Genomic DNA, 56,432 nt, shown 5'->3' with positions numbered 1-56,432 from the left:
TCAGCGGCTGGAAGAGTCGCTCATCACGTCGCCGTAGACGTAGTCACGCGGATCTTCGTCGGTGCAGATGTCCTTTTCGACCGACGTGCACCCCCACTCGAAGGCGGGGGCGGGCCGGTAGGGGCAGCAACCGTTCTCGATTCCGTAGACCTGCCCGTGGCTGTAGTCGACGAGGCACATGACGATGAGGGCCAAGAAACTGAGTGTCACGGCAGTCCAGTCGTTCATGATCTATCCAGTGCGCCTGGCTGGGCTTATGGATGCCAGCCGTTACGCGTGTTAAGTGAAGGACCTACTACTCCACCTGTCAGGACGAATGTATTTTATCATCCGGACGGGGGGAATGGGGACGATTGGGTCCCCGAGAGAAAGGAACTGAAAGGGACGGCGGCGCTAGGCGGCGGCGAGTTCGAGGGCGAGTTCGATCGGCGTGCCCCGGGGGAGCACATCCGGCTCGTCCACGAACATGGCGCGGATGATGATCTCCACGACTGCCTCCTGCTCCTCGATCCACGCCGCGCGGGTGTTGATCACCTCGATGGGCGGGATGGTGGAGCGGTGCCGCGGCTGGTGCCTGGCCCACTGGCGGGGGGCCTTGCGGTCCTTCCAGGGGCTCTGGCGGCACGGCGTGTGCTCGCGTCGGATCGGGGCCATGATCGTGCGACCGAAGCGGTGGAGGAGGGACTCCCGCCGCTCGTCACGGGTGGTCTCGGCCACCTGAAGCGCCAGGCGCTTCAGCTCGAGCTCCTCCGGGCTCTTCGCATCCACGCACTGCCACTCGGCACGGCGCACCATGAACTCTGCGTCCTCCAGGTTCTTGAACCCGAGGAGGACCCAGAGGCGGTCCACCACGTGGCGCTTGGGCGGGTAGCTCTGGTGGGGCGGGATGCGCGGCGGCTCCGCAAGCTCGAGCTCCTCGTACCGGTCGTTTTCGTAGAGGGCACCTTCGGCCCGGTAGTCGGGCTCCTCGGGCTCGGCGAACTCGGCCTCCAGCTCGTCGTAGTAGGCGAGCTGGGCGTCGAGGTCCTCCTCGAACGCGTTGGCCCACGCCATGAGCACGGCCTCGCCCTCGTCCATGTCCTCGATCCCGTTGCTGATCGCGGTGATGACCACGTCCTCGCCGTTGTCGGTGCTGTCGTAGGCCTGGATCGGCGCGAAGTTCTGCGCCTCGACCAGGCAGTCTTTCACGTCGCGCTTGCCGTGCGTGAACTTCGGGACGTAGCACCCGCGGCTCCGCTGCCGGCGCCGGTTGTGGCGCACGCGCTCGGCGTTGTTCCGCGCCCGGAGCCCGAACCGGGTGTCCCCGAGGATCGAGCGGCGCTCGATCGTGTTGTCGTCACCGATGTCGGGGTTGGGGAAGTTGGCGTTCAACATCTCTCGCATTCCTCCGCATGTCCGGCCAACGCGGCCGGGTTAGTGGTGTTGCTCAGGCGACCAGGTGGGCGAAGATCACGGCCGCGAAGCCGCTGCCCAGCAAGAAGCCGCAGATCGAGTACACGACCAGGTCGCCGTAGCACAGGGGCTCCGGCGGATCGGGGTCGTTCAACTCGACCAGCATGATCGCCGTGTCCGAGAGGACAAAGCAATCGCCATTGGGAAAAACCTGCTTCCGCATACCTCTGCCTCCACGAGTTGTGATCCCGGCACCATGCCAGGATCGGGAAAGGACGAAACAGGGAAATTTATCATATTTTGGCGATTTTGTCAAGGAATTAAGCTAGATTTAGCGAAGGATGTGTCTTGTAGCCGGTAGCTTGTAGGGGTATGATGTGGCCCTTATGCCAAAACAGAGAGTTTTGCTTGGCATGTCCGGCGGCGTTGACTCATCTGTGTCCGCGGTTTTGTTGTTGGAACAGGGATACGAAGTGATTGGCGCGTTCATGAAAAATTGGAGCGGGAGCACGCGCACGTGCAACGGTACACAAGAGTTTGTCGAATGCGATTGGCGCAGCGAGAGACGTGATGCCATGCGCGTGGCGGCACAACTTGGGATCGAGTTTGTCACGCTCGATTTTGAAAAGGAGTATCGCGAGAAGGTTGTCGAGAACCTGTTTAACGAGTATGAAGCAGGACGGACACCTAACCCAGATGTGCTCTGCAACAAATTTGTGAAGTTTGATTTGTTTGTGCGTGAGGCGGACAGACTCGGGTGTGCGTTTGTGGCGACGGGGCATTATGCGAGAGTAGAAAAGGGGTCTGACCCCGTACGGGGCCAGACCCCTTTTCTGAAGGCTGCGAGAGATCAGAGTAAAGATCAAACCTATTTTCTGTGGGCGATGCCGAAGGAGGTTTTGCCGCGTGTGATGTTTCCCGTCGGTGACTTATTGAAATCCGAAGTGCGTGAGATTGCGCGCAAGCACCGTCTATCTGTTGCAGAAAAAAAAGATAGCATGGGGATTTGCTTCGTAGGTGAAGTGGATATTAAAGAATTTTTGAAAGAGCGCATCAAGCTCTCGCCTGGACTCATCAAGTCAACGGACGGGCGTGTGGTGGGAGAGCACGAAGGGTTGGCGTTTTATACGATTGGTCAGCGCGAAGGCATCGGCTCCGTGGGCGGTGGCACGCCGTGGTATGTTGTACGAAAAGAGACAGTAACGAATACGCTTGTGGTCGGGAGTGAGGTGGATCCAGAGTTATACTCGAGAGAACTTACCGCGGGGCAATGTAATTGGCTTACGCCGAGGGGGTCAGACCCCGTACGGGGTCTGACCCCCTTCTCGTGCTTCGCGAGAGTGAGGTATCGCCAACCGCTCGAGCCGTGTCATGTGAGCGGGGCCGGGGTCAGACCCCGTACGGGGTCTGACCCCAGTAGCGTTCAGTTCGAGAATCCTATTCGTGCCATTACTCCTGGCCAATCCATCGTGTTTTACACAGAAGACGGCACCGTTTTAGGAGGTGGTATAATCTCGACATGATTCGCAACTTTTGCATTATTGCGCACATTGACCACGGCAAGTCCACGCTGTCGGACCGGATGCTTGAGATTACCGGCACGGTGGAGAAGCGTAAAATGAAGGAGCAACTTTTGGATTCGATGGACTTGGAACGAGAGAAGGGCATTACCATCAAATTGACGCCCGTGCGCATGCACTACAAGGACGTGGAACTCAACTTGATTGATACGCCTGGCCACGTGGACTTTACGTATGAGGTGTCCCGCTCACTTGCTGCTGTTGAAGGCGCGGTGCTCTTGGTGGATGCAACGCAAGGCGTGCAAGCGCAAACCATCGCAAACCTCTATTTGGCAATGGAACAAAATCTCACCATTGTTCCCGTTCTCAATAAAATTGACTTGCCCGCTGCGGACGTGCCTCGCCGCCGCGCGGAGTTGGTGAAACTTCTTGGCTGCAGGGAGGAAGATATTTTGCTGGTGTCGGGGAAAACCGGGGAAGGCGTGGCGAAACTTCTCGATGAAGTCATTGCGCGCATTCCACCTCCCGCAAGCCAAACAGCAGGAGGACTTCGTGCTCTCATCTTTGATTCCAAGTATGACGACTACAAAGGTGTCGTGGCGTACGTGCGTGTCGTGGATGGTGCTGTGCGCCCGCACGAGCGTTTGCGCATGTCGGCATCTGGCGTCACGTTTGAGGTCATGGAGGCGGGAGCGCTCACACCTGCGTATGCACCGAATGCTTCCCTTGCGGCGGGCGAGATCGGCTACGTTGCCACGGGTCTCAAAAGTATTGAGGGGTGTCGTGTGGGAGACACAATAGTGCGTGAACACGGTTCGGCACCGGCGCTTCCCGGGTACAAAGTGGTGAAGCCAATGGTGTATGCGGGCGTTTTTCCGCACGAAGGGCACACATACGAGGAGCTTCGTGAAGCCATGCTGAAGCTTTCCTTGTCGGACGCCGCGCTTGCATACGAGCCAGAATATTCGCCGGCGCTGGGACATGGATACCGCTGTGGATTTTTAGGGATGTTACATATGGAGATTGTGCAGGAACGTTTGCGCCGCGAGTGCCAACTTGAAGTCATCATGACCGTGCCATCGGTGAGCTACCGTGTTTTTAGCATGAAGGGGGAAGTGATAGACGTGCATGGTCCCCTTGAGATGCCCGACCAATCACATATCATGAAAACGGAGGAGCCGTGGGTGCGCGTGGATGTGGTGACGCCAGCAGAGTTTATCGGTGGAGTGATGGCACTTTGCACGGACAAGCGTGGGGTGTACAAAACAACAGAATATCTTGATGCGACGCGCGCGCTCATTCACTACGAGATGCCGCTTGCGTCCATCGTGATTGACTTTTACGACACGCTCAAAAGCATCACATCCGGCTATGCCTCACTCAACTATGACTGGCTTGAATATCGCGAGGCCGAGATTGCGCGTGTGGATATTTTGGTGGCCGAGGAGCCGGTCGAGGCGTTGGCGTTTCTTGTTTTCGAGAAGGACGCGTATCGCATCGGCAAATCCGTTGTCGAAAAGGTATCTGTACGGCGGGGACGTGACGCGTAAACGAAAACTCTTGGAGAAACAGAAGAAGGGGAAAAAGAAAATGATGGCGATGGGGCGCGGGAGTGTGGATATTCCCTCGTCGGCTTACCTTGCCGTGCTCAAACGATAATGCTTTTGGGCATGTAACCGCTACGGCCACCCCATCCTCCTCGCTCGCCGACTCGCTGTGGGGTTATGGGGACCCCGGCCTTGCGACATGCCCCAGTACTTCACATGCAAAGAAAATCACATCAAAAACATTGGACCATCGCCGACGAAATAGGGAAGGAAGAGAGGGAAGCACTTGGCTTTACTGAGGGTGTCATCAGCTCTTGTGGAATCGTGGGATACGCACAGCCCTGGAGGCTGCGTCGTTTGTAGAACCGTCGTATGAGCGTGATGTGTATTCGCCGTCTCTATTTTTGCAGATGCCTGAGGCGGTGGCCCATGTTTTCCGTGCGCTCGAGGAGGACCGTCATATCGTCATCCACGGTGACTATGACGCAGATGGGGTGTGTGGCGCCTCGCTGCTTTATGAGGCGATCATGGTGGTCGTTCGGTTATTGTCATCACACGCGCACGTGAAGGTTTTTCTGCCGGAGCGTGAGCGCGATGGGTATGGTGTGAATGAAAAAAATGTCCGCCAATTTCTCGCTGAAGGGGCCACTCTTCTTATCACTGTGGATTGTGGCATTGCGAATCGTGAGCCCATTGCTCTTTTTCGAGAGGGGGGCGGAGAGGTGATTGTGTGCGATCACCATGCACTCGCGCGTGATGTGCCCGATGCCGTTCTGCTTCACCCACTTGTACCTGGAGAAACGTATCCCAACAAAAAACTCTGCGGCACAGGGGTAGCGAGCAAACTCGCGTTTGCGCTCTACGATGAAGCACGGCGACGTGGGCTACCGGTAAGGGAGGGAAGCGAAAAGTGGTTGCTCGATCTTGTGGCGATCGCTACGGTGACGGATGTGATGCCGCTTGTGGGCGAGAATCGCGCGCTCGAATATTTTGGACTTCGTGTACTTGAGAAGACGCGGCGTACAGGACTTCGGCACCTCTTGAAACTCTCCGGCTCTCTTCATGAGCGTCTTACTACGACACACATTGGATTTCGTGTTGGTCCACGGTTGAATGCGGCGGGAAGAATGAAGCACGCGGAACTTTCCCACCGCGTATTGGTGGAGGAAGACGATATGCTTTCCGCTGCGCTTGCGGTGGAACTTGATGCCTGCAATAAAACTCGCCAGAAAGAGAGCGACGCGCTCTATGCCGTAGCGCTTGAACAAGCCAGAAAGCAAGATGACGAGTCTCTCATTTTTGTGTGGGGGGAGGGGTGGCACTTGGGACTCGTGGGGCTTGTCGCAGGAAAACTCCAGACGGAACTTGGCCGGCCTGTCATGGTGGCGGGCAAGCACGGTGAGCGGTTTGTCGGTTCCGGCCGATCGGTGCGCGGATACGACTTGGTTGCCGCCATGCATGCCGCGGAGCCGCATTTTGTAAAATACGGTGGCCATCCGCAGGCGTGCGGATTTACCGTAGAGGGAGAGGATCATTTTCACACGGTGCGTTCGACGCTTCATGAACATGCGCGCAAAACATTTAACGGTGTCATTTTAGAGCCGGAGATTTTTATTGACACATCGCTTGCTCTTGCGGATCTCTCCCCTGGCCTTGTGGAAGATTTTCTAAAGCTTGAGCCGCATGGGGAGGGGAATCCACGCCCACTATTTCTCCTCTCCCGCGTGAAGATCGCGGGACTTTTTCCCGTGGGACAGGGCGGGAAACACGCGCGGCTCATACTCTCTGACGATGCGGGACACCGGCAAACATGCATCGCGTTTGGGTTCGGATACCTCTTGGAGGAGATGGCGCTTGGGAGTACCATAGACGCAGTTTGCGAGGTGGGATGGAATGAATGGAATGGTCGGAAGGATGTACAGTGTTCTCTTATTGATTGGCGACATGCATGATTATGGACGTCCGCATTTATACGGACGGGGGATCGCGAGGGAACCCCGGACCATCGGCGTCGGCTGCCGTACTTAAGTCCCTCAAGGATGGTTCTGAGGGGGAGGTGATTGCCACCGCGAGCGCCTATCTTGGCACGACAACGAACAATCAGGCCGAATACACGGCAATCGTTTTGGGATTGAAAAAAGCGGCGGAACTTGGTGCCAAGCATGTCGAAGTGTTTATGGACTCCGAATTGGCGAGCCGTCAGTTGAACGGGGAATACCGTGTGAAGGATGCGGAAATTGCTAAACGGTTTATGGAAATCTACCGTTTGCGCGGGCAATTTACGCGCGTACGATTCAAACATGTCCGTCGGCACATGAACAAGGAGGCAGACGCTCTTGTGAACAAGGTGCTTGATGCGCACACATAAGCCCGGGCATTTTGTGTTATACTTTTCCTATTATGTTTGGATTTGGAAAGAAAAAAATCGCCTCTTTACTTGGTGTGGACGTGGGGGCTTCTGGCGTGAAATTGGTTGAACTTTCCAACGAGGGAGGGCGCGCGCGGCTTTTGACGTATGGGTACACGGAGCGCGACGCAAATGCGGTGCCGCTTCTTGAGGACCCCGCGGCAGCGGGGAAGTTGCTTGCGGACGTGTGGGGTGCATCTGGCGCTATGGGACGCCGTGCCGTTGCGGCCCTGCCGCTCTCGCAGGTTTTTACGGCAGTCATTGCCATACCTTCTCCAAAGACCCAAGAAGCCGCCAAGCCTATTTTAGAAGTGCAAGCGCGCAAGCTCGTCCCGCTTCCTCTTGAGGAGATGGTTCTGTCGTGGACGTTTATTGACCCGGTCAAAAAGGAAAGCGTGTTGAAGAAAGAGGTGGGAAAAGTTAAAAAGGTTGAGGAGACGGGCAATCAGGAGCTGGCGACAAGCAAGCCAGAGGAACAGAAAAACGTGCGTGTGCTGCTGAGTGCTGCTCCGAAATCTCTTGTCTCGCGCTATGTGGAAATTTTTCGCGCTGCCAAGCTGGAACTCACGGCGCTCGACCTTGAATCGTTTGGCCTCATCCGCTCCCTCATCGGAAAAGACCGTTCAACCGTGCTTCTTGTAGACATGGGGGCTGTGCGCACGAATCTCACGGTTGTAGAAAAAGGCATTCCGTTTTTCACGCGCAGCGTGCAGATAGGCGGGAACGCATTTACCGGGGCGCTTGCCAAAATGCTCAGTGTTTCCGAGAGTGAGGCTGCACAAATGAAATTTGACTTGGCCATGAGCCCGCTGGCCCCTACGGTTCCTGACCTGGTGAAGCAAGTTTTTGGGGAGTTGGTGAACGAAGTACGGTACGTGTTTGAGCAGTACAAGCGCCAGGAATTTTCCGACAGCAAACGCGTGGAGAAGCTGATCCTTACAGGCGGTTCGGCACATTTGCCAGGAATCGCGAGATTTTTTGTTGACGCGCTTGGCGTGAATGCGTATGTGGGCGATCCGTGGGCGCGCGTGGCGGTGCCAGAAGATGTTCGTCTTTTGCTCGAAACCGTAGGGCCGTCGCTCGCTATCGCCGTAGGGCTAGCCATGCGGGAGAATGAATAGTGTGCGGACAAAAAGCATTCTCATGATCGAGCCTGACCCCTTTTTTGCCGGCATCTACGCCAGCAAGTTTGCGCAAGAGCGGTTGGGGGTAGAGGTGGCCGAGTCACTTGCTGTTGCGCGCAAAATTCTGCGGCGGAAAACGCCGCGCGCGATTCTGCTTGAGCTCGCGCAAGATCGTGATGCCGGTCTTGCTTTCATCCGTGAAGTTCGTGAGGAACCAAAAAGTTTTGCCGTGCCTATCATTGTTCTTACCGATCTTGCGGATCGAACGGTTATTGGGCGCGCGTTTTCCGCCGGTGCCACGGAGTATCTCTTGAAAGGACACTTTGTTCCCATCGAGACGGTCCGCAAGGTGAAAAAAATTGTTGGCGGACGTCTTGCGTGATACACTTTATCTATATGAAACGCGGATTCACGTTACTTGAGGTGCTGATCGTCGTGTCTATCATTGCCATCCTCGGTGCCGCATCCGCGCTTGGGGTGAGCGCCGCGCGAAGTAAGATGCGTGATGCGCGCCGCCTCTCCGACATGCGCCAGCTTCAAAGTGCACTTGAGGATTACTATAAGGAATTCAACCAGTATCCTACCGGGGAGGGCCTGTGGCTTGGGGAGGAGGGGAAGAGCGCATGCCTTTCCTCCGCCGGTTTTTCTGCCTCGTGCCAAGGGGCTTCTCGCGTGTTTCTTTCACGTGTTTCTCGGGAGTACACCGCAGGCATTTCCTCGGCTGTTCGTTGTGGCGTGCCGCCCGCGGCGGGATATTGCTACACGGCAAAGGAAGGGGGAGCCAGCTACCGTGTAGGGTTTGAACTCGAACATGGGTTTGCCGAGGCAAACATTTCTGAAGGGCCGAACTGCTTGATACCCGAAGTGGGAATTCGCTCCGGAGCTTGTCCGGAATAAACACGATGCAAAAAGGAGGACCATGATTGAGCGCCCGGAAAAACTCTACGAACGCACGCTCCCGCTTTATGGTGTGGAGTGTTTTGGTACGGCGCTGGTGGATCCCGGGTCTTTTGCGCGCGCGAGCGGTTTGGCTCCTGCTCCCGCCCTTGTGCAATATAGAGACGAGGCGTGGTTTGTTACGGAGCACTGGGCGAGTCTTCTGCGGTATCGTTTGGCGGCCCAGGCGCCGGCTTGGATTATGCAGTACCTCAAACACACCCAAGCGCGCGTGGCCAAGCGCATTAAAAGTGCGCAGACCGTCGGTTCTACGGAGATTCTGGTCCACGAACTCTGCGATATATATGGAGCGCTTGCCGTGCCGGTATGCGTTGGGGAATTACTTTTCCATATTACCGAAGAGCGTGTCCGGAGCATGCTCACGCATGTAGGTGTCTCCCCGACGGACCACGCCCAATGGCTTGCCCTTTTTGCGTATCCAAAACAGGAGACGGCAGTTATGCGCGAGCGACGAGCGTTTTTGGACATGGCAGCGTTTGCGCGTACACACTCGCTTGATCGTGCGTCGCGTTCAAAAATCTCTCGCTATTTGAAGGAGTATGGCGCGCTTGGGCGGCTTTCTCCTTTGGGGCGCCCTTTTGCATTTAAAGATTTTATGGCGCGTGCTGCTCAGCTTGAGGGAGAGCCGAAAGATGTTTCCCTGCGAGAAACACGCGGGAGAGTTGGTGTTTCGCGCCGTGTGGAGGGATTCATGGACAACACGGGTCTTCAGGCCGTTGATCGGGACGCCATCCGGGCACTTCAGGAGTCTGCTACCTGGCGTTTGCGCGGGCGCGAGCTTTGGGTGGAGCTTGAGGAATTTCAAGAAAGCATCGGCAAAGAAATTGCCAAACGCACAAAGTTTCCCGAGCATCTCCTGTGGCACTTGCGCCCAGTGGAGCTCTCAGCTCTTATCCACGATCCTGCATCAACTCCCAGCGTGGAAGACGTTGAAACAAGGCGGAAAAAACACCTTGAAGTCACGTTTGTGGAGCACATGGTTCACGTCTCGTGGACGTGATACTCTTAGGGAACTATGGCAGAGAATTCCGTGGTCTCCTCGTTTCAACCGTCGCTTACCGAGTGGTTTGGCCAATTTCACCACCCCTCTAAGACGGACATGCAGGAAGAAGATGTGAAGAAGCGCGATCGGCTCGCCGCCCTTTCACGCATTATTGGTCTTGATTACGATCACGTCTGGACGTTTTCGGCGGTGGAGGTTTTTTCCCGTGCGCCAGCTACGGAGACATTTTTTAAAGAGCACGCGAAGGATTTGTGTGCTCTCCGGCTTGTGCCGAAAGACCCCGCCCTTCCAAAACTTCGCACGCGCGGCCGCACGCTTGAGGCCTCGCTTTCCTGGCTCTATGAGCAAAAAATCGACCCCGCACTTTATAATGTGGAGGTGGTGGAACACAATGACGTGGCGGAATATTCTACAATTTTTGTTGTACGCAACGATGGAATTTTCGGTCATGTGGTGACAGGCCTTCACCATCAGCTCACACAAGGAGATGTCACCGGCGGTTCATGGACGTTTCAGGTGAGTCCTGAGGGGACATATCGTTGGAGTTCGCGAGATGCGAACGTAGAAACTCATGTCAAAAATATATTGGCAAGCCTTCTTGTGGATGACCGAGAGATACAGGAGTCGCTCCGAAGGGAACTTTCTGCGGAGTTTTCTCCTTCCGGGCACATGCTTGGGTATTTTGAGACACTTCTTTGGCCCGGCCGGCTCATATTTATTGATTACAATCGTCTTTTACACGAAATGCTTGTGCCTGTTGCTCCTGTTGTCGAGGAGACGCTCGGCACGCTTTCTGGTCAATGCGGATCTGCGGGCCATATTGTCGGGCGGGCGAGGGTTATTGCGCCAGAGGCCATCGAGCAAACACGCATGGAGGAGGGGGACATCCTTGTGACGCAAAACACAGATGTACGATTCCTGCCACTTATGCAAAAAGCATCTGCGGTCTTGACGGAAAAGGGAGGAATCCTATCGCACGCGGCTATTGTTTGCCGCGAACTTGGGCTTCCGGCGGTCGTGGGGATACGGGGGCTTTTGGAGCATGTTCACGATGGGGATAAATTGGAAGTGGACGCTGGCCGTGGCCATGTCGCTTTGGTATAATCGCTCGCGCTATGGTGATTTCTGAGCGTCGGCTTCATGTTCTTATGACGCTCTTTAAAACCCGTCCCGTTTGGGGGTTTATCCCGTTGCGCATCGTTTTTGGGTCCCTTCTATTGGTTCATGGAGCAAGCCGGCTTATCGCCGTGCGCCAAGCCTCGGGAACGTTTCTGGCTGACCTCCCAAGCGAAACGGCTTACGGCATCGTTCTTGGATTTGCCGTTATCGAATTCGTTGGCGGAGTGCTGATGATTCCCGGATTTCTTACCCGTCTTGCTGGCTTCCTTCTGGTCATTGAGATGATTGTATCCATCACCATTGAGCGGCTTCCGCTTGGGTTTGAAGAGATCGGCTTGTCCTTTGAACTTCTCCTGTTTGCCGTCGCGGGCATGTTCCTGATTTCCGGCGCCGGGCGTTTCAGCGTGGACCGGGCCATTGCGAAGCGCTTGCTCTGCCACTGCCCGGATGAAAAACACGAGGCATATATCGTCGCGGAAACGATTTATACACGTTGGTTCGAATAGGAACTGCTTAAAACACCCAAGATGTATGTCACCCACTGGTCGCGAGGTTGTTCTCGACATAGAGACACAAAACTGGTTTACGGATATAGGGTCAAACGACCATTCCCAGCTGAAAATCTCGGTGATTGGGTGTTACTTTTACGATACGGATGAATACCGTGCATTCGAGGAGCGGGAGTTTGCTGAACTCTGGCCGCGTCTTGAGCGCGCCGATCGGTTGATCGGCTACAACACCATTGGCTTCGACTACCTTGTTATGAATAACTACTATACGGGGGACTTCCGGAAGTTTCCCACGCTTGATATGCTCGCGGAGATCGAGCATGCGCTTGGGTATCGGCTGAAATTACAGGATGTGGCGATGGCCACCATCGGGGAGGGGAAGTCTGGATACGGCGGACAAGCGGTGGAGTGGTGGAAAGATGGGAAGGTAGACGAAATCAAATCATACTGCCTGCAAGATGTTCGTGTTACGAAGGGAATATACGAGTATGGTTTGCGCCACGGAGCCCTTGCTTTTGTTGATAGGACCGGCGTTCGCAAAGGGATTCCGGTACAGTTTAGCTTCGAGAGGGCTGGAACGCCTGCACTTAACTTGACCATGGGATTTTAGAATCCGGCTGTGGATAACCGGCTTGAGACAAAACACAACCTATTGTGGTACTATAGGTCTGTGGAACACAAGATGTAGTGGGGGAAAGCCAATGGCCCTAACAGCATTGTAGAAGACAGAATGATCCCCATTCTGACTTTTTTTCTCCAAAAAACGTCCGCGTTCCACTCATTATTCACCCTCGTTCTTCCCCCTGTGTATGCCAAACGCTCCCACGCTAACTCAAGCGCCTCAAACCAGCGATGTCTCCAAAGCTGTTTGGGATTATGTTACGTCGCTTAAGGCCGTAAAAAAGCGTGATGGGACAGAAGAAATGTTTTCTGGCGAGAAACTTGAGAGGTCTCTTGGGAAAGCGTTTGCCGAGGCAGGTATAAAGGAGGGCGCGGCCGTGGAGGTGGCGGGGTGGGTGATTTCAAGACTCGTGCACACATACGATGGACATACAGTTCCCACCACGGCGGACATCCGGGAAGTTGTCCTGGCAACCCTTATTGATCGAAATCTCATTCATGTCGCAAAGAAGTATGCCGGCATGCGCCAACGCCTGCTTGCGGCAAAGTCCATTGTAGACGTGTATGGTAATGGCCTTACCTTCGAGCGGTACTTCACTAAAGAGGGCGTCCATCCCTACGACATGATTACGTGGGTTAAGCGCGATGCGGTCATCACGGATCACAAAGGAAATGTCGTTTTTGAGCAAAAAGAAGTGGAAGTGCCAGATTTTTGGACACAGACAGCTATAAATATTGTTGTTTCTAAATATTTTCGCGGCAAAGTAGGAGCTCCGGAGCGGGAGAACAGCGCTCGCCAGCTTATCAGTCGCGTGGCGGATACCATGGCGGGTTGGGGCCGGAGCGGCGGGTATTTCCAGACAGCGAGAGACGCAGACATTTTTCAAGCGGAGCTCACGTATATCCTGATCAATCAGATGGCGGCGTTCAACTCTCCTGTCTGGTTTAATGTAGGGATTGCGCCGCAGCCGCAGTGTTCCGCCTGTTTTATTAACTCCGTACAGGACGACATGCGCTCTATTCTGGGGCTTGCTATGACGGAGGGGATGCTATTTAAAGGAGGGTCGGGCACCGGATCAAATTTGTCCAAACTTCGTTCGAGTAAAGAGTATTTGAACGGTTCGAACGGAAAGTCGTCAGGGCCTGTGTCGTTTATGAAGGGGCTTGATGCGTTTGCGGGTGTCATCAAGTCGGGCGGCAAAACGCGGCGCGCGGCCAAAATGGTTATTCTGAATGTAGATCACCCAGACATTGAAGAATTCATTGAATGTAAAGCGAAGGAGGAGAAAAAAGCATGGGCGCTTGTGGACGCCGGATACGACGCCTCTCTCGATGGCGACGCCTACGGTTCTATCTTCTTTCAGAATGCCAACAACTCGGTGCGTGTCACAGATGAGTTTATGCAGGCGGCGGAATCTGGCGGTGAATGGGTGACGCACGAAGTGACAACCGGGAAGCCTTCGGTGCGTTATGGCGCACGCGAGCTTTTGCGCAAGATGGCTCAAGCGGCATGGGACTGCGGAGACCCGGGCGTGCAATACGACACCACGGTCAATGCATGGCATACCTCCAAAAACACGGATCGCATTAATGCATCCAATCCGTGTTCGGAGTACATGTTCTTGGACGACACGGCGTGCAATCTCGCCTCGCTCAACCTCATGAAGTTCCGCAAAGAGGTGGACGGAATTATGGAGTTTGATGCGGAGGCATTCAAGAAGGCCAACGAAGTTATTATTACCGCAATGGAAATTGCCGTGGGCTTCTCGAGCTACCCGACACCGGCCATTGAACAAAACTCCTTTGATTATCGCCCGCTTGGAATCGGGTACGCGAATTTAGGTGCGCTGCTTATGAGCCGCGGGCTGGCGTATGACTCCGACGAGGGGCGGAATTTTGCGGCGGCGATTACATCCTTGCAAAGCGGGCACTGTTATTTCCAATCAGCAAAGATTGCTGAGAAGATCGGCCCGTTTGCTGGGTACAAAAAGAATGAGGAACCAGCGCTCGGTGTCATGAAGATGCATCGTGCTGCTGCATACAAACTTTCCTGCAATGGCGTGCCAAACGTGATGTGCGAAGAGGCGAAGAAGGCGTGGGATCATGTGGTGGAGCACGCGACGAAGTTTGGTCTGCGCAATGCACAGATCTCTGTAATCGCCCCAACCGGCACCATTGCGTTCTTGATGGATTGCGATACAACAGGCATTGAGCCGGACATCGCTCTGGTGAAATACAAGTGGCTCGTGGGTGGAGGGATGATGAAGATGGTGAACAAGACGGTTCCAGAAGCGCTGGCGTGGCTTGGGTATTCAAAAAAGGAATCAGACGAAATCCTTGCCTATATTGATACGAACGACACGATTGAGGGGGCGCCGCACATGAAAGAAGAGCATCTGTCAGTTTTTGACTGCGCCTTCAAACCGGCAAAAGGCACGCGCTCCATCAACTATATGGGGCACGTGCATATGATGGCCGCTGTCCAGCCGTTTATTTCGGGCGCCATTTCCAAGACAGTCAACATGCCAAGCGACACGACGGTCGAGGATATAGAACATGTGTACAAAGAGGGCTGGCGGCTTGGGCTGAAGGCGATTGCCATCTATCGCGATGGGTGCAAGCGCCAACAGCCGCTTACGACAAGTGCGGATGCGGATCAGGAAAAGAAGCGTCGGGAGACACAGGTGGAGACGAAAGTGGTGGAAGTGAATGTGCCGCGCCGCCGCCGGTTGCCCGACGAACGCAAGTCTCTCACACATAAGTTTTCCGTCGCGGGCCATGAGGGATACATCACAGTGGGGTTGTACGATGACGGCACGCCCGGTGAGATTTTTGTCACAATGAGCAAACAAGGCTCCACGATGCGCGGACTTATGGATAGTTTCTCGACCGCGGTTTCCATTGGGCTGCAATACGGCGTGCCGCTTGCGGTACTCTCGCGCAAGTTCGTCCATATGCGCTTTGAGCCGTCTGGTTTCACGACGCATCCGGAAATCCGCATGGCGAAATCTATCTTGGACTACCTCTTCCGTTGGTTGGCGCTGAAGTTTTTGAAGCCAGAGGAGGCACGCGATCTGGGTGTGCATGTGATTGAAACGAACGGGGCGACGGAAATCGAGCCGACCGAGGCACCGGTGGTCCTTGAGCCTGCGCGAGAAGAGGGGAAGGCTCAACCGACGCTGTTTGCAAAACCACAAGCGGGTACAGAAACGCTCACGGCGACATTCAGCAATTCCGAAGATGCGCCTGCCTGCGGCACCTGTGGAGCCATCATGGTGCGCAACGCCGCGTGCTACAAGTGTCTGAATTGCGGGAGCACCAGTGGTTGCAGTTGATCATGAGTCAAAAGCCTTTACTCGACGAACGGATAAGAGGCCGACAGGGATTCGGCCTTGTTTCCGTATTTACGGGGGATGGGAAGGGGAAGACGACAGCGGCGCTTGGCACGATGGTGCGGGCCGCGGGGGCCGGTAAAAAAGTGGCCGTCGTGTATTTCGACAAGGGGGGTGAGCACTACAGTGAGCGCTCTCTTCTCGGCCGTCTGGGGATTGATTGGTATGCTACAGGACGTGATCGCATTGATCCGGTAACGGGCCGGTTTGATTTCTCTATCACCGAGGAGGACCGACAAGAGGCACGCAGAGGTCTTACTCGGCTTTGGGAGTGGATAAAAAGCGATGGGTATGATCTTGCGGTCGCCGACGAGATTAATTCTACGGTCGCGCTCGGAATGCTCGACGAAAACGAGGTGCTCACGGCCATCAAAAAGAAGCCAGAACGCCTTGAACTTATTTTAACCGGCCGAAACGCCCCCGCCTCTTTCCGCGATGCTGGGCACTTAGTATCGGTCATGGGGCTTGAGAAGCATTATTTTTATTCGGGTGTTCCTGCGCGGGAAGGTATAGATTACTGATGCCTCCTTTCGCGAGGAGAGGGATTGACCACTCCCTTCGCGAAGGGAGTGGTTGACAAAGCAACCGCCGACGCATAAAGTTGCCGCGCAAGAGCGTTCGTGTTGAACGCTGCTTGGGGGAACTACGCCATGTTGGAACACCGCCTTACGGGCCAGTCGTTGCTCTCGTTCACTATGGAGGGCGTGGGAACGGGGCTCATCTTCGAGCCGATCGTGCAGAACGGCATTCCGGCCCCGCCTACCACCCAGGAGGCGGAGCGACTTCGTGCGCAGATGCCCGACGGCAAGCGCATCGCGCTGGACGCACCCGTGACGCTTCACCTCGGCGTGGTCGGCCGGGACAGGTCGTTCGAACCCGCCAATGGCCGCTTCTTCATCTACGAGGGCCAGTTCAAGCCGGAGCTTCACGCGAAGCACCGCAACGACGATCAGCTTGTCGCCGTCGTGGACATCGCACTTGAGGTGGTCGAGTCCTACGACACGTGGATCCTCAACATCTACGTCATCTAGCGCGCAACGTCCCCATCTTCTCTCTTCTCACGCCAGGCCCTAGGCCTGGTTTCTGTTTACAAACGCGCAAGCGGTACCTGGTACCGCCAATTCGAAAGCGACCCACGGGGGGTCGCTATAAGTCCTCTTTTGCTCTTGCGAGCTACGGGAGGATAGGAAGGAACGAACGGGGCTTAGTCGCCCACGGGGTAGCGGATGAGCTCGCGGCCGCCGAGGAGCTCCACCATGTGCTCGTGGGAGGCGTTATCCTCGGCCGATCCCATGGGATCGTACGGACCTAGCTGAAGGGCCACGACACCCGCCATGGACGAGAGGACGAAGACCGCGATCTCGGCATCGGTGAGAGTCTCGAGGAGCGCGCCGCAGGAGACACGGCGCTCTGCGGAACCGGCTGGGGCGCGGGAGTCCTTCATGAAGTAGGCAATGGAGCGTCCGCGAGACGTGACCTTGCTGCCGCCTTCGTTCTCGAACGTCTCCTGCGCGATGATGAGGATGGCCGCGGTATCTGGCGACAAGCGTGGAGGGAGGCTGAACCGGATGGCGAGAGGCCCTCGTGAGGAGAGGGTGTCGAGGATCCGGTAGTTCGCCTTGAGGTGGTCGAAGAGGGTGCTCCACCCCTCCGCGCCTGCCGCACAAGCGGCGACGAGAGGCGCGTTTGAGGCCGCCGCCTCTTCCTCTGTCAACTTGATGTCTACTCCTTCGGGGTAGGAAAAGAGGTAGCGCCGGAAGAGTGTCATTCCCTCGTCGCCGAAGGTGATGATCTCGGGGTGACTCGTTTGGGGCCACGGTTCGGACGTTGGGGCCGGTGTGGCTGCGGGGCTCCCGAAGGTGACCTCCGAGAGCGGGACCTCACGCGGCAACTGCTGACTTGCGAACACGGGTGCGCCAACGTGTTCGGCGCGGGTGAGGCCCATGGGGCCGGACTCCACGATGAGCCGGTTGTACTCGTACTTGGTACGTTCGTGGGCCGCGAGCGCCGCCATGACGGACTCGAGCGCCTCGTGGCACTCGGCGGCCGTCAGGTTGGGGTCGGGCAGGCTGTGCTCCGTGCCCTCGCAGCGCGCCTGGTAGAGGTCGTAGAACTTCTGGATCCGCAGAGCCTCGTTGTTGCTCGCGATCTCGAACGCGTCGTAGCTTGCGTTCAGGTCGAGGGTGACCTGCGCCAGGCAGAAGCTGTAGGACTCGAGCGCGTGCTCGACCGGTGCGGCCGTGTCCACGCCGTCGTCCTCGACGACGATCCTGCCGCCATCGGTTTCGTGCGACTCCTCGGCGCTGGCGTTGTTCGTGACAAGGAACATGATGGAAAGGATCTGTGCGATGCGCAACATGGTGGTCCTCCAGGGGTTAATCGCGCCCGCTTTCCTTACCATAAAATTCCTCCCCCGTCAATTCACATGCTATACTTAAACCCACTTTCTCTCTTAGAGATCACTAAGAGAGAAAATTGAGGAAACTAAGTGCTGGGGACTTTTTCCGCTTACTTTAGAGTACAACTTTGTCAATCCCACTTATCCTCACTTAGTGATCACTAAGTCATGACTTAGTGAGAAACATTTTATGAATGGGGGAACAACACACGACGCATGGCGCGCGGAGCGTGAAGAAACTGACCGTCTCTGCAAGGAGGATCCGAGTCTTTTGACCCGCGAGAGCCTGCTCGACCCGGATTTTTTGCATGCGCGCGTCGGCATTGTAGGGCTTGATGCAGGTCGGCCTAAGGGTTATCTGCGCTATCTGCCGCAGGATTTTATTGTGGAGGAAGTGTGCGAGAACGGCGAGATTGTGTCGGTGAACCCCACGCGGTCGGTTCCCGACGAGGGTACAGGGGACCACCGGACGCTTTTGGTCAACCTTATTAAGGTCCACCTCTCTACACCCAACGCCATAGCGCAGATTGCGACGCACCTCAGCATTCCAGAAACCGCAATCGGCTATGCAGGATTGAAAGATGCTGCAGCCGTAACTGCGCAACGTCTCTCACTTCGTGACATCGAATGGCCGCGCGTGGCCCAAACAAAAATCCCAAACATCTTTCTTGAGCCGGTGACATATGGAAATCGCGCCCTTGAACGCGGAGGGCTGAAAGGGAATCAGTTCACTATTTTTGTCCGCACCGACGCGCATGAGTCAAGCGAGCGTCTGCGATTTTTGATTGAAGCCTACAACCGACTGGGCTTTGCAAATTATTTTGGTCTTCAACGTTTCGGATCGCGTCTTGAAGGTCACAAAGTCGGCTGTCTCATGGCGCGTGGTGACGTGGACGGGGCGCTGCGTGTATTCTTTACCGAAATCGGTCCCACCGACCTGCCGCTCTTCCGCCAAATCCGCATGAAACTCGCTGGCTGTTACGGTGAATGGCGTGAGATGCGAAAATTTATTGAGCCCCTCCCGTACACCTTCAGCCGGGAAATAGCCGTGCTTGATCGCCTTATCGCCGAACCCACGAAAACGATCAATGCCTGGCGCGATGTCCAGGATGCCGTGCGGCTTATGGTGAATGGGTACGCGAGTTGGGTGGTGAACCGCTACCTCTCAAAAGTACAAAAGGCGGGTGACACTATCCCCGACGAAATTCCCCTTCCTTTGTCCGCCTCTGCTGAGGATCGTACGTTCTTTGTAGATTTTCTCTCTCAAGACGGTGTGAACGATCCGATGAACGCTCTGCGGTACTTTCCCTTTCTGAATATTAAGCCGCGCAAAATTCCCGGCCGTATTTTTCCCCACGTGCACCGTGTCACGAAAATTGATGAAGGTGTTGCCTTTGCTCTCACGCTGCCAAAGGAGGCGAATTCCGCAACGACCTACCTCATGCATCTCTACCGACTCTACGAAGGTGCACCGGTACCGGGATGGGTGAAGACGACAGAGGTAGATACAAAACGTGTCGTGCGTATGGGCGACATGGATGGTATAAAAAAGATGTTTGGAAAATTCGAAAGCGAGGCCGGGGCCTCGCTTGATCCCACTTCGTACCACTCCGCCTAGCGGCTACGTTTGGCACTACGTTGGGGGTAGAAGGAACTAGTCGCCGGGACTTCCGAGGTTGATGTCGTCAGTCCCGAGAGGGTCGAACTTCTGCGTGTCGGGGTTCCACAGCCTCATCTTCCCCGCCATGCGGTCGAGGAAGCTTGGGTCCCACCCTTTCTTCAGGCTCTCCTCGTTGTAGAGGTGCCGGAGCAAGGGATCCATGGGAAGCGGCGGCAAGACTTGGATGTCGAGCTTCTTCGTGAGGCCTTTGATGACGCCCAAGTTCTGCTTGAACGGCCTGTGCGCCTCGTGCAGATCATCCGCGGAGACGCCACCGCGGAGCACCCACGCCAGGTATTCGAGCGCACGCGCGTCCAGTCCGAACAGGTCGGTCAGGCGCGCAGCAACGCGCCAGACGCGGGCGCTCCTGATGCCGATGGCGAAGCTCCTGCGCTCCGGAATGTCCGCCAGGATATTCCGCGTGAAGATGTCCGGGGACACGAAGACGCCGAAGTCTATGTCGCTCGTACGCGGTTTGTCTATGGCGAGCCCGCCATAGAGGAACGATCCCTCCACGCCATTCGCCTCGGAGAGGAAGAAATCGTTGATCTTTGCCAGAACCTCCCGCTTGTAGTCGTTGGAGGTGCGGTAGGCCGCGAGGATCAGCGACTTAATCTCTTCCGCCGTGGCGTCACCACGGTCCTCGAGCCTGCCGTTCGTCTCGAACGTTACAGGGTGAGGGAAGAGCCCTGCCTCGTAGAGAGGGATGGACATATGGTATCCGTGCCGGAGACCCACCGCGTTGAGGCAGGGGGCGGAACCGATTGCGGACGCCGTGTCCTGGATGATCTTGGGAGCCAAGACCATTACCATCTCCGTCACTCCCTCGTCGGTTGCTGGAGTCCAGAGGTAGAGGCCGTGCACCCGCACGTCCTCGTGGGCCGAAACCCGGGTCGTGCGTGTCATGGCGTCTATTTCTCCCGTCAACCGCGCTGTGCGGTATGACTCACACTTATAGACCGAACTTTCGGGAATGTCAACGGCGGAGGTTGACAAAAAGCCATTTTTTTGGTATCTTCCCTCCTCGATCTTTAGACATTTTTGGCCTATCTGCCCACGAAAGACACGCTGTTTTATGGCGTGTGTTTCGTGGGTGGATTTGGCACCATCCCTTAAGACCGCATCCCGCGGTTAAGATTGCCACTCTTCGTCACCTCTCTAGCGAGGCAAAGGAGTTCCCGATGAGCGCGCTTCGTTTCAACGGCACCGTTTTGATCAAGCTCACGTCTGAGAATCCGGCGGACATGATTGCCGCCGAGGCCCGCTACCTCGAGCGCAAGCCCCCGGACCCCGAGGTCCGGGGCTACAAGGGCCAGGACGACGAGGACAATCATCACGTCGTCGAGCACGGCGTGAACGGGCACCTCTACCTGCTCCGCTCCGACATCCGTCGGCGCCTGGCGGGGGAGAAGGAGCCCGGCCGGTGGTTCCTGACGGACATCCGTTTGGACACCACGCGCGGCTGGGTTAGCCGCACCGCGAGCGGCGGGCTCAAGTACCGGGTCACGCTGGTCTACGCCCCCCCGGGCTCGACTCAGCCGGCCTTTGAGGACCGCGAGGGGTGGCTCCCCAAGATCAAGGCCCGCTTCTATCCCGAGACCCCCGAGGGATCGAAGGAGAAGGTGGACATGGTGGCCTACAGCGACGTCCACGGTTTCGTGAACCGCAGCAAGGACGGCGCCCCCCGCAACGTTTCCGTGAACGTGAACAAGAAGAGTGGGACGGTGAAGGCCGAAGAACCCGTCTACGCCGTCCGGTTCAATCCCTTCGCGGAGAATCCCGAGGACATCCTCTACCTCACCGAAGGAGTGGAGATGGACGGCAAGCGGGTGACGGATCGCGAGAGCGAGATGGCGGTGGCGCGGTACAACATGGTTAAGGACGCCGACAAGGCCGCCCGCGAGGCCATCAACCGCGTCCTCGACGCGGAGCTGTCGCGGACGGACACCGAGGTCGCGAAGTTCTTCGCCGAGGCGAGCGTCCGCGGCCAGGCCGCCGCGGAGAAGATCTTCAGCGACTTGCAGGTGAGCGAGCCGGAGCGGCGCGCCAAGGCCGTGGTGGATCGCATCGATTGGGACAAGCAGTTGCAGGGTCGGCGGAAGAACTTGGACCGCGAGGCCTTCGAGGCTGCCTGGGAGACCGCGTTCTCCATCATGCTCGGCAATGTCATCAAGAAGGAAGACCCGACGAAGAGCGTGAAGTACGCGCTCAGCACCGACAACGACCCCCCCGGCCGGGCGACCCTGGATGCCATGAAGGTGTACCTGGGGCGGGGATACACGAACGATGCCGCCTGGGTGGAGGCCGTACGGGTCGTCCGGACCTTCGTGGGCCCCTACGAAGTCATCGCTGCCGCCCGCGCGAAGCACGAGAAGTTCCTCGCGGCCCGCGGTCGCATGTCGAGTAAGTAGTTCCTCCCCCCCGTTCCTTCCCTAAGAACCAAATCCTGCCAGGCGCCAACGCGTCGGCAGGGCCCTCTCTTCGCGCCGACGGTTCTCGGCGCTTTCCCCAGAGCAGACATGATGTGTCTTTTCTGGAGAACCAAAAAATCCCCGTGGGGGATTTTTTGTTTTCTTATTCCACGATGTCTTCTTCTGTCACAACGTTTCCCACAAATGCCCGCTCCTCTCCGTTGTAGGTGTTTGTCACAATCCGCACACGATCACCATCGCCGGCCTCGTACTCCATAAACTCGAGTTCGTCGCCTTCATCGAACACTCCTTCGCCGCCAAGCTCTTCCACCGCACCGCGGTCCTCGTAGGAAAACTCGTAATCTTTTCCGCTCTCCACGACAACTTCATCGTCGTGCTCGATCTCTTTTTCCACCGGTCGTAAAATGAGAATTTCTTCCGTCTCGGGATTGATGGAAAGGCACGTGCCGCTATTGCTAAATAGCCAGTGCGCATTCACCCCTCCTTCGAGCTTGAGGGTGAGTTTAGATTGAAGGACAAACGGTTCGTTGGCGACGGAAAGTTCCGCGCCTAACTCCGAAGCAAGGAGCTTGTTCACTTTCATAAGGCCTAAAGAATAATCGAAAGGGAATATAAGATGGATAGGCAAGTGCGTCAAGAGCACTCTTTGTAGTATGATGTGCACAACTATGGGAAAGGTACTTGGGATTCTTTGTCTTCTTATCCTTTTGGCCGGCGCTCTGTTTAGCGGGTGGTGGTTTTACAATCGGTACGTGAACGATGGGAGACACATAGAACGCATGCAGAGTGCGCTGGCGGCACGCGAACGATTTTCCATGACAGGGAGTGTGCGATTTACCGACGCCGTGATGGCGGAGGCCGCGCAACTTGTAGATCTGCGTCTCGAAGGCAATGTGGACGTATCTAACGGCGCGCCAACATTTAGTGGGAGTGTAGCGCCGGAAGCATTGTTTGTCGGATGGAAAGCAGCGCTCACAGAGCGATTTCGCGACGGGGCGTTTCTTGCGCGTCTCCGGCAGTTTGTGGGAGAGACGCCACTTTTTACAGATCCTCAAGGGGGGCTTGTAGAGATTTTGCACGGCCGCGCGGCACGACTTTATACCGCACGCCTTAATCCAGCCGCCGTGGTTGCCTTTGAAGAACTTTGGGGAAACGAGGACGCCGCAAGCCGCACGCCGCTGTGGGAGGCTGCGCGCGTGTTTTTGTGGATTGACCAGGCGAACAATTCGCTTCACCGTGTCGTCGTTCAATTTGCTGATGTAGCGGTACTTGATGTGGAGTTGGAAGAATGGGACGGAAAGCCGGCGGAGTTACCCATTCAGCTCCCAAACGGCGAGCAACGCACGACGCCGGTTCCTGCTTCTGGCAGGGAGACTCTAGGAGGAGAAGGAGATGCAACGGATGCGTTCCCGGGCGGGAAGGATGCCGACGGCGACGGCTTGTCGGATGAACAAGAGGCATTCTATCGGAGTGATCCTTATAACCCTGACACCGATGGAGATGGGTATTCCGACGCAGAGGAAATTCAAAACGGCTACAATCCGAACGGTGGGGGCGCCCTATTCAATTTTGGCTTGCCGACGCTGTGATACTCTCTCGCCTCACGAACGAAAGTCTTCCGTGGCGGCTGCGCACGCTTGAGTTTTTAATTGTTGCCGGCGCCATTGTATTAATTGCCCGCCTATTTTTTCTCCAAGTCGTTAAACATGAGGCATTTGAGGCGCGCGCATCTTCCCAACAGGATATTTCACGCGCCCTTATGCCCCGCCGCGGCACAATCTTTATGCGGGACGGCGAGACGCAGAGTCTTGTGCCGGTGGCGACGACGCAAGACCTCGGGTTTGTGTTTGCCAATCCAAGCGAGATCGAAGATGTTGAAACAACCGTGAAGACGCTTGTGGATGTTTTGGGCCTTCGTTTCGATGAGCCGGCGAAAGAGCCAGACGAACGCGCGGAGATTCCGCCAGCAGAGGAGCCTATGGCAGAGGATGAGAAAATTGTTGGCACAGAACTTGATGTATTGATCCCTGAAGTGGCGGGAGAGACGATAGAGGGTGCTCGCAGCGCGTATGATCGTTTTGTGCAACGGTTGAGCAACAAGCGTGACCCCTATGAACCGGTGGCGCGCGGGGTGCGCGAAGAGGCGCTTGCGAAGTTGCGCGAATTGGACTTGCCGGGAATCTCCTATATTCGTGAACCGACACGGTTGTACCCAGAGACGGGAGTGGGCGGTCATGTGCTCGGATTTGTAGGACGCGATGAGTATGATCGGCCTGTTGGGCGTTACGGTGTGGAAGGCTATTGGGAGGAGACGCTTGCAGGAACGGCGGGGTACTTGAAGACGCAGAAAGATCCGGGCGGAAGGTTGGTTGTTGTCGGCGGGCGGGAGTATGAACCGGCTCAAGATGGCGCGGACATTGTTCTCACCATTGACCGCACGATTCAGTTTATGGCATGTCGTGCGCTGAAACAGGCTGTACTCCAACACGAAGCAAAGAGCGGGTCGGTTGTGATCCTGGACCCACAGACGGGTGATGTGCTGGCCCTCTGTGGCTATCCAGATTTTGATCCGGCTCGGTATGGAGACACCGAGTCCATTGATGTCTTCAACAATCCCGTGACGTTTGGCGCCTATGAACCGGGGTCTGTGTTTAAGGCGGTAACGATGGCGGCGGGGCTCGACACGGGCGCGGTGACGCCGTCCATGACGTATGAGGATACGGGAATTGTGGATGTAAGACCAAAACCCATCCGGAACTCTGACAAAAAAGCGCACGGCATTGTAACGATGACGGGAGTGCTCGAACAATCACTTAATACGGGTGTGGCGTTTGTGGTAGGGAAAACGGGCTATGACGTGTTCCGTTCGTACGTGGAGCAGTTTGGATTCGGACAGAAGACCGGGCTGCCGCTCGATACGGAAGTGGCCGGCAATGTTACATCGCTTGAAAAGGAGGGGGACACTTATCCGATCACGGCGTCGTTCGGGCAAGGAATTACCGCCACGACGATTCAGATTGCACAAGCGTATGGAGCGATTGCCAATGGCGGAATTCTTCTGCGGCCACGGTTGGTCGCGGAGGTGCGGATGGGAGATGGGGTTGTGAAGGAATTGCCGCGTGAGCAGATTCGACGGGTGATTTCTGAAAAAGCGGCGCGCCTACTTGGCGCCATGCTTGTTTCTGTGGTGGAGCGCGGCCATGGACGCCGTGCAGGCGTAGGGGGATACTACATTGCCGGTAAGACGGGCACAGCGCAGATTGCCGTGGACGGGGTGTATTCCGATACGCGCACCATTGGGTCGTTTGCCGGTTTTGGTCCCGTGGATAATCCGCGGTTTGTCATGGTAACGCGCATTGACGAGCCGACCAGCGTACAGTTTGCCGAATCTACCGCGGCCCCGTTGTTTGGGGATATTGCGAAGTTCTTGCTAGAGTACTTAGACGTCCCTCCTACACGAATGGATTAATATGAAAAGAATCCTCCAAATATTTTTGGCGCACTGCGCGAAACGCGTGATTTACCGCTACAAGCCGTTTATTGTCGGCATCACAGGATCGTACGGGAAAACTTCCCTGCGTCTCGCGATAGCAACCGTGTTAAAACAAGCGGGATACAATGTAGCGACGCCGCGAGAAAATTATAACAATGAATTTGGGTTTCCGTTTGGGATTTTGGATAAAAAGAGTCCGGGTCGTTCAGCCACAGGGTGGCTTGAACTTACTCTTGAAGCGCTTGGGATGGCCTACGGCAAGACACGGGCCTATCCAAAATATCTTGTACTGGAGTACGGAGCGGATCACCACGGTGACGTGGCAAGATTGTGTGCGATCGCGCGGCCGCATGCCGCTATCATGACGGGTGTAAGCGCTGTACACGCGGAATTTTTTGGGACGCTTGAGGATGTCGCACGTGAAAAATCAACGCTTGCCAAGATGGTTATTCCTGGCGGTGCCGTATTTGTGAATGCTGACGACGCAATGAGAGATCAGTTGGTAGGCGGTGCGAACGCTCCCATTGAACGATACGGATGCGATGTCTCTGCCGATGTACAAGTGCGAGAGGAGAACCTCACGGTGAAACCCGACGGACAGTTTCTTCCAGGGGAAACATTTGCAACGTTTGCGCTTACGATCACATCAAAGACGCAGACGTATTTTGTGGAGCTCAAAAATATTATTGGCCGCCCCGCAAGCTCGATGGTAGCGGGCGCCATTGCTGTGTGCGAACGTCTGGGCCTTTCGCCGGAGCAGATTTTAAGGGGACTGGAGGCCCTTGAACCTACAGCTGGTCGTTTGCGGCTTCTGCCGGGTATTCGCGGGGCGCTCATCATTGACGACACATATAATGCGGCGCCGGCGGCGATGCAGGCCGCGCTCGAGACGCTCCCGCTCTTCACGATGGTGGGGGAAGCGCGACGGATAGCCGTGCTTGGCCACATGGCAGAGCTGGGGCAGTACCATGCACAAGAGCATGAGAGGATTGGCAAGATGGTGGTGGAGTTGGGAATTGACCTGCTTGTGACGGCAGGCGAGAAGGCGCGCGATATTGCGCGGGCAGCCTTGTCCGCGGGGATGGCGCGCGAGCATGTTTATGAATTTGAATCGCCGGAAGAAGCAGGGAAGTGGCTTGATGACAACATACGCGCCGGAGACGTGGTGCTGGTAAAGGGATCGCAGAGTGCCAGGATGGAGAAGGTGGTAAAAGAAATCATGGCCGAGCCGCTACACGCGAATGAACTCCTTGTACGCCAGTACGGAGGGTGGGTGAGCTTGTGAGATGTTTAAAATCGAAATCCCGCCATGGGCGGGAGAAGAAGGAACACGTTGTGGTTCTAGAAGAGGGGGAGAGGTCCGGCGAACCGGACGAACTTGAGCACGAATTTCGTGTCCTCGCGCAGGATGCTCACGTGCACGCTGTGGCGGGTGCGGTCGACTGCCCCGGGGTCGAGGGGGACGCGCGCACACATCCCGAGGCTCCTGCCCGTGATGGGGAGACACTCGAGAACCCGCTGGAGGATGCTGTTGACATCCTCTCGCGTGTCGCCGACGAGATGATGGAACTGGGTGGGATCCACGACAATCGGGACCCCATACTCTCCTGCAGGAAGCGTCATCACGGAGATCTCTCCTGTGTTGCGTGAGAAATCGCGGCCGTTGTATACGGCGTTGCAATGGTAAAGCAAATATTCAGTTTCCTCAAGGGCCAACCTGTGGTCGTGTGGAAGCAGGTTTGTACTGATTGCGGGACACTTTCATTTTATGCCCGCGCTTGCACGCGCTGTGTCTTACTATGTGTCCGATCGGACACATAACACTGCAACTCTGCAATGTAGACGCGGATCCATCTGTCTACTCCTGCAAGGTGGATGAGTCGCGTAAGAGGTTGGGCAGCGTCGAACGGCGAGATCCAAACACTTAATTGGTACTGAATAAATCCGGAAGCTCTCAAGAAGTTTCTCCACTGGCGACGGATAGCACGACATTGTTCTGGTATATCAAACACGACGAGACAGTCCTTTCCATCGGGAAGCGTGTTTGCGGACAGAACTTGGAGACGGGTGTACTCAAAGAACCCTTCTTGTGTAAACGCCGCTTCAAATTTTCCAGCTCGTTCCCGTAGTTGGAGTAATTTTCTCTGACGAAGCAATCGAATAGCTTCCGTCTTCTGTCTTTTTGGAATATCGTGACGCATGCGTTCCACATCGAACTCGTAATACCACAGGAGCTTTCGTCCTCGAAAAGTTTGTGCATAGCTAAAGCCGTAGACGAAATTACCAAAGGTTTGAAGAACCTTTGCGACACTTGAATCCTGTCGTAGATGTCTTGCAGTTTTTTTCTCCATAGTGTCATCTTAGCCCAACGCGGAAGGCTGAACTAAGTGTCCGATCGGACACTTAGTTCAGCTGGCAAAGATTTACAATTTGCACAACTTGCGCACATCATAACACATGTATCTCGGCAAAGTTTGCACCACGCTGCTGTGGAGGTGCTAATGAAAAGTCTAAATCAGAATAGGAGATTATGAGACATAAACAGTTAGGGCTAGCGAGACGGTCTGAACTATCAGGGATTATCAATTAAACGTCTTAGGATCTCCTAGTATCACGGGCACCCCTCGAACCGATTCAAAAGTATGAGAGATTATGAGGTGGGTGACAACGAAACTAACGAGTATAACGATCTTTTGTTTTTGTTATCGGTGTACTAAAATCAATCGCACTATGCCGAAAGTGATATTGTCAGTCGCTCAACAATTATCGAAACTCTCCGATCTTCAAAAACAGGCAAAAGCAGGACTTGAGTCTAGTGACGTTATCCGTCAACTTGGAGGGTTGACTGTCTATGCCTGTCTGACTGATTTTTACACTATCCAAGCAGCTAGATTAATTGAGCAGATTCTACTGAAAAATCAGGTTAGAAACGGCGCGGCTCCAACTTTTGAGCCACACGAGGATTCTTATTTTTACGACAATAGAATCGACACACGTAAAATCGTAAAAGGGATCGAACAGCTTCTACCATTAAGTTATCCTGACAAAGAAGCCGATGATGACCTTGAAGGAATTAATAAAGTCGCTCGAGAGTACATGAAACGAACGAAAAACTTTTTAAACCACAGAAATGAGATCGTACATCGCCTTTGTAGTCCTAAGACTATGCCCGAAAATATCCCAGAGCTCATTCGGAAAACAGAGCAAACATTTCTCGACATGATGACAAGTCACGCCGGCTTTTTTAAGCTGGCCGGTCCGTTTCGATTCGGTCCGAAGGAAATGGACTCCTTCTACGGTACAGGTAAATATTCCACTGATACTAAAACCGCATTCTAACCCGTAGCGACGGGATCAAAAAGCCACCAGCAATGCTGGTGGCTTTTTTGGTGACCCCACCGGGAACTCACTTCGTCGCTCCGCTCCTCTCCAGAGGGGCTTCCGCCCCTCTGGTTGTCCCCCTCGACAAGCTCGGGGTTCTGTCACCCCCAACATGTAAGGGGAGTGCCTCCCCTTACCATCCTCTCGTTCGATTCCCGTCGTAGGCCCTTTCACCAACAAAAACGTCCACCTTGCGGTGAACATTTTGTTGGTGACCCTACCGGGAACTCACATCGTCGCTCCGCTCCTCTCCATAGGGGCTTCCGCCCCTCTGGTTGTCCCCCTCGACAGGCTCGGGGTTCTGTCACCCCCAACATGTAAGGGGAGTGCCTCCCCTTACCATCCTCTCGTTCGATTCCCGTCGTGGGCCCTTTCACCAACAAAAACGTCCACCTTGCGGTGAACATTTTTGTTGGTGACCCTACCGGGAATCGAACCCGGATTTCCAGGATGAGAACCTAGCGTCCTAACCATTAGACGATGGGGCCGTGTTTGCCTAGTTTATCCTTCAGTTGTTTTCTGATCAATCCCGATTTTTTTATTTGAATCTCACGTTCTTCGCCGGATAACCATTAGACGATGGGGCCGTTTGAGCGCGAAAAATCTACCACGTTTTCTTAAGAGCGTCCATCGATTGCCGTGAATACAAAATCGTGCTAGGGTTCCTGGCCGGGTGTCTAAACTCTGCTCGGCATCAATCTTACGGGAGAAGACCATGTCCGCAAGCGGTCGAGAGCATCTTCCGAGCTACGAAGAGATCGTCGATGACCTGGAGTTCATGTGCACCGTGCGCCTTATCGGTGCCCTGCTCTTCTTCTGTCTGGCATACGGTATTTTGCTCTTCAGCGTCGTCTTCATCTGGGAGGGCTCTGGCGACAACTTTACGGCAGACAAGTGGGGAGCACTGGGCCTTGCGGCGGTCGTTTCAGCCCTCTTCTTTTGCATGATGGTGCACTCCATGCGCGACTGCGCGACTCAGCTCACCTATATTGGGAAGTACGAGCGCGAAATCCGCCACCTTCTGAAGCATCCGAAGGCAAAGGAGGAAGCAAGCTTTTACGACGACTACCTACACATCGCAGGCGGCAACAAGTGGCGGGCACTCCTGGGGTTCCGCGCCCGTCTGCATGCCGCGGACTACGGAGACATGTCTTACTTCAAAGACTGCGATCTCCCACGTATGACCGATCCAGGTTGACCCACATCAGTTCCTTTCCTCAAGAGGCCCAGCGCCTCTTTTCCTTTTTCATAAAAAACTATCCCATGCTCAGCGGTCACTGTGGTATTATCTTTCCTAATAATCACTATCTATGGAATTTTCTGAGATCCAACGGCTTGTAAAGGCGAATGCCGAGCGCTATGCAAAAAAACACGGTATTACGTTTACGCGCGAGATTCTCCTTCTCAAACTCATGGAAGAGGTGGGAGAATTCGCCGAGGCGTTATCGGTGTGCGACGAGCAGTGTCGTTCCGAGAAAAAACTCCCGCCCGTGGAGGCTCGTGAACAGCTTGAATCTGAACTTGCCGATCTTTGCAATATCGTACTCCTGTTAGCGGAGCATCTCGACGTTAATCTACTGGAGGCGCTAGAGAAAAAGACGTTGGTGAAAGGTCGTCAATACTTAGCTACGTCACTGGCGTCTGATCTTCATTAATTCTGACTCACTGATTGACGCGCAGCGATTTTTCGTGCATACTCGGCGCGGTCCTTTAACTGGGAGGTTCCAGTGATGCAGATTGTTGATGCCCCCATCCCCACCACGCTTTACGTGGCAGGTATTCCCGTAACAGTCCTCGACGAGTTCCGGCCCGAGCGTGTGAAGAAGTTTCGTCACTACCGGTTGGGCATTCAACCGCTTCCGTGGGGTACTGCGCTTGTGGCGCGCATGCCACGTCGCGCCGACCCCATCTTCCTGTCACGTCTCGCAGCGGAGTACGCGGTTCTCGAAGACCTTGTGCACCCGGCCCTCCCGCACGTGTTTGCGGAAGTGGACGATGGGCATAGCCTGCGCGGCTTCGTGACGGAGGAGCTTGTTTTCCCCTCTAGCGGCCGCTGGGAGCGCCTGTACGACGGTGGCCTCACTCTCGAGACCTTCCTCGTCCACGCGGAGGAGCTCTGCGAGGGCCTGGCGTGGCTTCACGCGCGTGGCCGCACGCACGGCGATGTCACCCTCGGCAATACGGCGTTCCGTCCCGGCCACGAGGAGGGCGACTGGACGGCGGTTCTCGCCGACCTTGAGTGGAGCGGACGCTTGAACGAGCCGGCGCACAGTCTTTCTACAGGCAACTACGTCTTCACTCCGGCCTACGCATCCCTCGAACAGATCCACGGTCTCCCCATCACGCCGGCGGCAGAGGTGGCGGCACTTGCTGTCACGCTCCTGTCCGTGCTCACTGGTGTGGAAGGATATGCGGCGCGGTCGGTGAAAAAGTCGATCGAGAATGCCGGGCAGCCGTGCTTGCCGCGAGAGATGTGGAATCGTCTCCACGCGCTTCCGATTCCCGCCGACCTCAAAGTGCTCCTCTGCCGGGCGCGGTACCCCGACGTCACACGGCGTCCTAAGGATGCCCTGGAGTTCCTGCACCTTCTCGAGCGCATTCGCGCGCTCTGTCCCATGGACGAACTAGCGCGACCGATTCCCATCCCGCTCTAGTTCCTGCGCATCTTCTCCGACCCCGACGTTTCGGGGTTTTCTCTTTTTATTATTCTCGCGTATAATCTTTTTGACAGGAGGATATGCAACCCGCAGACATTTTTTTTGAAATCGGTGCGATCATCGTTCTTGCGACGTTTTTGAGTTTTGCCGCCTCAGCTCTCCGCCAACCTCTTATTCTTGCATATCTTCTAACCGGCGTTGTCGCGGGGGGGAGCCTTCTCAATTTAACGCGGTCGTCGGAAATCTTCGGTGTCCTCTCGCAAGTCGGCGTGGCGTTCCTCCTCTTCACGGTCGGATTGGGCCTTAACTGGCGCGGCATGCGTCAAATTGGTCGCGCGGTTCTTCTTGTTGGTATTGGACAGATTACTCTTGCAACGCTTGCCGGATTTTTTCTGGGACGCGTGCTCGGTTTTGAAACGATCTCTGCCCTCATCGTTGGTCTTGGCTTTGCTCTCTCAAGCACGATCATTATTGTAAAAATTCTTGCGGATAAAGATGAACTAGACACCCTTCATGGTCGTCTCACCGTTGGGGTTCTCCTTGTGCAGGATCTTGTCGCAATGGTGGCGTTACTTGCGCTTGCGGCACTTGGAACGGATCGTACTTTTGGAGACATACTTGCTATCGCCTTCACAAAGGGCTTCCTTGCCGTAGTGGTTCTCGCTGCCTTTGGTGTTTGGCTCTTGCCGCCCATTGTGCGATACGCCGCGCGGTCGCAGGAACTTCTTCTCCTGTTTGCTATTGGGTGGTGTTTCGCCGCTGCAAGCGCGCTTCAGCTCGCGGGTTTTAGTATGGGGATTGGCGCGCTTCTTGCCGGTATCGCACTCTCTGGTACCGCTTTCCAAAGGGAAATTCTTGCGCGCGTGCGCAATCTCCGTGACTTCTTTCTCATCATTTTCTTCATTGTTCTTGGCACAAACCTCGACCTTAGTGCCATGCCTGGCATCCTCCCTTACATCCTCGCTTTTTCTCTTCTTGTTTTGATTCTTAACCCTGTCGTGGTCCTTCTTCTTACGCGCATACTTGGTTTCCACCCGCGCACCGGATGGCTTACAGGGTCCACACTCGCGCAGGTGAGTGAATTCTCTTTCATTCTTGTTGGTCTTGCGGCGGCACAGGGTCTTGTGGAGTCGTCTCTTCTCTCTCTTACCGCTGCCGTTGGGTTTCTGACGATTACCATTTCGAGTTATCTCATAAAATATAGCGATCTTCTCTACCGTTTTGTTCGCCCGGCTACGCGATTCCTTGAGCCGCACGCCAAACTCCGGCATGAAGTAGCGCAAAACACACCGGAGATTTTTCTCTTTGGATGCCACCGGACAGGGGAGACGATTCTCCCCGCCGTGCAGGCACTCAAAAAATCCTTCACGGTTGTGGATTTCCACCCAGAAGCGGTGGAGCGCTTGCGGGAGCGCGGGATTCACGCTCTCTATGGTGATGTGGGCGACGAGGATTTACTAGAGGACATTCGGGCGCATAAGGCGCGTCTGATTATTTCGACGGTGCAGGACATGGGGGATACGACAACGATTCTTGAGTATCTCGCCGCACGAAAATTTAAAGGAAATGTTATTGTCACGGTGAAGTATCCCGCCCAAGCGGAGGTTGCCTACGCCGCAGGAGCGGACTACGTCATCGTTCCCACGGTCTTAGGCGGGCAAAAATTTGCCGAGCTTCTTTCACGGGCAAAGCTTTCCACGGCACACTGGCGACGCTTGATCCCTCCCCCCGCGAAAGGAGGGGTTGACAGCAAGCCGACCCTCGTTTAAGCTCACCCCTCGCATTTCCCCTTGGGAGGCTGCGATGGACCATCAGGCGAAGGTCTACGAACTTTTCACGACGGACAGACAACCGGGTGAAGATCACCCGAGCCGGCGAGGGCAACCTCGCCGCGTCATCGTGGCCGGCACAGCCGATGTGCGTGACTACCGGTTTCTGACCGGAGTGCGCGTGCTCTCGATTGTGCAGACACGGATGGGAAATCTCGTCCGTGTGCGGCTCGCCAAGAGCGCGACGGCTAGAGAGGTCGTGGCGCTCGAGCGCCATGTGAGATTCCTTCTCGGCACTACCGGGGGGACAGATGTTGCCATGGGCACGCACGCAGAGATCGAGCTGCCTGATGTCGTCGCCATCACCACGAGCGTGTTCATGCGGATGCAGGTCGGTGACCCGCCATTCGCGCGGGCCTTCCACCATCCGCGCGTCCCCACAGGGATGCTGCGCTTGCAAGCGCCGGAGCCGCATGCGCACCTTTCGCGGCCCGTGGCCCTTTCTTCTCTGCGCTAGAGCGATTCTGGCGCAATACCGGGGACATCTCTCCCCGGTTTCGATTTTTTAGATTATACTGTCCGCATATGAGATTTTTGGAACGGCTTTTTGCGCGCAAAGAACAACCGAAATCAAAACCGGAAGACGAACCGATTTTTGAGGAAGTCGAGGAACCGAAAGCCGAAGACGAAGGGCTTGTTTTTGAAGAAGTAGATGACGAAGTGGCAAAACTCCGCAAGGAAAGAGACGCCCTCCAGGCGGAAGTGCGCCAGGCGCGTATCGCCGTGCGCAATCCGACTCTTCATGGCATGGATACAAAGGAACGAGCTACAGAGGTCTTGCGTTTTAAAGAAATGAAGTTGGCAGAAAAAGAATACGCGTTGACGAAAGCCGTATCCCCGCTTCGGGAGCGCCGCGTCGGAGAAGAAGTCCCTGTGTGGGACAAAGCGGCGGGGAGCTGGAACCTGAAGGACTGGAAGGTGCTGCGCTTTGACGCGCCGCGCCGAACCTATGTGCTTTACAATCAAGCGGCTGTAGACCGTGGGGAATCGTTAAAACAACGTGATGTGCATGCGGCGGATGCTTCTACATGGGAGACTCCCGATGGGCGGAATGCCTATGCTAAATGGCAGGAAGCGGAAAGAGGGTGGGATACATTTGGGGGGGAACGTGAGGAGATTGCCCGGCGCGAAGCCTTGAAACTTGCGGAAGAGTTGATTCCCGGACCCCACGGAGCGGACTCCGCCGCGCTTATTGATCATGTGCGAGCAAAGAGAGATTTTGAGAACCGCCGGCCTGCTTGACAGGGAGGCTTAGCACTCGTAATATATGAGTGCTAAATTATGATTTCACGGCAAGAAACCATTTTGAAGCTGGTGGTTGAAGAGTATATCCGCTCGGCAGAGCCCGTGGCCTCTCTTCATATTGTGTCGCAGTTTGATCTCGACGTTTCTCCCGCGACGGTTCGCAATGACATGTGTGTACTTGAAGAAGCCGGCTACCTCACGCAACCGCACACATCTGCAGGGCGTGTTCCCACAGAGTTGGGGTACCGCTATTATTTGGCGAACTTTCTTCATCTGGCTCCGGTTGCTTCTGCGCGGCGCCGTTTGGAGTCGGTGATGGCGGAGTCAAGCAGCACAGAGAATACTCTCCGACGCGTGGCACGTACGCTCGGCGACCTTTCCGGAGAGACGGCAGTTATGGCGACGGAACAGGGGGGAAGCTATTATGCCGGCATGGCGAACTTGTTTGGTAAACCAGATTTTTCTGACGCGCAGATACTTGCAGAACTTGCGCGCGTATTCGATGAGATGGAGGGAATTCTTCATGCGCTTTTCGGGACCATCACGGACGAGCCGATCGTTTTGATTGGCACAAAGAATCCTTTTGGCTCCTCGTTTTCCTCTGTCTTTATCCGTTACCGCGCGAGTCCCCAGATGTCAGGTATTATCGGACTCATCGGCCCCATGCGCATGGACTACAACCGTAACGTTGGGCTCGTCCAGCTGGCCCACGAACTCCTGAATCAGCCATCTCCTTCTTATGAACGATAATCCTTTACCAAACGAATCCCTTTCCCCCGAGAAGATGGCAGAGGAGTATCTTGCGGGGTGGAAACGCGCTCTTGCCGATTACGATAATCTGAAAAAAGATTTGAAGCGGGAGCGTGAGGAAGCACGCGTTTTCCTGCTTGAAGAACTAACACACGACCTCTTGCGCGTCTTAGACCATTTCGATCAGGCTCTTGCGCACACGCCACCGTTTGATTCTTGTGCCGAAGATGTCCAGAAAAAACTTCGAGCATGGAAGGACGGTCTCGTCCACATCCACACAGCGTTCGAAGAGGCCATCAAACGCTGGGGACTTGAAAGCATCGCCCCCGCGCCGGGCGACCCCTTTAATCCGGAGGTTCACGAACCCGTGGACGGCGAAGGGGGATCTGTCGCAAACCTTCAGTCACGCGGGTGGAAGTTGAACGGAAAAGTTCTTCGACCGGCAAAAGTAACTCTTACATAAATTTTATGGCAAAAATTCTCGGCATCGATCTTGGGACAACAAATTCGGCCATGGCTATCATGGAAGGTGGCCAGCCGAAGATCTTAGAAAACAAAGAAGGTCATCGCACGACGCCCTCGATTATCGCTATTGCGAAAAGCGGCGAACGAATTGTCGGTATTTCTGCAAAACGCCAGGCGGTAACGAATCCGAAAAATACTTTGTACTCTATCAAACGCCTCATGGGACGCCGGCATGATGATACAGAGGTTGTGCATGATAAAAAGATCATGCCCTATGAAATTTTGGAACGCGGGGAAGGGGTCGCGGTAAAGATGGAAGGAAAGGAATACACTCCCGAAGAAATTTCTGCGATGGTGCTTGGGAAGTTGAAAGCAGATGCCGAGGAACGGCTAGGAGAAAAGGTTTCCGAGGCGGTGATTACGGTACCGGCGTATTTTGACGACGCCCAGCGCCAAGCGACAAAAGTTGCGGGCGAAATCGCGGGGCTCAAAGTGTTGCGCATCATCAACGAGCCCACGGCCGCCGCTCTTGCGTATGGGTTCGACAAGAAGAAGGGACAGAAAGTGTGTGTGTATGATCTCGGTGGCGGAACGTTCGATGTATCGGTTCTGGAGGTTTCCGAGGACACCGTGGAAGTGAAGTCGACAAACGGCGACACGCATTTAGGCGGTGACGATTTTGATCGCCGCGTGATTGATTGGATTATTAAAGAGTTTCAATCGCAGGAAGGAGTGGATTTGGGCCGTGACCCCCTTGCGCTTCAACGCATCAAGGATGCGGCCGAGCGTGCGAAAATTGAACTTTCCACGACGCAAGAGACCGAAATCAACCAGCCGTTTATTACGTCGGGTGCGGATGGTCCCAAGCACCTTGTGTTAAAACTCACGCGCGCGAAACTTGAAGAGCTTGTGCGAGACTTGGCGGAAAACACACTTGGGCCGGTCAAGAAGGCGCTCGAGGATGCGAAGATGGGCACGGGCGACATTGAGGAAGTGATTATGGTGGGGGGGATGACGCGTATGCCGCTTGTCTTGAAGCTTGTAGAAGAATTCTTCGGGAAGAAACCCAACATCAGTGTAAATCCGGACGAGGTCGTGGCGCTTGGCGCAGCGGTGCAAGCGGGAGTTCTGCAGGGCGAAGTGAAGGATGTCCTTCTGCTTGATGTGACCCCTCTCTCGTTTGGCATCGAAACGCTTGGGGGCGTCATGACCAAGTTGATCGAGCGCAACACAACAATTCCTACATCCAAGTCACAAGTGTTCTCAACAGCCGCTGATAATCAGACGTCGGTGGAGATTCATGTGCTGCAGGGGGAGCGAGAGATGGCGGAGGGGAATAAAAGCCTGGGACGGTTCATTTTGTCGGGGATCCCGACGGCTCCCCGCGGTGTGCCGCAGGTGGAGGTGTCGTTTGATATTGACGCAAACGGCATTCTGAAAGTTTCCGCGAAGGATAAAGCGACAGGGAAAAGCCAAGAGATTACCATTCAGGCATCGACGGGGTTGAGCAAAGAGGAAGTGGAGCGTATGAAGCGTGATGCCGAGGCGCATGCGGCGGATGATCACAAACGCAAGGAACTTGTGGAGGTGCGGAATCTTGCGGACACGATGATCTATACGGTAGAAAAGATGCTGAAGGACGCTGGGGACAGAGTTACGGCAGAACAGAAAAAAGAGTTGGAAGAAAAGATCGAGGCGGTGAAAAAAGCAAAAGAGGGAGATGATGCGCCGGCGATTCGCAAAGCGGCCGATGAACTCGCAACGCAATCCCAGGCCGTCGGCGCAAAGCTCTATGAAAATGTGCCAAAGGGAGAAGAGGCGAAAAGCGGGGAGACAGGGGAAGCGGACAATGTGAAGGACGCAGAATTCAAAGAGAAAAAAGAGGAGTAAGGTTATGTCTATCGAGATGGCGCTCCTTGCGAGAGCGGAGATAGCATCTGGTTGTGCGCGTACGTTTACGTACCCTCCGCCGGATACCTGCGGCAATACCGTACAGATGCTAGAATTCGTAGCGGAAACACACCTTATTTCGTGGATAGTGATCGGCGCGTTTTTCCTCTTACTGTTTTTCGTGTCGACAATGGTATTTGGTGGACATCACAGCGGACACTAGATCACCGAGGGACCCTGCGCCCATGACGGCACTTCTTGGATACATGCCAAAAGATTACTACAACGTACTTGGCGTCGAGCGGAGCGCATCGGCGGAGGATATTAAAAAAGCCTTCCGTCGTTTGGCGCATGCGCATCACCCCGATAAAAAAACAGGAGACGAAGCAAAGTTCAAAGAAATCAACGAGGCGTATCAAGTACTTAGTAATCCGGAGAAGCGTCGAAAGTATGATCAATTTGGAAGTGCTGCCTTTGAACAAAACAGCGGTGGATTCGGCGGGGCGCACGGGTTTGGCGGCAGGGGAGGCTTTGGAGATTTCTCCTTTGATTTAGGAGATATTTTTGGGGACGCCTTTGGCATGGGGGGAGGGCGAAGGGGGCAGGCGCCGCGCGGAGCGGATATTCAAGCGGATGTAACGCTTGAGTTTCGCGAAGCCATCTTTGGGGTAGAGAGAGATGTTGCATTGACGAAAACTATTTCCTGCGAACGGTGCGGGGGAACGGGCGCAGAGCCAGGATCAAAGATGAAGACTTGTTCGGAGTGTAAGGGGGAAGGAATCGTCTCGCATATTGAGCGCACTATTCTTGGGAACATTCGCACGCAAAGAACGTGCGCCGCATGCCAGGGGGAGGGACAGGCGCCGGAACGGACGTGCGGCATGTGCAGGGGGAGCGGGCTTGACCGCGGGCGTAAGACGTTGAGCGTGAAAATCCCCGCCGGTGTAGATGAGAGCGACACCATCCGTGTGCGCGGCGAAGGAGAGGCGGGTCCGCGCGGAGCGAAGGCAGGCGATCTCTATCTACGCATACATGTAAAACCAGATCACCGCTTTTCTCGTGACGGAGAACATATTCGAAGCGAAACGCGTCTCGGATTTACGCAAGCCGCTCTTGGCGCAGAAGTGGAAGTGCCGACGGTGGATGGCGGCACTGTGCTTATGCATGTCCCCGCGGGAACACAAAGCGGTATGGAGCTTCGTCTACGCGGCAAAGGAGTTCCGCAAGGCAGTGTGCGTGGCGACCACTTTGTGACCGTGCGGGTTGTGACGCCAGAGAAACTCACAAAAGACCAAAGACGACTGCTCGAAGATCTCGGCCTGAACGAATAATCGGCGGCTCCCTAGTAAGGGCCACTATTTCATGGGATATGCTATGATTCTCGACGTATGAGTACTCTTACGTTGTTCAACACACTTACGCGCAAGAAAGAGCCCTTTGAACCCATCCGCCAGGGCCATGTCGGCCTCTATACATGCGGTCCTACAGTGTACTGGTATGCGCACATCGGCAATCTTCGCGCGTACCTTTTTGCTGATATTCTCAAACGCGTGCTCATGGCGAATGGTTTAGATGTTGATCACGTGATGAATATCACCGATGTCGGTCACCTCGTTTCCGACGGCGATGAAGGAGAGGATAAGCTGGAGGTGGGAGCAAAACGTGAAGGGAAGACCGCGTGGGAGGTCGCCGCATTTTATACGGAGGCATTTCTGCGCGACACGGAACGGCTCGGTATTTTAGCCCCTTCCAAACTTGTAAAGGCAACAGATCATATCGCCGAACAGATCGAGATGATCCAGACACTCGAGAAGAACGGATATACGTATCGCATAGACGATGGCGTGTATTTCGATACAGCAAAGCTCCCAAGCTATGGGGAGTTGAGTGGTCAGCCGCTCGAAGAGAAGGAAGAGGGCGCACGAGTCGCCATTAACACGCAAAAACGCCACGCAACGGATTTCGCCTTGTGGAAGTTTTCTCCAAAAGGATCCACGCGACAAATGGAGTGGGAATCTCCGTGGGGTGTAGGGTTTCCAGGCTGGCACATTGAATGTTCAGCCATGTCTACCAAATATTTAGGACACACATTCGATATTCACACCGGTGGCGTGGATCATATCCCTGTCCACCACGAGAACGAGATCGCGCAAACAAAAGGGGCCTATGGGGTGCCGCAAGCACGCGTGTGGATGCATAGCGAATTTCTTACGGTGGACGGAGGGAGGATGGGGAAGTCGCTTGGAAATCTCTATACGCTGGATGATCTTGCAAAGAAGGGATTCGACCCGACGTCCTACCGTCTTCTTGCACATGGCACTCATTATCGGCATAAACTGAATTTTACTTTCGAGTCGCTTTTGGCAGCGGATGCAACGCTTCGGCGTTTGCGCGAGACATTGCGGGACTGGGATGCGCCGGGTGTTGCCGGTTGCGCAGGATATGAGGAGGAGTTTATGGCGGCGCTCAATGACGATCTTAATACCCCGCAGGCCCTTTCAGTTTTGTGGAAGCTGGTTGATGATGGAACAATGCCGACGAGGGCACGGGCGCGGACTCTGTTGAAATTCGACGAGGTGCTTGGTCTTCATCTTTCGCAAACTTTGGGCAAACCATTGGAAATTTCCCAAGCGGTTCAGCAACTTGTGCAGGCGCGAGATGCGTCGCGGGCGCAAAAGGACTGGAAAGAATCCGACCGCCTGCGCGAGGAGATTGCCTCGCACGGGTTTGATGTCGTGGATACTCCCACAGGGACAAAAGTGCAAAAGGGGGACTAAATACCCCATCTTGGAAGCAACACAAACCCATCGCATTACGCGATGGGTTTGTGTTTTCACCACTTCTTCTGAACAACATGATTTGGTGTACAAAAGAAGGGGTTGGGACAGCTTGTCGGCTGTCCCAGAGGGAGATGTCAGCCCGATGATCGGGAACCACATCACCACACCCCTTGGCCTCGTGGCCTCGTCAGTGCAGGACGATGGGCCCCACCTCGGTCTCCTTCGCGTCCAGTTCCCACACGCGGTGGAAGTTGACGCAATCGTCGTCCGCCGTCGTGACGAATCCGCCCCCGTGGCCCACCTGGTAGAGCGGGCAGTAACGGTTGCGAATCGTGAGGGCGGGCTGGAGGAAGAGGGTGCCGCGCAGGCGCAGCAACATTGCTCCCTGGATGAGCATGGACGGGTGGATCTCCACGTCGCCGAAGCCGACGGTGTGGTGAACGAAGCACTGCTTCACGATGGTGGCGACCTCCTCGTTGGTGAGCCGAGTGATGGGCCCGATCTCGTACCAGAGGTAGGTGTTGTCGATCTGTGCGCCCCACTCCCTCTTGATGAGAGCGAGCTTTGCCAGATCCGATGTGGGTGACCTCCAGTCAGGGTACGTGTTCGCAGTCATGGGTAGCTCTCCTTCGGCCTGGGTGTGGTGTTAGAGGTGCGAAACTATGGCGAAAGTACCACATTTTAGCTGTTCTGTCAATGGTTGGGTGCTAACGAATCGGCTAGGAAAATATTTATCTGCTATACTATTCCCGTATGGCTGAATTACTGAGGAAGAACGAGGCATCACCAGAGCAGCCGCGGGTTGATGTTGACGCACCGGTTGAGCAGCGTGCGGAGGATCATGAAGTTGCGTCGCCGGCGCCTGTGGAGACGCCCTCTCCGTTACATGAGGGCGCCGAACCTGCAGCACCCGTCTCCCTTCCCGCCCCGGCGGAATCTGTTGCTACGGCTGCGCCCGCGAAGGATCCTCTCTCGGAAGCGATCGAGGGAGTTCTAGAGGAGGACTTAGGCGAGGTTTACGGACACATGGACCCGGAGACACAAAAGGTTTTTCGCGCGAAAGGAGAAGAAGTAGCGGGGAGACTCCGCGTTATGATGGCAGGAGCAAAACTTTCCTTGCGCAAAGTAATTGGGATGATTCGCGGGTGGTTGCAGATGATTCCCGGCGTGAACAAATTTTTTCTCGAACAGGAGGCAAAAATAAAAACAGACAAAATCCATGAGCTTGCTCGCCGCAACAACGTTCACTGAAGAGAATTTTGCTTCATCCGTTCCTGCCGGAGGCGCGTCGTGGTTAGTGGCCGCCGTGTTTTGGTTTTGGGGCCTTGTTCTTGCGACCATCCTCGTTCTCTTTGCTTTTCGCGCGTTCATGATCTTTGTGGGACATCGGCGCCAGGGGCAGTATGCCATGAAATTATTTTTGTTAGCGGTACCAAAGTTTCGTTCGGAAGAAGAAACATCCAAGCAGGTAACGAAGGAACAAAAAAACGAGGCGATAGCCGTGGCGGAGAGTTTGTTTGCCTCCATCGGAGGCATCAAACATCAGCATGGTTTTTTTGCGTGGCTTTTTGGACGCGACGATCACTTTTCCTTTGAGATTGTCTGCCATCAGAAGCTTATTAAATTCTACATTGCGGCGCCTGTGCGTTTTGCAGAACTTATTGAGCAGCAAATCTTGGCGCAGTATCCTGATGCGCACATCGAGGAGACAGAGGATTACAACTTATTTACCCCCACCGGCGTGATTCTTGGCGCCTATTTACAGTTTGCACGCCCTGTCGGTTTTCCTATCCGCACGTACAAGGACATCGAGTCTGATCCGATGAGCGCCATCACCAATACCTTCTCGAAGATAGAGGAGGGGGAAGGAACTGCCGTTCAATACATCGTGCGCACGGCGAAGCCTTCATGGCGTGATGAGGGATTAGCCATCGCGCGGCGCATACAGTCAGGCATGTCGCTTGCAGAGGCGCTGGCGGGAAAAAAGAAGAATGAACGCGGGCTTCTTGATGACCTTCGCACGAAAGAAGAAGTACAGAAGCGTCAATCTACGCGTGACGAACACCGCTTGTCTCCGCAGGAAGAGGAGACGGTGAAGCGTATCGAGGAAAAAGCGTCTAAATCCGGTATGGAGGTGAATATCCGTATCGTCGTAAGCGCGGCGGCAGGAGCGCGCGCAGAAGCAATTCTCCAAAACACAGTGAACGCTTTTTCTCAATTCAACATTTATGAATACGGCAATAAATTTGAACGGGCAATCCCGCATTCAAAGAAGCGCGTGATTCGTAAGTTCATCTTCCGCGATTGGGAGGGTGGGCAGAGAGTTGTCTTCAATACGCAAGAGATGGCATCCCTTTGGCACCCGCCACTTCCGTGGACCGACACCCCGAATATTTATTGGCTTCGCGCGCGCCGCGCTCCGGCGCCGATAAATACGCCGATCGAAGGATTGTTTCTTGGCAACAACATCTACCGCGGGGGGACGAAACCCGTCTTCATCAAGACTGCATGGCCTGTGCGTGATTGATCCACACGGAGATCTCGCTGAGCAGGTGCTTGGGAACATTCCTAAAGAGCGCGTGGATGACGTTGTCGTCTTTGACCCGTCAGACCTGGATCGGCCGGTGGGACTTAATATGCTTGAGGCCGAGAGTGAATCACAAGTGGACTTTGCCGTGCAAGAAATGATTGCGATCTTTTACAAGTTGTTCCCGCCAGAGATGATCGGTCCCATGTTTGAGCACAACATGCGTAATGTGATGCTGACGCTCATGTCGGATCTGGGAAATCCGGGCACGGTGGCGGAGATCCCGCGCATGTTCAGTGACGAAGCATACCAAAAACAATGGGTCGCAAAGGTGAAAGACCCGGTTGTGCGTGCGTTCTGGGAAAAAGAGATGGCGAAAACGAGTGACTTCCACAAGTCTGAGATGCTCGGCTATCTGATCTCCAAAGTCGGACGATTTGTGGAAAACACCATGATACGTAACATCATTGGCCAGTCGCATTCAGGGTTCTCCATTCGCGAGATCATGGATCAGAGCAAGATCCTCATTGTGAATCTTTCCAAAGGGAAGACGGGCGAAGTGAACGCTTCGCTTTTGGGTCTCATCATCGTCGCGAAGCTTCAAATGGCGGCGCTGGCGCGCGCCGATATGCCCGAGGAACAGCGCAAGGATTTCTATCTCTATATTGACGAGTTCCAAAACTTTATTACGGACTCGATCGCTACCATCCTTTCTGAGGCGCGTAAATATCGTCTGGACCTCATTATGGCGCACCAATATATGGGGCAGTTGGTTAAGGACAACAAAACGGAAGTACGGGACGCGGTGCTCGGAAACGTGGGAACGATGTTTGTTTCGCGCATCGGCGTAGAAGATGCAGAGGTACTGGAAAAAGAATTTGCGCCCCTTTTCTCCGGCTACGATCTTATTAATGCCGAGAAATTTACGTGGTACTCCAAAATGATTATTGATAACGATGCGCAGAAACCGTTTACCCTTCACACGGTCCTGCCACCCAAGGGGAACCCTGAGCTTGCCGCTGCCATCAAAGAACTTTCTCGGTTGAAGTACGGCCGTGAACGTGTACTCGTGGAAGAAGAGATACTTGAGCGCTCTGCGCTTGGAGGCGTGGGGGAGGCACAACCAGTGCCGGTTGGGGAATTCTAGCGTATGTCCCACATGACAGATCAAGAGGAAACGTCTTTTGAGCCAGAGCCGGGGTTTGGCGAGGAGCCTGTCCGCGCGGGCGAAGGTGCGCGCACCGAATTGGTTTTGCGTATTCTTCGCCACGCAAAGGAGGCCATGCAAAATGCCATTGATCTTCTTGAGTCTGGGACCGAAGCGCAGGGGCGACAAATTCTTGTAGAGCTTCTTGCAAAGCAGTCGGCGCACACGCCAGAGCTTGCGCGTCTACAAGCGGAAAAAGTTGTCGAAGGTGTTTTTGATGGGGAACAGATGATCGGCTCGGATGGACAAAGCTATGTTGTGCCGCCGAACTACGCGTCTAAATCGCGTCTCGTGGAGGGCGATATATTGAAACTCACTATTCGTGCGGACGGAACGTTTTTGTACAAACAAGTAGGACCTATCGAGCGGCGACGTTTACAAGCATCTCTGGCATGGGATGCGTCGGCGAACGGATACGTTGCTATTGATGAATCTCACGAGCATGTCTGGAAGGTTCTCACCGCGAGCGTGACGTTTTTTAAGGGCCAGGAAGGCGATCAGATTATTGTTTTAGTGCCAAAAAATACGCCAAGTACCTGGGCGGCAGTGGAGAATGTTATCCGCCAGGCAAAGGGGTAGGAGGAGGGAAGAGAGCGTGCTACAATGGCGCGGCTATGTCTGAAACCCTCTACCGAAAATACCGCCCGCAAACCTTTTCTGCGCTGATCGGCCAGCCGCATATTTCCACAACGCTTCTCCACCAGTTGGCATGCGGCACGGTGGGACACGCGTATTTGTTTACGGGACCACGGGGGGTGGGAAAGACGACGACGGCTCGACTGCTTGCGAAAGCCGTAAACTGCGCCAAACGTTCAAAGCAGGGCGAACCGTGCAATGCATGTGATTCTTGCACGCAGATCACAGAGGGGCGGAGTCTTGACGTTGTGGAGATGGATGCCGCAAGCCACACAGGGGTGGACCATGTGCGCGAACACATCATCGAAGCGATTCGCTTCACCCCGCACGCCGCTCCGTACAAGGTGTTCATCATCGATGAAGTACACATGCTTTCGACAAGCGCCTTCAATGCACTTTTAAAGACGCTGGAAGAACCGCCTACTCACGCGCTGTTTATTCTTGCCACAACCGAGGTGCATAAACTTCCCGAGACGATTATTTCACGCACGCAGCGGTTTGATTTTCATCGTATTCCTCTGGCCGAACTTGCTCTGCGCTTGGAAGAGCTCTGCAAAAAGGAGAAAGTAAAAGTGGACCGAGCCGTGATAGAAGAGATCGCACGTCTGTCGGAGGGAAGCCAGCGTGATGCGGAGAGTCTTCTGGCGCAGGTTTTGGCTGTCGGTGATGGAGTTATCCATATGGAGGAGGCCGCTCTTGTTCTGCCACGTCGCTATCTGGAAGAAGCTCTTGCCCTTCTTTCTTTCATCGTGAATGCACAAACGAAGGAAGCGATGGGACACCTACATCGTTTTGTAGAAAGTGGAGGAGACCCTTCTCGTCTTGCAGAGGAAATAGTTTCCTACGCTCGCCATCTTATGCTTGCGTGTCTTGGAGACGAGTCCGCTCTTGCTCTTGCTTGGCCTCAGCATCTGCTTCCCACCGTACGCGCTCTTGCACACACCTGTTCTCCCGTGCAGTGGACGGAAATGATCAATCTTTTTTCCTCCGCCGTTTCAGAGGAAAGTTCCATTCCTTCTCTCCCCCTGGAGATTGCCGTGGTAAAAGCTGCTACTCCTTTTACTCCTGCATCAGGGGAACGAAGCACGTCTGTGGAAGAGGGTTCTGCCCCTCCACCACAGGTAGAGGAGGGACTTCCCGTGCAAACACCGGGGAAAAAAGACGAGTCTCCGGTTGTAGAGTTTTCAAAAATTCAGCAGGGGTGGAATGATATTTTCGCGAAAGTCACCGAAGCGCATGCCTCGCTTGGGTTTTTACTTAAATCAGCAGAGCCTCTTGCTATGGAGGGGGACACGCTCACGATGGGGTTCCATTTCAAATTTCACGCGGACACGGTAAATGCGCCGCGTAATCGTGAGAAACTTGAATCTGTGCTCGCGCGCATTTTCTCCGTCCCGATTCGTGTGCGTGGAGAGTATGTCCACGGGAAAGCGGATGAAATCGTCGGAGACCTATTGGAAGAGTTCGGCGGTACAGAGATTTCTTGAAAGGAACAGGAGCGCGTGTTAAGGTCAAGGTAGACCTTTAGCATGGAAGGAACTCAACGTGACGACGAAGCCGTTTGCGCCCATTCCTTTTGGGCCCTACAACATCTCGGCTCTGCTCGGCCGCGGCGCTTCTGGCGCTGTCTACCGTGCAGAGCACGGTGGTTCGATGGGGTTCCGGCGGACGGTGGCGCTCAAGCTCCTTCGTCAAGCTGCGGATCCGGATCAGCTCCGTGCGCTCTCGGATGAGGCGCGCGTCGGAGCGCTGTTTGCGCACAAGAACGTGGTAACCGTGTACGACTTCGGTGTTGTCCGCGATGACCATTTCTACCTGGCAATGGAGTACGTGGACGGGTGGCCCCTTGATCGGCTGGTGGACATCTGCCGCGACACGCAACTTACGGTGTCGCTGGCCTCGGCGCTGCGCGTTGCCATTGAGATCTGCGAAGGACTCGCCTATCTCCATACGCTCGCGGACCGTGACGGACAGCCGCTCGGTCTTGTGCACCGCGACCTGAAGCCCGCCAACCTCCTGGTAGACCGCACGGGTGCGGTGCGCATCACCGACTTCGGCATCGCGCGCCACACCCAGCGCCTCACCCTCACTCGCGACGGCACGACGAAGGGTACGCCCTCGTACATGTCGCCCGAGCAGGTGAAGGGCGAGGACCTGGACGCGCGTTCGGACCTCTTCGCCATGGGAAGCATCTTCTACGAGCTCCTCTCGCTCAACCGGGCGTTCGACGAAGACGACTCGCTGCGCACGCTCATGTCGGTCATCAAGGACGACATGGCGGGCAAGGTGGCGGAGATTCACTCCATCCATCCCATGGCTGGTGCCATCCTCGAACGGCTCTGGCAGCGTGACTCCTCGGCTCGCTATCAATCAGCCGAAGAGCTCCTGCTCGATCTGCGCGAGCTCCTGCAGTTTACGGACAACGAACTCGTGCATACGACGTGGTGGGCAAGCCTGATGCTTCTCCTCCCGCCCGAGCGGCCCAACGGCTTCTTCTCGGGGGAGAAGCCGCCGGAGCCCGTGGAAGACTCGACGGAAGAGATCCATACGATGTTCGTGGCACCGATTGGAGCGTCGCCCCCCGCACCCGAAGAGGTGGACGAGTGGGATGTCCCTGCTCCGCCTTCCGACCGTGGTCTCCGCCAGCGCGCACGCCCGGCGGTGCTTGAGGAGCCCAGGACAGTCACGGTCAACGAGGTCCATTCCCCGCTGCTCTGGAAGGAACCGTCCTCTCGGAGGTTCGAGTTGGTTGTCTTCGCGGCAGCTCTTGCGCTTGTGCTCATGGTCGGTGCCGTGCTGCCCACGTCGGAGACGGAAGAGCCGGTGGGAGGTGCTCGCCTCACGGCTGTCGTAGCGCCGACTTCTTCAGCGGCTGGGCTTCCGTCCATCATGGTGGAGCCGGATCCTCCTTCGCCCGCAGCGTTCATGCCTGCTCGAACGGCACGGACAGAAGAGATGCCGGCCATCAAGAATCCCACTGAGAGTGTGTCTCCCGCACTTCCAGAGGCACTTCCCGCAACGCTCGATCTCTACACGAGCCCGCCGGCGGATGTCGTGCTCGGCGACCGCGTGATCGGCCGCACGCCGCTCGAGATCGAGGTTCCCTCCGGCGACTACCTGCTTACCCTGCGTTGTGCTGTGTGCACGACGCACGACCATTCCCTTGCCGTGAGTGTGGCTCCCGGCGGCGTGTTCAAGAAAGTTCTTCGTCTCGAGGAGCAGTACTAGTTCTTGCTCCTTGCCTCGCCAGGCCTTCCGCCTGGCTTTCGAATTGGCGTTTTGCTACTTGACAGGTGGCATCTTTTTTGTTCAACTGTCCGTGGAGTCGTCTCTCCATCCTCCGGAGGTGATCATGCTGACGCAGGGAGTGGATGATCCAGAAGAACGTGAGTACGGACCTATAGTTCTCATCCTGATTGGTGCGTTCCTTCTCTTTCTCGGTGGAGGGCTCGAGGTTCGACGGATCCCACATATCACCTGGGTGTTCCCGCTGGGATGCATCATCGTGGGGATGGGAACGTTCTGGCACACGTGGAGGCTTCTGTGTGCCCCGGGCGGTCCATTCAACTCTCACGACATGGCCTGTCTGCACCGCCGCCGGCTCCTTGCCGAGCGTGAAACAAAGGCCTTCCTGCGGCACGCAGACAAACTTGGCGCCAAAGACGCCAAGTCCAAAAAGTAGCTCATCCTTTTCTTCAAGCGAGCCCGTCTCGCTTTTCTGTTTTTAGGGGCTTAAGCGCCTGCACCATTTCCAGCCCGGAAAGCGCCGCCTCGCGTCCACGATTCATCCCCCCTGTGCCAGACCGCGCGCGCGCTTGTTCGATCGTATTCACTGTTAAGATTCCCATCGTAATGGGCACACCCGTGTGCATAGCAAGGCGCACGAGGGCCTGATACACCGACGTGGCGATATATTCGTCATGCGCCGTTTCTCCTTTAACGATACAGCCGAGGGTAACGACGACATCGAGGGTTTTGTGTTCAAGAAGGATGCTTGCTGCAGTGGGAATCTCAAGCGACCCAGGAACTTCCACAAGGGTAATGTCTTCAGGCTTCACACCTGCATCCACTAATGCCTCGTGCGCGCCATCAAGAAGGCCGCCTGTCACGTCTTCGTTAAACCGTGCGCGCACAATTCCCGCACGAACCCCCTCACTCTTTATGTGTTTGTAGGTGTTGCTGTGCATATTTGATCATCATGTCTGTTTCCACATTTACCCGCGACCCAGACCCGAGAGTCCCAAGCGTTGTTGCCTCAACCGTATCTGGAATAAGCGAAACAGTAAACTGGTCTCCTTCCACGGAAACAACCGTGAGGCTTACGCCGTCGATTGCGACAGAGGCACGAGGAAACACTTGTTTGATGACAGCGGGTGAGGCCTGGATTGTCGCGATGAGCGCATTTCCTTCGCGTGCGCACTTCTTCACGGTACCGACCTCGTCTACGTGGCCGTAAACGAAGTGCCCTCCTATCGTGTCCCCCATCCGCAGCGACATTTCTATATTAATAGAGTCTCCCTGCTTCCACGACGCTGCGGTTGTCAGTCGGAGGGTCTGCGGCATGGCCTCTACCTGAAATGTTTGTTCATCTTTCGTGTGGACCGTAAAACAAATACCGCCCAGGAGCACGGAGTCCTTTGGACGAAGTCGTAAAAGCACCGACTGGGGAGCACGCACAATGAATTGTCGCGCAATGCCGAAGTCATTGATGTTCGCAATCTCTCCCTTTGCGCGGACGATGCCGGAAAACATATCGGGCGTTCTCAATATCGTGTGAAATTTTTTCTCGCAACTCCTCGAGCGTCGTCCACGGAATCATATCGGAAATACGCTCGTCTACCTCAATCTCTATCTTGCTCCCGTAAAGATCCCCGGTAAAATCTAGGAGGTGAACCTCTGTTTTCTTTCCTTGCGCAAGCACACCAGGGAACAGACCTTCTTTTGTACGAACGTATGCGAGATAGACACCCGGGGGAAGAGCGGGAAAGAATGCAAGATTAGCAGTGGGAAAACCAAGCACTCTGCCTAAACCCTGTCCTTTCACGACAACACCTGAAATAGTCATACCCTGGTTCCGGGACGTGGATTCGAACCACGGTTACCAGGGCCAGAACCTGGCGTCCTGCCTCTAGACGATCCCGGAGTATGGCGCGATGGTAACATGAGCTTGGCTGAAACGCAAAAAGACGCTTACTATCTCTCTAAGTGGTCACTAAGAGAGACGGTGATTGTGTGTAGTTGTGTATCAAGATCCTCTAGAGACGATACTTGGTGCAGCCGCTCGCGAAAATGGCGGATACCGGGGATGCCTTTTACATACCAGCTAATATGTTTGCGGAAGGTGACAATGCCGCGTGGGCCGTACTCTGCGACATGCAAGGCAGCGTGAGCACGCAGAACGCGCAGCCGTTCAAGAAGCGCCGGTTCTTCTGGGATCCTCCCCCCAGAGAGCATTGCCTCCATGCGTGCAAAAATCCAGGGGTTTCCCAGTCCGCCGCGCGCAATGAGAACTCCGTCGCATCTGCTCATGCTAAGCGCCGCGCGCGCCGCCTCGGGAGTATTGATGTCGCCGTTTGCGAGTACGGGAATTTTCACTGCTGCTTTCACGCGACCGATCATCTCCCAGTCACTCATGCCACTGTAGCCTTGTTCTTTTGTGCGTCCGTGCACGGTGAGAAGATCCGCCCCGGCATCTTCAAGGCATTTTGCAAACCCGATGGCCTCCGTCTTTTCCCTCCACCCAAGTCGAATCTTCACCGATACGGGTGCTCGCACGGCCGCTTTCATGCGTCGGACAATTTCCGTGGCGCGCGCCGGTTCTTTCATGAGTGCTGCGCCGTTGAAGTTGCACGTAATTTTATACACGGGACAACCCATATTTACATCGAGTCCGTCTGGGGCGAACTTCTCCTCGATAATACGCGCCGCCTCGGCCATCGTTGCAGGGTCCGACCCGAAAAGCTGCTGGACAATAGGCCGCTCGGCAGGGACAAAGTCTGCCATGCCAAGTGTTTTTTCATTCCCGCGCACGAGCGCCTCGCTTGAAATCATCTCGCGGAAAACAATAGGCGAAGCGATGGATTTGACGATTTGACAAAACGACGAGTCGGTCATATCCGCCATGGGGGAGAGGGCGATGATGGGGCGTGGGAGAGCCTTCCAGTCAATCATAGTGGGAGTGAGGCTACCAAATTTCCCCCTCGTTGTCATCCCTTCTCTGGTCGGGTATCATATCTGCAATATGCAAACTCGCTCATCTTCATGGTGGCTCTTTGTGCTTGCCGCCGTGGTCGTCGTCCTGCTCATCGCCCTTGCCATCTATAATAAACGCGCGCCGTCGGCCTATGACGGCTTTGCGCAGTGTCTTGCCTCAAAGGAGGTGAAGATGTACGGCACATATTGGTGCCCTAACTGCGCCAGACAAAAAGAGATGTTCGGCAACGCCTTCCGCTTTGTGCCCTACAAGGAATGTTCTCCGCAGGGACAACGTTCGTTTGCTCTTTGCGCGAACGACAACATCACTGGCGTTCCGACGTGGGAGTTTCCCGACGGGAGCCGTCTTACAGGTGTACAGACTCTCGAGACGCTGAGCGAAAAATCTGTTTGCTCCCTTGATGCTGCGCCACAGGCAAATGCCGTGCCGGCTGGAGAGCCGGTACAGGATGCCCCCACCCCCATTGGCGTTACGGTTGATGTAGATGAAGAGGCATCCAGCGGCTTGCAAATCAAGGACATTCAGGTAGAGAGCGCAGAGTAGTATGCGCCGACTTCTCAGCGTCATCATTGCAGTTGCGCTTATTGGTCTTGGCATCTCTGTCTATTCCTATCTGCATAATCAGTACGTCGTGACAGGAACATTCTGTAACCTTAATGAGACGGTCAACTGCGATCTTGTTAATCGAAGCGCATATGCTAAGTTTTTCGGTATTCCCGTGGCGGGTCTTGGATTTATCGGGTATCTTTTTCTTCTCGCCGGCGCGCTCGTAAAATGGCGTGCGCCAGCCGATCGTTTTGCGAGTTGGTTTCTCATCGCCACATCTGCAGCCGGTTTTCTTTTCAGCCTTTACCTTACAGGGGTTGAGGCCTTTGTCCTGCGCGCATGGTGTGTTCTGTGCATCACTTCGCAGATCCTTATTACCCTCTCTCTTCTCGCCAGCCTATGGCTCTTGAAGTTTCCTTCCACGGAGCCGCCGAAGGCGTCACCGGATCCTGCCACCTTGTAACTACGCCCGCGGGGAAGATCCTCGTGGATTGTGGCATGTTTCAAGGGGACGTATTTGCCTCTCGTGACAACGCACGGGCTTTTGGTTTTGATCCAAAAGAGGTGCGTGCCGTTTTCATTACGCATCCACACGCAGACCACACAGGACGATTGCCGAAACTCTTGAAGGAGGGGTTTGTGGGCACGGTGTACATGGTGCCTCCGTGCCGTCCGCTCTCGCGTCTTATTCTTGAGGACTCGGTACAGATCATGGCCGAGGAAGCAGAGCGTGAGGGAGTGACCGCGCTTTTTTCTGCCGCCGACGTGGCTCACGTGTATGAATGTGTCGAGACCGTGGGGTATCACACAGCCGTTCAACCACTGCCGGGAGTTTCTGTGATGTTCCACGAAGCGGGACACGTGCTCGGTTCCGCCTATATTTCCATCGAGACGGAAGGCCAGCGCATCGTTTTTTCTGGCGACATTGGCAATGATGATGTACCCATTCTCCCGCCAACGGAGCCGCTTTCCAAAGCAGACGTCGTCGTGTGCGAGTCCACATATGGCGATCGCACGCACGAAGCGATGAGCCGGCGGCGGGCAAAGCTTATGGCGGCAATTTCCGATACGGTTGCCAAGCGCGGTGTCCTCCTTATCCCCGCATTTTCTATTGAACGCACGCAGGAACTTCTTTATGAAATTGATCAGATCCTCTTGCAGGACTTGAAAACAAACGTGCCGATCTTTCTTGACTCGCCCATGGCAATTCGCGCCACGCAGACATATCGCGACAGTAAAGAATATTTGCGCTTCGACGTTCCAATGTCTCCCGATGGCGACTTCTTTTCCTTCCCGAATTTGCGAGAAACTCTCCGTGTAGAGGAATCAAAGGCGATCAACGATGTTGCAGCACCCAAAGTGATTATCGCAGGAAGCGGGATGATGAACGGTGGGCGGATCATGCACCATCTTCGTCGGTATCTCCCGCATGCCTCGACCCACCTTCTTATTATTGGCTACCAAGCACGGGGAACGACCGGTCGAAAAATTTTCGATGGCGCAAAAGAGGTGAAAATTTTTGGCGAACGTGTGCCTGTTGCCGCGACCGTCTCGGCGATCGGCGCTTTTTCTGCGCATGGAGATAAGGACAAGTTGACACGATGGCTTCAGCCGGAAGATGGCAAGACGCCAAAGAAAATTATTCTTGTGCACGGGGATCCCGAACAAAAAAAGGCGTTTGCGGAGCATCTGCGCGCCACACTCGGAACCGAAGTACTCGTTCCAAAGATGGACGAGCGAGCGATTCTCTAGGAGAAATGCGCGGGAGCGCCCACTGGTAGAATTCTTTTTCGCTCGACGCGGACGCGTCAAACGGTTCGAGCGATGTGACGAGGTCACGCTCGCGTTCTACCCACTCGGCGGAATTTACTATGGGAAGGATACCGATGGTCGAGTTGCTTGCCATCACAGTCTTACTCATGGGCAGAATTTGGACGCGATCATCAAAACTATAGTTCACAACGGAAACGGATTCTGGCGCCGTTACCGTAATCCAGGGAGTTCGGATAATGGCCGGGCCGTTCGTGAGGATTCGTCCCCCGACGAGCTTCACTACAGGTGTCTCCTCTTCCATTCCTTCCCATATCAGTTCCGTGCGCGCGGCAAGGGCAAATTTTACTCCTTCGAGCTCCACCAAAAGAAATTCCTCTCCAGAATCAAGCGCGGAACCGCGCCGGAGCGTTTCTGCCGAACCGCCCTCAAGCACACTTCCGTGCCAACGGGCAGGTTCAATCGTTGGGGCGAATCTCTGCCATAGGAGAACCCCAAAAGAGATAAGGACAAGAAGCGTGACAAGAAGACGTGTTGTGCCGTAAGCTATGGGCATAGATTTTCATGTTCCCTGGAGGAGGGCATCCTTATTGTATCAATGCTTAGCCTCCTTATGGAAATTATTGCTACTGTTTCTCGCAAGACTTTTGCCAGAGACAAGGTACGTGAGATTGTGGATGCGGGCGCGACTATTCTTCGCTATAACCTTTCGCACGGGGAGCCAGAGGAGAACCGCGGGAAACTTTGTACGGCAAGAGAGGTGATTGCCGCATCGGGCAGACGCGTGCGCCTCTTAGCGGATCTCCCCGGGGCAAAGATCCGCACGGGTGATTTTCCGGAGAAGGAGGCACCTATTGAGGAGGGAGAGATTGTTACTTTTCGCACAGGAAAAGAAAGTCCTGGATGGAAGGAGTACATCCCCGTAAATTTAGAACACTTTGCTATATATCTTAAGGTCGGCAGTATTTTCACCACAGGTGACGGTGAGGTGGCTTTTGAGGTAACGCACATAGTGTCGCCAAGCGAGGTTCGTGCCAAGTCCCTCGTCACGGGCACACATAAGAACTTTAAAGGTCTCAACTTTGGCCCGCTTATTGATGACCTTGACCACTGCAATGATACGACGAGAGCCATGATGGATATTCTCTCCGAGGCCAAACCGGAACTTGTCGCATTCTCGTTTGTAAATTCGAAGGAAATGCTCCGTCGTTGTAAAGCGGAGCTCGCGGAGCGATTTACAACGGAATGGGCGCACCCGCTCATTGTTTCCAAAGTAGAATCACCCAAAGGTGTGGAACATATTCGTGAAATCATCGAGGAAACGGATTGGGTATTGATTGCGCGAGGGGACCTGGGGCTCAATGTGCCGATGGAGGAGCTGGCGCTGGCTCAAAAAAAGATCACGGCGCTCTGCCGTGCCGCCGCCAAGCCGGTGATTGTCTCCACGCAAATGCTCGAATCAAGCATTGATCAGTATATTCCTCGCCGCTCAGACATTCTGGATTTATCCAATGCCATTTTTGATGGAGCAGACGGTATCATGCTCTGCCGCGAGACGGGACTTAACGATCATCCTGGACACCCCATTGCCGTAGCAAAGCGTATTATTGATGCGCTCACTTCACGCCGCTAGCCGCTCCACCCAATGTTCGTCGAATTCCACCTCAAGCTCAAGGTAGACATGTTTTTGCATGATAGATTCAAGATCTTTTCTGGCCGATTGCCCGATTTCTTTAATCCCGCGACCGCCACTGCCGATAATGTAACGCTTGTGGCGCTCATCGTTTGTGAGAATCAAGGCGTGAATGTAGAGGTCCCCATTCTCCCGTTCCTTGACATCGTCCACGACTACGTGGAGACCGTAAGGAACTTCATCGTGGAGACGCAGAAAAAGTTTTTCACGGATAAGCTCTGCGATGAGTTCTTCGTTCGTAAGGTTTGTCAGCTGGCCTTCGGGGTACAACGGTTCACCCTCTGGAAGAAGCTCGAAGAGAATATTTATGAGAAGCTTTAAATTTGTTCCACGCAAAGCCGATACCTCTACAACGGTACCTATCTCTTCCGCAAGAGCACGATAGGATTCAATGAAATCAGGCCGCGGATCATCAATTTTGTTGATGCATAAAATCTTCTTCGTTGGCGATGAGCGCGCAAGGTTCAGGACAAACTTTTCTTCGCTCCCGATCGAGCGCGTGGGATCCACCACATAAACAATGACGTCCACGTTGTCGAGCGTGCTTTTCGCGATGTGCAGGAGTCGCTTCGTAAGGCGATCTCGCTTTTGAAGGATGCCGGGCGTGTCCACAAAGACCATCTGTCCGCGCGCGTCGTTTAACACGCCCTGAATGGAGTGCCGCGTCGTTTGTGCTTTAGGTGAGGTAATCGCAACCTTCGACCCAATGAGATTATTGAGGAGAGTGGATTTACCGACGTTGGATCGGCCAATGAGAGCAACGAGGCCTGATTTCATAGGGTCTAGCGTTTCGTGAGCAAACTAACAAGTTCGACATGCGGCGTGTGCGGAAACATATCAATCGCGCGCATGGCGGACACTCTATACGTTTTTTCAAGAATGACAAGCTCGCGGGCAAAATTTTTATAGTTACAAGACACGTAAACAATGGCAGGCGGGGCGTGTTTGATTACAGCTTCAAGCGCGCGATCGTGCAGCCCCATGCGCGGGGGGTCCAAAAGAAGGAGTTCAGGTTTGTGAATGCTCCAGTCGGTCTCCTCTACAACGGCGGTGGTGAATGCAATTTCGGCTCCGTTGAGTTCGGCATTCACCCGCGCGTCTCGGATGGCTTCCTCCACGCTCTCCATTCCCACGACATGCGCGCCGTGTTTTGCAAACGGGATAGAGAAAAAACCGCTCCCACAGTACAAATCAAGAACTCTTTTATCGTGAACGGCACCAGCAAAATCTAAAACCGTCTGTTGAAGGAGCGCGGCGGCATGTGAGTT

Annotated in this window: 57 protein-coding genes, 2 tRNA genes and 1 pseudogene (1 of these 60 only partly in view); 42 read left to right on the top strand and 18 right to left on the bottom strand. The window is 55.0% G+C overall.

What is annotated here, in order from left to right; translation table 11 throughout:
- The 3 genes from HYW18_03610 to HYW18_03600 form a co-directional block, all read right to left on the bottom strand.
- Positions 1–228 (bottom strand): hypothetical protein, encoded by a 228-nt coding sequence (locus tag HYW18_03610; GenBank protein ID MBI2485205.1) that lies wholly within the window; start codon positions 226–228, stop codon positions 1–3.
- Between the two features lie 165 nt (positions 229–393).
- Positions 394–1,374, bottom strand: coding sequence for a hypothetical protein (locus HYW18_03605; GenBank protein MBI2485204.1), 981 nt, complete (start codon positions 1,372–1,374; stop codon positions 394–396).
- A gap of 52 nt (positions 1,375–1,426) precedes the next feature.
- Entirely contained in the window at positions 1,427–1,615 is a 189-nt protein-coding gene (locus tag HYW18_03600; protein MBI2485203.1) for a hypothetical protein, read from the bottom strand.
- 163 nt (positions 1,616–1,778) lie between these two features.
- Between HYW18_03600 and mnmA the strand changes: the two genes are divergently transcribed.
- The 14 genes and pseudogenes from mnmA to HYW18_03530 all read left to right on the top strand — a co-directional run bounded on the left by mnmA (position 1,779) and on the right by HYW18_03530 (position 16,622).
- Positions 1,779–2,915 carry a tRNA 2-thiouridine(34) synthase MnmA gene (mnmA, locus tag HYW18_03595; GenBank protein ID MBI2485202.1) on the top strand — a complete coding sequence of 379 codons (1,137 nt, stop codon included), beginning with the start codon at positions 1,779–1,781 and terminating at the stop codon, positions 2,913–2,915.
- Positions 2,912–4,571 (top strand): annotated as a pseudogene (gene lepA, locus HYW18_03590) (elongation factor 4). Before mnmA ends, lepA begins: the two are co-directional and overlap by 4 nt.
- Before the next feature lie 202 nt (positions 4,572–4,773).
- Positions 4,774–6,411, top strand: coding sequence for a single-stranded-DNA-specific exonuclease RecJ (recJ, locus tag HYW18_03585; protein MBI2485201.1), 1,638 nt, complete (start codon positions 4,774–4,776; stop codon positions 6,409–6,411).
- Between the two features lie 2 nt (positions 6,412–6,413).
- Positions 6,414–6,827: a ribonuclease HI family protein gene (locus HYW18_03580; protein ID MBI2485200.1), complete on the top strand. Its 414-nt coding sequence runs from the start codon at positions 6,414–6,416 to the stop codon at positions 6,825–6,827.
- A 32-nt stretch (positions 6,828–6,859) separates the two neighbouring features.
- Positions 6,860–7,987 carry a pilus assembly protein PilM gene (gene pilM / locus HYW18_03575; protein MBI2485199.1) on the top strand — a complete coding sequence of 376 codons (1,128 nt, stop codon included), beginning with the start codon at positions 6,860–6,862 and terminating at the stop codon, positions 7,985–7,987.
- Entirely contained in the window at positions 7,980–8,372 is a 393-nt protein-coding gene (locus tag HYW18_03570; protein ID MBI2485198.1) for a response regulator, read from the top strand. The genes pilM and HYW18_03570 overlap by 8 nt, the downstream gene beginning before the upstream one ends.
- A gap of 14 nt (positions 8,373–8,386) precedes the next feature.
- On the top strand, positions 8,387–8,887 hold the full coding sequence (locus HYW18_03565; GenBank protein ID MBI2485197.1) for a type II secretion system protein: 501 nt from the start codon (positions 8,387–8,389) through the stop codon (positions 8,885–8,887).
- A gap of 22 nt (positions 8,888–8,909) precedes the next feature.
- Complete coding sequence (locus HYW18_03560) at positions 8,910–9,947, top strand: hypothetical protein (GenBank protein MBI2485196.1); 1,038 nt, start codon at positions 8,910–8,912, stop codon at positions 9,945–9,947.
- A gap of 15 nt (positions 9,948–9,962) precedes the next feature.
- Positions 9,963–11,054, top strand: coding sequence for a hypothetical protein (locus tag HYW18_03555; GenBank protein ID MBI2485195.1), 1,092 nt, complete (start codon positions 9,963–9,965; stop codon positions 11,052–11,054).
- 11 nt (positions 11,055–11,065) lie between these two features.
- The gene (locus HYW18_03550; protein ID MBI2485194.1) at positions 11,066–11,575 is read left to right on the top strand and encodes a DoxX family protein; all 510 of its coding nucleotides are present in this window, start codon (positions 11,066–11,068) and stop codon (positions 11,573–11,575) included.
- 25 nt (positions 11,576–11,600) lie between these two features.
- Positions 11,601–12,188 carry a ribonuclease H-like domain-containing protein gene (locus tag HYW18_03545; GenBank protein MBI2485193.1) on the top strand — a complete coding sequence of 196 codons (588 nt, stop codon included), beginning with the start codon at positions 11,601–11,603 and terminating at the stop codon, positions 12,186–12,188.
- 199 nt (positions 12,189–12,387) lie between these two features.
- Positions 12,388–15,534 carry a vitamin B12-dependent ribonucleotide reductase gene (locus HYW18_03540; protein ID MBI2485192.1) on the top strand — a complete coding sequence of 1,049 codons (3,147 nt, stop codon included), beginning with the start codon at positions 12,388–12,390 and terminating at the stop codon, positions 15,532–15,534.
- Between the two features lie 2 nt (positions 15,535–15,536).
- Positions 15,537–16,112, top strand: a complete 576-nt coding sequence (locus HYW18_03535) for a cob(I)yrinic acid a,c-diamide adenosyltransferase (protein MBI2485191.1) — start codon at positions 15,537–15,539, stop codon at positions 16,110–16,112.
- 129 nt (positions 16,113–16,241) lie between these two features.
- Positions 16,242–16,622, top strand: a complete 381-nt coding sequence (locus tag HYW18_03530) for a hypothetical protein (GenBank protein MBI2485190.1) — start codon at positions 16,242–16,244, stop codon at positions 16,620–16,622.
- A gap of 173 nt (positions 16,623–16,795) precedes the next feature.
- On the opposite strand, the gene HYW18_03525 is transcribed toward HYW18_03530, so the two are convergent.
- Entirely contained in the window at positions 16,796–17,992 is a 1,197-nt protein-coding gene (locus HYW18_03525) for a hypothetical protein (GenBank protein MBI2485189.1), read from the bottom strand.
- Positions 17,993–18,179: 187 nt separating this feature from the next.
- Here HYW18_03525 and truD point away from each other — a divergent pair, with 187 nt between their 5' ends.
- Positions 18,180–19,607 (top strand): tRNA pseudouridine(13) synthase TruD, encoded by a 1,428-nt coding sequence (truD, locus tag HYW18_03520; GenBank protein MBI2485188.1) that lies wholly within the window; start codon positions 18,180–18,182, stop codon positions 19,605–19,607.
- 36 nt (positions 19,608–19,643) lie between these two features.
- On the opposite strand, the gene HYW18_03515 is transcribed toward truD, so the two are convergent.
- Complete coding sequence (locus HYW18_03515; protein ID MBI2485187.1) at positions 19,644–20,555, bottom strand: hypothetical protein; 912 nt, start codon at positions 20,553–20,555, stop codon at positions 19,644–19,646.
- 275 nt (positions 20,556–20,830) lie between these two features.
- Between HYW18_03515 and HYW18_03510 the strand changes: the two genes are divergently transcribed.
- Positions 20,831–22,060, top strand: a complete 1,230-nt coding sequence (locus HYW18_03510) for a hypothetical protein (protein MBI2485186.1) — start codon at positions 20,831–20,833, stop codon at positions 22,058–22,060.
- A gap of 163 nt (positions 22,061–22,223) precedes the next feature.
- Here HYW18_03510 and HYW18_03505 read toward each other — a convergent pair whose 3' ends face one another.
- Entirely contained in the window at positions 22,224–22,664 is a 441-nt protein-coding gene (locus tag HYW18_03505) for a DUF4178 domain-containing protein (GenBank protein ID MBI2485185.1), read from the bottom strand.
- 70 nt (positions 22,665–22,734) lie between these two features.
- On the opposite strand from HYW18_03505, the gene HYW18_03500 reads away from it, so the two are divergent.
- From HYW18_03500 to HYW18_03490, 3 genes are read left to right on the top strand one after another with little or no spacing between them, the layout of a single operon-like run.
- Positions 22,735–23,670: a hypothetical protein gene (locus HYW18_03500; protein MBI2485184.1), complete on the top strand. Its 936-nt coding sequence runs from the start codon at positions 22,735–22,737 to the stop codon at positions 23,668–23,670.
- Entirely contained in the window at positions 23,667–25,550 is a 1,884-nt protein-coding gene (locus HYW18_03495) for a penicillin-binding protein 2 (GenBank protein ID MBI2485183.1), read from the top strand. The genes HYW18_03500 and HYW18_03495 overlap by 4 nt, the downstream gene beginning before the upstream one ends.
- Position 25,551: 1 nt before the next feature.
- Positions 25,552–26,859, top strand: coding sequence for a UDP-N-acetylmuramoyl-tripeptide--D-alanyl-D-alanine ligase (locus tag HYW18_03490; GenBank protein ID MBI2485182.1), 1,308 nt, complete (start codon positions 25,552–25,554; stop codon positions 26,857–26,859).
- A 56-nt stretch (positions 26,860–26,915) separates the two neighbouring features.
- On the opposite strand, the gene HYW18_03485 is transcribed toward HYW18_03490, so the two are convergent.
- Positions 26,916–27,266, bottom strand: a complete 351-nt coding sequence (locus tag HYW18_03485) for a hypothetical protein (GenBank protein MBI2485181.1) — start codon at positions 27,264–27,266, stop codon at positions 26,916–26,918.
- 74 nt (positions 27,267–27,340) lie between these two features.
- Entirely contained in the window at positions 27,341–27,925 is a 585-nt protein-coding gene (gene cas2 / locus HYW18_03480) for a CRISPR-associated endonuclease Cas2 (protein MBI2485180.1), read from the bottom strand.
- A 379-nt stretch (positions 27,926–28,304) separates the two neighbouring features.
- On the opposite strand from cas2, the gene HYW18_03475 reads away from it, so the two are divergent.
- Complete coding sequence (locus tag HYW18_03475; protein ID MBI2485179.1) at positions 28,305–28,913, top strand: hypothetical protein; 609 nt, start codon at positions 28,305–28,307, stop codon at positions 28,911–28,913.
- Positions 28,914–29,368: 455 nt separating this feature from the next.
- Here HYW18_03475 and HYW18_03470 read toward each other — a convergent pair.
- Positions 29,369–29,443 (bottom strand) — tRNA-Glu (locus HYW18_03470).
- 227 nt (positions 29,444–29,670) lie between these two features.
- Here HYW18_03470 and HYW18_03465 point away from each other — a divergent pair.
- The 11 genes from HYW18_03465 to HYW18_03415 all read left to right on the top strand — a co-directional run bounded on the left by HYW18_03465 (position 29,671) and on the right by HYW18_03415 (position 40,568).
- Positions 29,671–30,153 (top strand): hypothetical protein, encoded by a 483-nt coding sequence (locus HYW18_03465; protein MBI2485178.1) that lies wholly within the window; start codon positions 29,671–29,673, stop codon positions 30,151–30,153.
- Positions 30,154–30,265: 112 nt separating this feature from the next.
- Positions 30,266–30,610: a hypothetical protein gene (locus tag HYW18_03460; protein MBI2485177.1), complete on the top strand. Its 345-nt coding sequence runs from the start codon at positions 30,266–30,268 to the stop codon at positions 30,608–30,610.
- Positions 30,611–30,685: 75 nt separating this feature from the next.
- A complete protein-coding gene (locus HYW18_03455) occupies positions 30,686–31,609 on the top strand; it encodes a hypothetical protein (protein ID MBI2485176.1) in 924 nt (307 codons plus the stop codon).
- 83 nt (positions 31,610–31,692) lie between these two features.
- The gene (locus tag HYW18_03450; protein ID MBI2485175.1) at positions 31,693–33,381 is read left to right on the top strand and encodes a cation:proton antiporter; all 1,689 of its coding nucleotides are present in this window, start codon (positions 31,693–31,695) and stop codon (positions 33,379–33,381) included.
- A gap of 34 nt (positions 33,382–33,415) precedes the next feature.
- Positions 33,416–33,898, top strand: coding sequence for a hypothetical protein (locus tag HYW18_03445; GenBank protein ID MBI2485174.1), 483 nt, complete (start codon positions 33,416–33,418; stop codon positions 33,896–33,898).
- Between the two features lie 68 nt (positions 33,899–33,966).
- Positions 33,967–34,683, top strand: coding sequence for a hypothetical protein (locus HYW18_03440; GenBank protein MBI2485173.1), 717 nt, complete (start codon positions 33,967–33,969; stop codon positions 34,681–34,683).
- 39 nt (positions 34,684–34,722) lie between these two features.
- On the top strand, positions 34,723–35,436 hold the full coding sequence (locus tag HYW18_03435) for a DeoR family transcriptional regulator (protein MBI2485172.1): 714 nt from the start codon (positions 34,723–34,725) through the stop codon (positions 35,434–35,436).
- Positions 35,426–35,899 (top strand): nucleotide exchange factor GrpE, encoded by a 474-nt coding sequence (locus HYW18_03430; GenBank protein ID MBI2485171.1) that lies wholly within the window; start codon positions 35,426–35,428, stop codon positions 35,897–35,899. Before HYW18_03435 ends, HYW18_03430 begins: the two co-directional genes overlap by 11 nt.
- 5 nt (positions 35,900–35,904) lie before the next feature.
- Entirely contained in the window at positions 35,905–37,791 is a 1,887-nt protein-coding gene (gene dnaK / locus HYW18_03425; protein ID MBI2485170.1) for a molecular chaperone DnaK, read from the top strand.
- Positions 37,792–38,057: 266 nt separating this feature from the next.
- Positions 38,058–39,122 (top strand): molecular chaperone DnaJ, encoded by a 1,065-nt coding sequence (dnaJ, locus tag HYW18_03420; protein MBI2485169.1) that lies wholly within the window; start codon positions 38,058–38,060, stop codon positions 39,120–39,122.
- Between the two features lie 57 nt (positions 39,123–39,179).
- Positions 39,180–40,568 (top strand): cysteine--tRNA ligase, encoded by a 1,389-nt coding sequence (locus tag HYW18_03415; GenBank protein ID MBI2485168.1) that lies wholly within the window; start codon positions 39,180–39,182, stop codon positions 40,566–40,568.
- A gap of 190 nt (positions 40,569–40,758) precedes the next feature.
- Here HYW18_03415 and HYW18_03410 read toward each other — a convergent pair whose 3' ends face one another.
- Positions 40,759–41,187, bottom strand: coding sequence for a hypothetical protein (locus tag HYW18_03410; GenBank protein MBI2485167.1), 429 nt, complete (start codon positions 41,185–41,187; stop codon positions 40,759–40,761).
- Positions 41,188–41,324: 137 nt separating this feature from the next.
- Between HYW18_03410 and HYW18_03405 the strand changes: the two genes are divergently transcribed.
- The 7 genes from HYW18_03405 to HYW18_03375 are packed head-to-tail and all read left to right on the top strand — an operon-like array spanning position 41,325 to position 48,623.
- Positions 41,325–41,822 carry a hypothetical protein gene (locus HYW18_03405; GenBank protein MBI2485166.1) on the top strand — a complete coding sequence of 166 codons (498 nt, stop codon included), beginning with the start codon at positions 41,325–41,327 and terminating at the stop codon, positions 41,820–41,822.
- Positions 41,791–43,098, top strand: a complete 1,308-nt coding sequence (locus HYW18_03400; GenBank protein ID MBI2485165.1) for a hypothetical protein — start codon at positions 41,791–41,793, stop codon at positions 43,096–43,098. The genes HYW18_03405 and HYW18_03400 overlap by 32 nt, the downstream gene beginning before the upstream one ends.
- A complete protein-coding gene (locus tag HYW18_03395) occupies positions 43,091–44,245 on the top strand; it encodes a type IV secretory system conjugative DNA transfer family protein (protein MBI2485164.1) in 1,155 nt (384 codons plus the stop codon). The genes HYW18_03400 and HYW18_03395 overlap by 8 nt, the downstream gene beginning before the upstream one ends.
- Positions 44,246–44,248: 3 nt before the next feature.
- Positions 44,249–44,884, top strand: a complete 636-nt coding sequence (locus tag HYW18_03390) for a hypothetical protein (protein ID MBI2485163.1) — start codon at positions 44,249–44,251, stop codon at positions 44,882–44,884.
- A 35-nt stretch (positions 44,885–44,919) separates the two neighbouring features.
- Positions 44,920–46,428, top strand: a complete 1,509-nt coding sequence (gene dnaX / locus HYW18_03385; GenBank protein ID MBI2485162.1) for a DNA polymerase III subunit gamma/tau — start codon at positions 44,920–44,922, stop codon at positions 46,426–46,428.
- Positions 46,429–46,486: 58 nt separating this feature from the next.
- On the top strand, positions 46,487–48,169 hold the full coding sequence (locus HYW18_03380) for a serine/threonine protein kinase (protein ID MBI2485161.1): 1,683 nt from the start codon (positions 46,487–46,489) through the stop codon (positions 48,167–48,169).
- Positions 48,170–48,227: 58 nt separating this feature from the next.
- Positions 48,228–48,623, top strand: a complete 396-nt coding sequence (locus HYW18_03375; GenBank protein ID MBI2485160.1) for a hypothetical protein — start codon at positions 48,228–48,230, stop codon at positions 48,621–48,623.
- Between the two features lie 13 nt (positions 48,624–48,636).
- On the opposite strand, the gene HYW18_03370 is transcribed toward HYW18_03375, so the two are convergent.
- From HYW18_03370 to dusB, 5 genes are all read right to left on the bottom strand, one after another.
- Positions 48,637–49,128, bottom strand: a complete 492-nt coding sequence (locus HYW18_03370) for a 6,7-dimethyl-8-ribityllumazine synthase (protein ID MBI2485159.1) — start codon at positions 49,126–49,128, stop codon at positions 48,637–48,639.
- Positions 49,094–49,693, bottom strand: a complete 600-nt coding sequence (locus tag HYW18_03365; GenBank protein MBI2485158.1) for a riboflavin synthase — start codon at positions 49,691–49,693, stop codon at positions 49,094–49,096. The genes HYW18_03370 and HYW18_03365 overlap by 35 nt, the downstream gene beginning before the upstream one ends.
- On the bottom strand, positions 49,644–50,006 hold the full coding sequence (locus HYW18_03360) for a riboflavin kinase (protein MBI2485157.1): 363 nt from the start codon (positions 50,004–50,006) through the stop codon (positions 49,644–49,646). The genes HYW18_03365 and HYW18_03360 overlap by 50 nt, the downstream gene beginning before the upstream one ends.
- A gap of 4 nt (positions 50,007–50,010) precedes the next feature.
- A tRNA-Gln gene (locus tag HYW18_03355) sits at positions 50,011–50,084 on the bottom strand.
- Between the two features lie 50 nt (positions 50,085–50,134).
- The gene (dusB, locus tag HYW18_03350; protein MBI2485156.1) at positions 50,135–51,112 is read right to left on the bottom strand and encodes a tRNA dihydrouridine synthase DusB; all 978 of its coding nucleotides are present in this window, start codon (positions 51,110–51,112) and stop codon (positions 50,135–50,137) included.
- A 70-nt stretch (positions 51,113–51,182) separates the two neighbouring features.
- Between dusB and HYW18_03345 the strand changes: the two genes are divergently transcribed.
- From HYW18_03345 to HYW18_03335, 3 genes are read left to right on the top strand one after another with little or no spacing between them, the layout of a single operon-like run.
- On the top strand, positions 51,183–51,698 hold the full coding sequence (locus HYW18_03345) for a hypothetical protein (GenBank protein MBI2485155.1): 516 nt from the start codon (positions 51,183–51,185) through the stop codon (positions 51,696–51,698).
- Between the two features lies 1 nt (position 51,699).
- A complete protein-coding gene (locus HYW18_03340; protein ID MBI2485154.1) occupies positions 51,700–52,164 on the top strand; it encodes a vitamin K epoxide reductase family protein in 465 nt (154 codons plus the stop codon).
- Positions 52,101–53,453 carry an MBL fold metallo-hydrolase gene (locus HYW18_03335; protein ID MBI2485153.1) on the top strand — a complete coding sequence of 451 codons (1,353 nt, stop codon included), beginning with the start codon at positions 52,101–52,103 and terminating at the stop codon, positions 53,451–53,453. The genes HYW18_03340 and HYW18_03335 overlap by 64 nt, the downstream gene beginning before the upstream one ends.
- Here HYW18_03335 and HYW18_03330 read toward each other — a convergent pair.
- Positions 53,341–54,027 carry a hypothetical protein gene (locus HYW18_03330; GenBank protein MBI2485152.1) on the bottom strand — a complete coding sequence of 229 codons (687 nt, stop codon included), beginning with the start codon at positions 54,025–54,027 and terminating at the stop codon, positions 53,341–53,343. The two genes, HYW18_03335 and HYW18_03330, sit on opposite strands and share 113 nt — an antisense overlap.
- Before the next feature lie 57 nt (positions 54,028–54,084).
- Here HYW18_03330 and HYW18_03325 point away from each other — a divergent pair, with 57 nt between their 5' ends.
- Positions 54,085–55,104, top strand: a complete 1,020-nt coding sequence (locus tag HYW18_03325; protein ID MBI2485151.1) for a hypothetical protein — start codon at positions 54,085–54,087, stop codon at positions 55,102–55,104.
- On the opposite strand, the gene era is transcribed toward HYW18_03325, so the two are convergent.
- Complete coding sequence (gene era, locus HYW18_03320) at positions 55,093–55,941, bottom strand: GTPase Era (protein MBI2485150.1); 849 nt, start codon at positions 55,939–55,941, stop codon at positions 55,093–55,095. The two genes, HYW18_03325 and era, sit on opposite strands and share 12 nt — an antisense overlap.
- 5 nt (positions 55,942–55,946) lie before the next feature.
- A protein-coding gene (rlmD, locus tag HYW18_03315; GenBank protein MBI2485149.1) for a 23S rRNA (uracil(1939)-C(5))-methyltransferase RlmD crosses the window boundary here: on the bottom strand, positions 55,947–56,432 show its end. The gene runs 639 nt beyond the window's last position; only the last 486 of its 1,125 coding nucleotides appear in the window; its start codon lies beyond the right edge, outside the window; the stop codon is at positions 55,947–55,949.

The sequence above is a fragment of the Candidatus Uhrbacteria bacterium genome, assembly GCA_016187485.1.
Classification (GTDB): Bacteria; Patescibacteriota; Patescibacteriia; order UBA9934; family UBA10169; genus JACPJO01.
The sequence above is the reverse complement of the archived record's forward strand: the minus strand, read 5'-3'. Positions and strand labels throughout refer to the sequence as shown.

Bases quoted from the DNA above. Each gene is read 5' to 3' on its own strand.
- HYW18_03555 (MBI2485195.1), top strand. From the start codon at position 9,963: ATGGCAGAGAATTCCGTGGTCTCCTCGTTTCAACCGTCGCTTACCGAG.
- HYW18_03365 (MBI2485158.1), bottom strand. From the start codon at position 49,693: ATGTTTTCCGGCATCGTCCGCGCAAAGGGAGAGATTGCGAACATCAAT.
- HYW18_03545 (MBI2485193.1), top strand. From the start codon at position 11,601: ATGTCACCCACTGGTCGCGAGGTTGTTCTCGACATAGAGACACAAAAC.
- HYW18_03530 (MBI2485190.1), top strand. From the start codon at position 16,242: ATGTTGGAACACCGCCTTACGGGCCAGTCGTTGCTCTCGTTCACTATG.
- HYW18_03440 (MBI2485173.1), top strand. From the start codon at position 33,967: ATGAGATTTTTGGAACGGCTTTTTGCGCGCAAAGAACAACCGAAATCA.
- HYW18_03370 (MBI2485159.1), bottom strand. From the start codon at position 49,128: ATGCACAGCAACACCTACAAACACATAAAGAGTGAGGGGGTTCGTGCG.
- HYW18_03345 (MBI2485155.1), top strand. From the start codon at position 51,183: ATGCAAACTCGCTCATCTTCATGGTGGCTCTTTGTGCTTGCCGCCGTG.
- HYW18_03390 (MBI2485163.1), top strand. From the start codon at position 44,249: ATGTCCCACATGACAGATCAAGAGGAAACGTCTTTTGAGCCAGAGCCG.
- era (MBI2485150.1), bottom strand. From the start codon at position 55,941: ATGAAATCAGGCCTCGTTGCTCTCATTGGCCGATCCAACGTCGGTAAA.
- HYW18_03515 (MBI2485187.1), bottom strand. From the start codon at position 20,555: ATGACACGCACGACCCGGGTTTCGGCCCACGAGGACGTGCGGGTGCAC.
- truD (MBI2485188.1), top strand. From the start codon at position 18,180: ATGAATGGGGGAACAACACACGACGCATGGCGCGCGGAGCGTGAAGAA.
- mnmA (MBI2485202.1), top strand. From the start codon at position 1,779: ATGCCAAAACAGAGAGTTTTGCTTGGCATGTCCGGCGGCGTTGACTCA.
- HYW18_03430 (MBI2485171.1), top strand. From the start codon at position 35,426: ATGAACGATAATCCTTTACCAAACGAATCCCTTTCCCCCGAGAAGATG.
- HYW18_03540 (MBI2485192.1), top strand. From the start codon at position 12,388: ATGCCAAACGCTCCCACGCTAACTCAAGCGCCTCAAACCAGCGATGTC.
- dusB (MBI2485156.1), bottom strand. From the start codon at position 51,112: ATGATTGACTGGAAGGCTCTCCCACGCCCCATCATCGCCCTCTCCCCC.
- HYW18_03535 (MBI2485191.1), top strand. From the start codon at position 15,537: ATGAGTCAAAAGCCTTTACTCGACGAACGGATAAGAGGCCGACAGGGA.
- HYW18_03565 (MBI2485197.1), top strand. From the start codon at position 8,387: ATGAAACGCGGATTCACGTTACTTGAGGTGCTGATCGTCGTGTCTATC.
- HYW18_03455 (MBI2485176.1), top strand. From the start codon at position 30,686: ATGCAGATTGTTGATGCCCCCATCCCCACCACGCTTTACGTGGCAGGT.
- HYW18_03460 (MBI2485177.1), top strand. From the start codon at position 30,266: ATGGAATTTTCTGAGATCCAACGGCTTGTAAAGGCGAATGCCGAGCGC.
- HYW18_03415 (MBI2485168.1), top strand. From the start codon at position 39,180: ATGAGTACTCTTACGTTGTTCAACACACTTACGCGCAAGAAAGAGCCC.
- HYW18_03550 (MBI2485194.1), top strand. From the start codon at position 11,066: ATGGTGATTTCTGAGCGTCGGCTTCATGTTCTTATGACGCTCTTTAAA.
- HYW18_03505 (MBI2485185.1), bottom strand. From the start codon at position 22,664: ATGAAAGTGAACAAGCTCCTTGCTTCGGAGTTAGGCGCGGAACTTTCC.
- HYW18_03580 (MBI2485200.1), top strand. From the start codon at position 6,414: ATGGACGTCCGCATTTATACGGACGGGGGATCGCGAGGGAACCCCGGA.
- HYW18_03490 (MBI2485182.1), top strand. From the start codon at position 25,552: ATGAAAAGAATCCTCCAAATATTTTTGGCGCACTGCGCGAAACGCGTG.
- HYW18_03525 (MBI2485189.1), bottom strand. From the start codon at position 17,992: ATGGTAAGGAAAGCGGGCGCGATTAACCCCTGGAGGACCACCATGTTG.
- HYW18_03600 (MBI2485203.1), bottom strand. From the start codon at position 1,615: ATGCGGAAGCAGGTTTTTCCCAATGGCGATTGCTTTGTCCTCTCGGAC.
- HYW18_03475 (MBI2485179.1), top strand. From the start codon at position 28,305: ATGCCGAAAGTGATATTGTCAGTCGCTCAACAATTATCGAAACTCTCC.
- HYW18_03435 (MBI2485172.1), top strand. From the start codon at position 34,723: ATGATTTCACGGCAAGAAACCATTTTGAAGCTGGTGGTTGAAGAGTAT.
- HYW18_03400 (MBI2485165.1), top strand. From the start codon at position 41,791: ATGAGCTTGCTCGCCGCAACAACGTTCACTGAAGAGAATTTTGCTTCA.
- HYW18_03325 (MBI2485151.1), top strand. From the start codon at position 54,085: ATGGAAATTATTGCTACTGTTTCTCGCAAGACTTTTGCCAGAGACAAG.
- pilM (MBI2485199.1), top strand. From the start codon at position 6,860: ATGTTTGGATTTGGAAAGAAAAAAATCGCCTCTTTACTTGGTGTGGAC.
- cas2 (MBI2485180.1), bottom strand. From the start codon at position 27,925: ATGGAGAAAAAAACTGCAAGACATCTACGACAGGATTCAAGTGTCGCA.
- HYW18_03510 (MBI2485186.1), top strand. From the start codon at position 20,831: ATGAGCGCGCTTCGTTTCAACGGCACCGTTTTGATCAAGCTCACGTCT.
- HYW18_03560 (MBI2485196.1), top strand. From the start codon at position 8,910: ATGATTGAGCGCCCGGAAAAACTCTACGAACGCACGCTCCCGCTTTAT.
- dnaK (MBI2485170.1), top strand. From the start codon at position 35,905: ATGGCAAAAATTCTCGGCATCGATCTTGGGACAACAAATTCGGCCATG.
- dnaJ (MBI2485169.1), top strand. From the start codon at position 38,058: ATGCCAAAAGATTACTACAACGTACTTGGCGTCGAGCGGAGCGCATCG.
- HYW18_03570 (MBI2485198.1), top strand. From the start codon at position 7,980: ATGAATAGTGTGCGGACAAAAAGCATTCTCATGATCGAGCCTGACCCC.
- HYW18_03445 (MBI2485174.1), top strand. From the start codon at position 33,416: ATGGACCATCAGGCGAAGGTCTACGAACTTTTCACGACGGACAGACAA.
- HYW18_03465 (MBI2485178.1), top strand. From the start codon at position 29,671: ATGTCCGCAAGCGGTCGAGAGCATCTTCCGAGCTACGAAGAGATCGTC.
- HYW18_03330 (MBI2485152.1), bottom strand. From the start codon at position 54,027: ATGCCCATAGCTTACGGCACAACACGTCTTCTTGTCACGCTTCTTGTC.
- dnaX (MBI2485162.1), top strand. From the start codon at position 44,920: ATGTCTGAAACCCTCTACCGAAAATACCGCCCGCAAACCTTTTCTGCG.
- HYW18_03500 (MBI2485184.1), top strand. From the start codon at position 22,735: ATGATGTGCACAACTATGGGAAAGGTACTTGGGATTCTTTGTCTTCTT.
- HYW18_03360 (MBI2485157.1), bottom strand. From the start codon at position 50,006: ATGACTATTTCAGGTGTTGTCGTGAAAGGACAGGGTTTAGGCAGAGTG.
- HYW18_03405 (MBI2485166.1), top strand. From the start codon at position 41,325: ATGGCTGAATTACTGAGGAAGAACGAGGCATCACCAGAGCAGCCGCGG.
- HYW18_03410 (MBI2485167.1), bottom strand. From the start codon at position 41,187: ATGACTGCGAACACGTACCCTGACTGGAGGTCACCCACATCGGATCTG.
- HYW18_03605 (MBI2485204.1), bottom strand. From the start codon at position 1,374: ATGTTGAACGCCAACTTCCCCAACCCCGACATCGGTGACGACAACACG.
- HYW18_03610 (MBI2485205.1), bottom strand. From the start codon at position 228: ATGAACGACTGGACTGCCGTGACACTCAGTTTCTTGGCCCTCATCGTC.
- HYW18_03450 (MBI2485175.1), top strand. From the start codon at position 31,693: ATGCAACCCGCAGACATTTTTTTTGAAATCGGTGCGATCATCGTTCTT.
- HYW18_03335 (MBI2485153.1), top strand. From the start codon at position 52,101: ATGGCTCTTGAAGTTTCCTTCCACGGAGCCGCCGAAGGCGTCACCGGA.
- HYW18_03340 (MBI2485154.1), top strand. From the start codon at position 51,700: ATGCGCCGACTTCTCAGCGTCATCATTGCAGTTGCGCTTATTGGTCTT.